The sequence below is a fragment of the Pseudoalteromonas sp. MMG033 genome, assembly GCF_057197785.1.
In genome coordinates, this window is the sequence record NZ_JBXVAL010000002.1 from 1,268,774 (window position 1) to 1,319,076 (window position 50,303).

The 50,303-nt window shown below is 42.0% G+C and carries 27 protein-coding genes (1 of these 27 cut by a window edge); 13 read left to right on the top strand and 14 right to left on the bottom strand.

What is annotated here, in order from left to right; genetic code table 11:
• Window positions 1–138, top strand: the 3' portion of a protein-coding gene (locus AC2CZC_RS26440; protein ID WP_484585322.1) for an HAD-IIB family hydrolase. 621 nt of this gene lie to the left of the window's left edge; only the last 138 of its 759 coding nucleotides appear in the window; the start codon falls outside the window, past its left edge; the stop codon is at window positions 136–138.
• Between the two features lie 242 nt (window positions 139–380).
• Window positions 381–839, top strand: a complete 459-nt coding sequence (locus AC2CZC_RS26445) for a hypothetical protein (protein ID WP_237136269.1) — start codon at window positions 381–383, stop codon at window positions 837–839.
• A gap of 41 nt (window positions 840–880) precedes the next feature.
• Here the strand turns inward: AC2CZC_RS26445 and AC2CZC_RS26450 are convergent, their stop codons facing one another.
• The 7 genes from AC2CZC_RS26450 to AC2CZC_RS26480 all read right to left on the bottom strand — a co-directional run bounded on the left by AC2CZC_RS26450 (window position 881) and on the right by AC2CZC_RS26480 (window position 21,501).
• On the bottom strand, window positions 881–1,735 hold the full coding sequence (locus AC2CZC_RS26450; RefSeq protein ID WP_484585323.1) for a trypsin-like serine protease: 855 nt from the start codon (window positions 1,733–1,735) through the stop codon (window positions 881–883).
• A gap of 213 nt (window positions 1,736–1,948) precedes the next feature.
• On the bottom strand, window positions 1,949–3,376 hold the full coding sequence (locus tag AC2CZC_RS26455) for a hypothetical protein (RefSeq protein ID WP_484585324.1): 1,428 nt from the start codon (window positions 3,374–3,376) through the stop codon (window positions 1,949–1,951).
• A gap of 500 nt (window positions 3,377–3,876) precedes the next feature.
• Window positions 3,877–5,027 (bottom strand): IS3 family transposase gene (locus tag AC2CZC_RS26460; protein WP_484585325.1). Its coding sequence is split into 2 segments (ribosomal slippage): window positions 3,877–4,757 and window positions 4,757–5,027, totalling 1,152 coding nucleotides; the frame shifts between segments, so codons are not numbered across the junction.
• A 125-nt stretch (window positions 5,028–5,152) separates the two neighbouring features.
• Complete coding sequence (locus tag AC2CZC_RS26465) at window positions 5,153–5,593, bottom strand: WapI family immunity protein (protein ID WP_484585326.1); 441 nt, start codon at window positions 5,591–5,593, stop codon at window positions 5,153–5,155.
• Window positions 5,594–5,596: 3 nt separating this feature from the next.
• Window positions 5,597–19,687, bottom strand: a complete 14,091-nt coding sequence (locus AC2CZC_RS26470) for an Lcl domain-containing protein (protein ID WP_484585327.1) — start codon at window positions 19,685–19,687, stop codon at window positions 5,597–5,599.
• 602 nt (window positions 19,688–20,289) lie between these two features.
• Entirely contained in the window at window positions 20,290–21,084 is a 795-nt protein-coding gene (locus AC2CZC_RS26475; RefSeq protein WP_484585328.1) for a siderophore-interacting protein, read from the bottom strand.
• Window positions 21,085–21,357: 273 nt separating this feature from the next.
• Window positions 21,358–21,501, bottom strand: coding sequence for a hypothetical protein (locus AC2CZC_RS26480; RefSeq protein WP_484585329.1), 144 nt, complete (start codon window positions 21,499–21,501; stop codon window positions 21,358–21,360).
• A gap of 223 nt (window positions 21,502–21,724) precedes the next feature.
• Here AC2CZC_RS26480 and AC2CZC_RS26485 point away from each other — a divergent pair, with 223 nt between their 5' ends.
• The 4 genes from AC2CZC_RS26485 (at window position 21,725) to AC2CZC_RS26500 (ending at window position 27,531) form a co-directional block, all read left to right on the top strand.
• On the top strand, window positions 21,725–22,450 hold the full coding sequence (locus AC2CZC_RS26485; protein WP_484585330.1) for a TetR/AcrR family transcriptional regulator: 726 nt from the start codon (window positions 21,725–21,727) through the stop codon (window positions 22,448–22,450).
• An 18-nt stretch (window positions 22,451–22,468) separates the two neighbouring features.
• Window positions 22,469–23,581, top strand: coding sequence for an efflux RND transporter periplasmic adaptor subunit (locus tag AC2CZC_RS26490; RefSeq protein ID WP_484585331.1), 1,113 nt, complete (start codon window positions 22,469–22,471; stop codon window positions 23,579–23,581).
• Window positions 23,581–26,679: an efflux RND transporter permease subunit gene (locus tag AC2CZC_RS26495; RefSeq protein ID WP_484585332.1), complete on the top strand. Its 3,099-nt coding sequence runs from the start codon at window positions 23,581–23,583 to the stop codon at window positions 26,677–26,679. The genes AC2CZC_RS26490 and AC2CZC_RS26495 overlap by 1 nt, the downstream gene beginning before the upstream one ends.
• Window positions 26,680–26,829: 150 nt before the next feature.
• Window positions 26,830–27,531: a hypothetical protein gene (locus AC2CZC_RS26500; RefSeq protein ID WP_484585333.1), complete on the top strand. Its 702-nt coding sequence runs from the start codon at window positions 26,830–26,832 to the stop codon at window positions 27,529–27,531.
• 136 nt (window positions 27,532–27,667) lie between these two features.
• Here the strand turns inward: AC2CZC_RS26500 and AC2CZC_RS26505 are convergent, their stop codons facing one another.
• A complete protein-coding gene (locus AC2CZC_RS26505; RefSeq protein WP_484585334.1) occupies window positions 27,668–30,121 on the bottom strand; it encodes a TonB-dependent receptor in 2,454 nt (817 codons plus the stop codon).
• 391 nt (window positions 30,122–30,512) lie between these two features.
• Here AC2CZC_RS26505 and AC2CZC_RS26510 point away from each other — a divergent pair, with 391 nt between their 5' ends.
• From AC2CZC_RS26510 to AC2CZC_RS26540, 7 genes are all read left to right on the top strand, one after another.
• Window positions 30,513–32,663, top strand: coding sequence for a M3 family metallopeptidase (locus AC2CZC_RS26510; protein WP_484585335.1), 2,151 nt, complete (start codon window positions 30,513–30,515; stop codon window positions 32,661–32,663).
• Between the two features lie 411 nt (window positions 32,664–33,074).
• On the top strand, window positions 33,075–33,893 hold the full coding sequence (locus AC2CZC_RS26515) for a hypothetical protein (RefSeq protein WP_484585336.1): 819 nt from the start codon (window positions 33,075–33,077) through the stop codon (window positions 33,891–33,893).
• 339 nt (window positions 33,894–34,232) lie between these two features.
• A complete protein-coding gene (locus tag AC2CZC_RS26520) occupies window positions 34,233–35,225 on the top strand; it encodes a transposase (RefSeq protein WP_484585337.1) in 993 nt (330 codons plus the stop codon).
• A 523-nt stretch (window positions 35,226–35,748) separates the two neighbouring features.
• Window positions 35,749–36,219 (top strand): hypothetical protein, encoded by a 471-nt coding sequence (locus AC2CZC_RS26525; RefSeq protein ID WP_484585338.1) that lies wholly within the window; start codon window positions 35,749–35,751, stop codon window positions 36,217–36,219.
• A 58-nt stretch (window positions 36,220–36,277) separates the two neighbouring features.
• Entirely contained in the window at window positions 36,278–36,733 is a 456-nt protein-coding gene (locus AC2CZC_RS26530) for a hypothetical protein (protein WP_484585339.1), read from the top strand.
• Window positions 36,734–37,434: 701 nt separating this feature from the next.
• Entirely contained in the window at window positions 37,435–37,866 is a 432-nt protein-coding gene (locus tag AC2CZC_RS26535) for a hypothetical protein (protein ID WP_484585340.1), read from the top strand.
• A gap of 415 nt (window positions 37,867–38,281) precedes the next feature.
• A complete protein-coding gene (locus tag AC2CZC_RS26540) occupies window positions 38,282–38,599 on the top strand; it encodes a hypothetical protein (RefSeq protein ID WP_484585341.1) in 318 nt (105 codons plus the stop codon).
• Between the two features lie 64 nt (window positions 38,600–38,663).
• Here the strand turns inward: AC2CZC_RS26540 and AC2CZC_RS26545 are convergent, their stop codons facing one another.
• From AC2CZC_RS26545 to AC2CZC_RS26570, 6 genes are all read right to left on the bottom strand, one after another.
• A complete protein-coding gene (locus tag AC2CZC_RS26545; protein ID WP_484585342.1) occupies window positions 38,664–39,485 on the bottom strand; it encodes a substrate-binding periplasmic protein in 822 nt (273 codons plus the stop codon).
• 6 nt (window positions 39,486–39,491) lie between these two features.
• On the bottom strand, window positions 39,492–42,098 hold the full coding sequence (locus AC2CZC_RS26550; RefSeq protein WP_484585343.1) for a TonB-dependent receptor plug domain-containing protein: 2,607 nt from the start codon (window positions 42,096–42,098) through the stop codon (window positions 39,492–39,494).
• A 217-nt stretch (window positions 42,099–42,315) separates the two neighbouring features.
• On the bottom strand, window positions 42,316–44,508 hold the full coding sequence (locus tag AC2CZC_RS26555) for an immune inhibitor A domain-containing protein (protein ID WP_484585344.1): 2,193 nt from the start codon (window positions 44,506–44,508) through the stop codon (window positions 42,316–42,318).
• 300 nt (window positions 44,509–44,808) lie between these two features.
• On the bottom strand, window positions 44,809–46,968 hold the full coding sequence (locus AC2CZC_RS26560; protein ID WP_484585345.1) for an immune inhibitor A domain-containing protein: 2,160 nt from the start codon (window positions 46,966–46,968) through the stop codon (window positions 44,809–44,811).
• A 278-nt stretch (window positions 46,969–47,246) separates the two neighbouring features.
• Complete coding sequence (locus tag AC2CZC_RS26565; RefSeq protein ID WP_484585346.1) at window positions 47,247–48,731, bottom strand: flavin monoamine oxidase family protein; 1,485 nt, start codon at window positions 48,729–48,731, stop codon at window positions 47,247–47,249.
• A gap of 213 nt (window positions 48,732–48,944) precedes the next feature.
• Window positions 48,945–49,841 carry a hypothetical protein gene (locus AC2CZC_RS26570; RefSeq protein ID WP_484585347.1) on the bottom strand — a complete coding sequence of 299 codons (897 nt, stop codon included), beginning with the start codon at window positions 49,839–49,841 and terminating at the stop codon, window positions 48,945–48,947.
• Window positions 49,842–50,303: the final 462 nt, after the last annotated feature.

The following is a 50,303-nucleotide window of genomic DNA, read 5'->3' on the forward strand; positions in this document are numbered from 1 at the left end:
GCTATGTTGGAAGCAGCCAAAAAAGCATATGTGGTTGGAGATTTAATCACCTTAAGCCGTGACTTTACACAGTTGAATCAAGATTCGCTGATCACACACCTCGATGAGATTGCTAAATTTGTTTACTTACCTGCTTGATCCACAATGAATTGAGCGTGTACTCACGCTCTCATATCTGAGTATCAATTTTGATGTTACTAACCATGCTAAACATCTAAGTTAAATGTAAGAATCACCTATTTACATTCGCCGGACATTCCAACACGCTAGCGCAACTCAAAGTCAACTCCTCCACTGTTTACCTAAGAAGCATTTTTGTCTAATAGTAAACCTATCTCGTAATAAACACGTATTGCTAATAAATCTAGATGGGAGGTTGTATGAGCCACTATGTTATTAAAGGTCACGACTATGAAGCCTTTCGTGATACCCAAGACGAACTAGAATCACTGCATGTTGACAATGAAGATATCAGTGCAATTTGCGATGATAAGCCCCACCCCTTACATGATTGTTTGACAAATCATATAGTCCACCTTATGAAATCAGAGTTAATGGTGTTGTTCACTATCATCACAGCAGCATATTGTGCCGTAGCGTGGGTGCTGATCCCACCGACAGCCGCGATAATAGGTACGGTGATCCTAGGGATGTTTAGTCTTTGGGTGAGCGGATTGATTGGAACAGATTTAGTCAGATATTACATGATGTGCAAGGATTCAACACAAGGCGAACACCACCCATTAGTGTTGCATGTTGAAATTGATGATAGTCAACAAGAAACACTAAACAAAGTCATGCAAAATCACCCGCAAATGAACCTCCAAAAACTACAATAAGCATGTTGGCTTGCAAGTGCAGGCCAACTTACTGCCTCTTGCTAAATCGCTCGTAACTCTTTTTCACTAAAAAGTATATCTTTACATAGGCTTGGTAAATCAGATGGTTTTAGCCCACCCGGAAGGTGTTTTAACTTATCAAGGCTCTTACCCGACTTAATTGAGTTCTCAGGATCGGTCATTACTCCATTTATCCATGGCATAAAATAAGAAACACGTGAGTAGACCTCCAAACTGTTATACTTTTCTGAAGGCCCACCGCCATAGCGAGAGCTTAAACCCATAACGTAATAGTCATTTCCCTGTTTGAAATACGCAGGTCCGCCGCTGTCACCACCGCCAGAGATCCCCTCCAAAGGCAATGCTGATTCTCCGTTATCAAATTTAAATGTTAAGATTGGCCCCTTGGCTTGCTCAACTCGGTTTTGTGCCTTTCTAAGCACACCTTTATTGTCATAATTATCTACCGTTACCCCGGTCATTCCATTACCTGTTCCGCCGATACCAATAAACCAAATATCTCGTCCAGCCTCATTTGTTTTTTGGTATAACTTCGCTGGACTAATCTTATGAATTGGCTCAGAAAGCTCAACTAAAGCAATATCATGACTGACACCTGGAGTGTGTTTAGGGTGAACATGCAGACGTTTAACTATTGCACTACCTTGAGTTGTTTTTATCTTTGTACCCGGCTTCAAACAAAATGTTGTATGCGCTGCGGTAATTATCCAATTTGGCTTAATTAACGAACCATGTGCACCATCAATATAAAAAGTTGTAAGTGCAGGAAAATCCGATGGTTGCGCTAAATATTGCTTATCTTCCATATCATGGCGAATAAGAATAGCACTTGCGTTATAACTAATGAGCACGAGTGACAATAATATATACTTCATAACCTTCCTTATTAGGTATATAAATTAAATTTATACATAGTAGATGTTTAAATTAAAGTTAGAAAACCCAGATTACAAACAGCATAAAAAACATTACAACCTAAGAATTTTTATAATAGAAATATCGGGCATTTAATTTACAATATAAGTTACTCCTAAAATAACTAAGAGTAACTTACTAAGATAACAAAATACTTTTAAACCAGTGACTACTTACTGAAAATAAAATTGCCCTTGAAAAGCCAGCCCCTCATCCGCCACAAAGTAACCTTGCCAGCTACCTGCCTTAACATCGTATACATCATCTTCAGAATGCTCTATTGTTAATGCATTATTTGATTGAATACCTTTTAAATATTCAACACCATAAAAAGACCAATCGGAAAACCCTTTACTCAGCAAGTTAGCATGGATAAGTTGAGTACTATTAAAATTTGCACGCTCCGATAATAGCAAAGACTTAAAACTCTTATCATTCCATAAATATAAGACCTGATTGCATCCTGTTAAAACGCCTAATTCACCTGTTTGGCTGTAAAACTTAGGTAACGAACTCAGGTGCTTGTCTATAAAATTCTGTACCCCATTTTGCTCATCATAACAGGCCAAAGAAAACGATAAATCTTCTTTATTTGGTAGTTTACCCAAAGCCAAACCAGATAGCCTTAACTCCACTTCATCTTCTGATATACGAAACCGATCATAATCAAGCAAGCTATACTTTTGTTCTAAAGAAGTAAGAGATGACTCTGACATTGCATGATAAGTCATGTTTATTTCTGTGTTATTTACTTCTAACAATGGTTTAGTTGCCGCTATTTCTATAAAATTACTCCAAACTGTCGGTAATAAGTCTCTATGATACTGCCCTCCAACCAACACATCTTGTTCAAAAAACAAAACGGTATTACGGCCTATTGTCGCTAAACGCCACATATCATTGACTCGCCAATCAAAGCTAAACCTTCCAATCTGTTTTAGTGCATCTTGATAAGATATTCCCAATTCAAGGCCATAAATACGCTTATCACTGATTTTCAGAGACGGTATGATTTGCTCTTGTACCAAGGTTTCCACTTGAGCTTTTTCTAATCTGATTTTTGAGAAATTGTAGAAGTAGCTAAGCTTATTACTCTCATCTGTAGATATTACTTGCCCATGCTCGCAACCAGTAATAGGGGATAGGTGGAGAAAACCAGTGATCTGAGCACTTCTAGTTATCTTTCCTCCTCTTATTTTTTCTTCATCTTGCTTGAATCTAATTGACTCAATAAGATAGCTAGTGCCATTTAAAGCTTTTACGTATGCTTTATTAAGTAACGCTTTCTTTAAATCAGCGACAGCTTCATCTTTTGAATACTTTTTATCAAAGTTCGTACTCTCTCTAAAATGAACATCTTTCCCCTCAGGCAGCTTAGTACACTCACTACCTCTAAAGAACACTTCCTTGGCATTTGACATACAGCTTATTATGAGCAAAAAAAACAATATCGATACTCGCATCCTTACCTCTTTATTTTTATAATCAAAACCCATATAAGAAATAACACAAAACCAGAAGATATAAAAGAAAACAAAAAAACAAATATTAAAAAAATAATAATTAAAAACACCACCACATAAAACAAAAATAGATAACAAAAACTCAAGACCAACAAAAACCCAGCCTCAATTAATATACACCAATGAAAAACCAACAAAAAGCTTACGAAAAATCAATGCAAATATTAATTTAATATTTCCACCCTACCTTTATGTTATTTAATAAAAAGCCATTACTTATAAATTCTTTATAATAATAAGTTATATAAGGTGTAGAGGATGACGCAAACTACCGAAAGTGGTAAGCGCTATTCATATCAGGATAAAACTCAATTATCATGATACGACGCATTAAGGTGTTTTTGGTTTCGTATGGTATTGTTGAACGAATAGGCCACTCTAAGTTCAAACATGGATTCTGTGGCTCGAAGCCAGAATCAATAACCTATGGAGTTAGTTGTTAAAGGTGAATTTGTATGCTCTTTGTATCAATGAATTTTGGGCAACGAAAAAGCGCCGAAGAGCTTTAGCTATATTATTTTTCCTTCTCCAGACTGCTGGCCAACTTCAACAAACACAGAGTGTCCTGCGCAACTAAATCAGGACACTTTTCTTAAGGAATTTTGCTCATACTCTACTGGCGTTTGATCACAGTTAGCTGTATGAAGTCGCTCTAAATTGTAATAGCGCATATACGCTGTCACATCATTTCTCATATATTCACGAGTTAGCTGAGGCACTTTCAACAACCAATCGTGTTTTAAACTGCCGAAGAACCGTTCAACCACGGCATTATCCCAACAAGCTCCGACATCACCCATACTCGCTCTAATGCCGTAATTAGCTAACAGTTTTCGGTAATGCTTACTGGTATATTGCGAACCTCTATCAGAGTGAAACACCAAGTCTTTTGGTGGCTGGCGTAAGTTATACGCTTTCATCATCGCTTTGCTCACTAAGTCTGTGGTCATGCGTCTATCAATGTGCCAACCAACGATACGGCGTGAATATAAGTCCATAACAATGGCTAGGTACATCCAGCCTTCGCCAGTTCTTAAATAGGTCACATCACCAGCCCATACCTGATTAGGCGCAACAGGATTAAAGTTCTGATTCAGTAAATTATCAGCAACAGCATCACTGTGCTTGCGTTTGGTTGTTACCTTATAGGCTATGCGCTGGGTAACAACTAAGCCAAGCTTAGCCATTAACTTTTTAACGCCATACTCGCTAACATTTAGTCCCTCCTTGCATAACCGTTTCCGCAGTTCTCGGTAGCCTAAGCTATTTCGACTTCGCTTGAATATCGCTTTAGCTCTTCGATATAAATGAAGTTGCTCAGCCGTAATGATCTTAGCTGGGCGTTTAAGCCAAGCGTAATAAGCACTTCGGCTTACTTTCATTATTTTGCAAAGCTTCACCACAGAAAACGCTGTAGCTAGCTGTTGAATTGTTTGAAACGCTACTTCGTTTCCCTTAGCAGGAGGGAGCTGGCCTTTTTTAATATTTCTTTTTCCATCCTTAGCTCTTTAACTTCCTTTCGTAGCTTCAATAATTCGGCTCGCTCATCAGCACTTAAAATCGAGCCTGATTGCTCTGCTTCAAATTTTGCTTTCCAGTTATAAAGTAATTTATCTGTGATACCTAAAGACGCAGCCGCTTTAGATACGCTATAACCTTGCTCGGTTACTAATGCGACGGCTTCTTGTTTAAATTCAGCCGTGTAACTTCTGTTTGTTCTTTTTGTCATTTAACACCTCAATAATTGGATTATATTCCATTATCAAAGTGTCCTGTTTAATTACAGCAGATCACTTTTCGTTTCAATCTCCGGGCGGTCATAGTTTCTTCTCTTTGTAGCATTAATCTATTACATCAACAGAATTTTTCTGGAAATCTTTCAATACTCTTTGACAAGGAAGTTAACACATCATCAACATTAATTTCATCTAGTTTAAAGCTCAGAACATATTCTTCATCAGTATCATAGTTATAATTCTTACCGCTTGGATGAAATCCAAAATCGAGATTTACGCGTACTTCATCTTCATTGATAAAGCAAAATCCCAACTCACTTTCAGTAAACGATATATCCTCAACTGTAAATCTATCTGTAACAAAACTTTCAAACCAATCTCGAAGTTCTACTAATTCAAACGTTCTGAGGCAAGAATCGACAGCACTCCAAGACAAACCATCAATACACGCTGTCATTCGAACCGATAGCCAATTTGCATCATGCTTATCCTTAGAGTTAGGAAATTCATAACCGAGTATCTCTACTTCAAGTTTACTTCTTTCATTTGATAGCTGCACTTTTTACTTTCCTCGATTCTTTGCTGGTCTAAAGGTTACAATACGTTGAGTTTTTGGATCTACGATAGCTTCTAGTCCGTTGAAACTATAACCGATATCACCCCGACCAGCATCAAACTTACTCCCCTTATTAAATACTTTGGCTATATCATTAGGAGTCTCAAAGCCCAGTTTTTGCGTTCTAGGATCTTTAAGCCTTTTGATTGCGTGATTAGACAATTCATAGCCAGTACTCTCAAAAGTTTTAACAAGATCTTTATGGGTTAAATCTTTTAAATTTCTATTTTGTACCAGTCCCTCAGGCTTTACTCTGTTTGCCCCCTTACTCTTCTTCCACATCTTATATGCAGAAGCCGTAGCAGAGCCGCTAAATACTAGGCCACCTACGCCGGCGATGGCTACCGCTTTGTAATCAATACACTCAAACGATTTGCCTTCTATGACCAACTGCCACAGCATTTCTTTGCCGGCGGCTCTAAACCCGCTGATTAAGTTTGCCAAGAAGTGCCCTGTTGGGTCAATAAAGTTGACCGGATCGCTCGATACATAGGCATATAAGTTGGTATCGCCACCACCAAACCCGATTGGATCTTTAGCAGTCCATCGCGCGGTATGGGCGTCGTAGTCTCTTGCGCCAAAACGCACAAGCTGTGTGTCCGCATCGTAAAGGCCGCCTGCAAAGCCAAATGGCTGGAACCCTGGATTTGTATCTTGAGTGACTTGGCCAAAGGTGTCGTAACTAAGTTGCTGTGCGATTTCGCCGCTGGCGGCATCAACAATGAGTCTTGGAGAGCCAAGTTGATCGGTTATGAAACGGTACTGACGGCCTCCTTTGACCATGTAATCTGGCACATGACCTTTAGAACCATAAATAAAGAGAGCACTTAACTTACCATCACTGTCTAACTCGGCAACGGGATTGAGTTGGCCAGCGTACAAATAACTGACGGTTTTCTGCCCATCAACCCACTTTGCAACTCGGCGATTTTGTGGATCAACATGGTACGCAATCTGTTTACTGATCGCGCCGTCATTGTATATCTCAACACCAAGCAGGTTGCCAAAAATATCATAGCTAAAACGCTGCTCTTGCTGCGCGCACACTTTGCTCGCTAAGTGCCCATTTGTGGTATAGCTAAACGTACAATTGCCGTATGTCAGTAAACGATCTTGCTCGTCATAGGTCGCAGCGACTCGCACCGTTGATGTACCTTGTGTAATTTCTTCAACAAGGCGATTGCCATTACTGTCATACTGATACTTCGCAACCTTTTCACCATCATCTACCTCTGACAAGCGACCAAGATCGTCGTACACATAGTCTTGCAACTCGGTGTTACCAGTCAGGTATTCCGTTTTTCTAACGATACGACCATTGTCATCATGGGCGTACTCAGAGCGATAGAGAGCCTGTTGATTGAACTCAAAATCATCTCCTGTTAACTCACCATATTGGTTATAGCTAATTTCATGAGTGATATTCTCAATAGAGGTACCTGTGATGATCCCCATACGATCAGCCGCACGCACCAATGACAGGTTTCCAATCCGAGTAACTAAACCATCCAGATCATAGTCATAATCAGCACAGTGACTTTGATTGACACAAAACTGCTCTAACTCACCTTTTTGTGTGTAATGCAGACGGTAGTCTCCAACGACTTCGCCACGCCAATTAACCCCCATAAACAGTAAGCCATCAAAATGATAGGACAAACTATCTCCATTTGGCGCCGTATATTGTGTCACATTACCCACCTCGTTATAGTCGATAGCATAGCGACCATAAGGTGTTTCAACCGCATCAATTCGATCTAACCCATTAGCATAAATGGCTTTTATCTGGTCACCAGAGGGTAGTGTGACCGATTTTATACGTCTGTCCGTGTCATACACATAGCTGGTTGTCGTGTCTACTAACTGTGCGGTATCAGGCGCTTGGTACGACGTCGGATAATTATTCGCATCGTAGCTAAAGTGGTGCTTAGTTCGACCATCAGGGGTTAACGCAATGACATTACCATTGTTATCGTATTCAAACTCAGTCGCTTGTGTTTGCACTCCACCAGATGAAATAACACTACTGAGTACCTGACCCACTTCGTCATACTGATAACTGACTTGGTGAGTGCCATTGGTTACGACTTTCTCTAGCAGGCCCGGGCGTAAGCCATAGCTATCATCATAGTAATACATAGTATTTCTTGTGCCTTGCGACACTCGAGTGACTCTTCCATGGCTGTCATAAGCGTAATGAACTGGTGCAAAACCCTCCACTTCTGAGCGTTCTGTCAGCAATTTTCTGGGGTTGAAAACTAATGTCGATTCACGTCCCATGCCAGAGCGTGTTGTTACCGTATTGTGATAACTATTGTAGATAGTGTCGGTTTTTTGCACTCCATTTTGAGTGACCGTCAGGATTGTGTTGTCATCTACCTTAGATTTGCGGAATTGGGTTTTTGACTCAATGCCACTAGGCGTTTTGGTAACCACCAAATTAGGTGCGGCACCTAGCTGGTTAAGCAGCGGCTCTGTCTGCACTCGATATAGCATATCCCCAATTTGCTGCTCATACACATTGCTTGAAGTTTGCTTTGACCACTCTACACTGCCATCAAGGTAGGTCGTTTTGGCCTGACGATAGCCAGAGACAAAACTTTCTTCTACTTCAAAACGGTTATTTTGCGCCGTGGTATAACCATATACTGTGGAGTTACTCTGTGGATCAAATTGGCTATAGAATTGCCACTGCCCTCCTTCCGGGTCAACGCTACGTTCAATGCGACCTCGAGCATCAAAGAAACGTTCAAATACATTGCCATTCGGATCGGTTTGATGGTGTAGTAACTGGCCTAAGTAATTGAACTTATGTCCCGTATTATCTGCATAACTCACCGACCTTAGGTTGTTGTCATCATCAATCTGTAAATAAGTTTCCAAACCAGATGGCGAAACAATACGCGTTAATTTGTCTTGCTCGTCACGATGTAACTCTAGTCGGTTGCCAAATCGATCTGTCACGCTTGTAAGCAGGCCGGATGACTCGTCATAATCAAACTTGACTAACTTGACACCTGTCGCAGGGTCTATGGTTTGAACGTGTTGGCCCTGCCTGCCAAACCCGTATGGATTGGCATTATGGTCAATATCATCACGCACACAGCGTACATTGTACTGCTCTTGCTCTTGAGAATAAGCATGATAGCCAGTGCCAGCTAAGTCGATTGCCCACGCTTCTTGCTGAGGCGCGCCAACGTTTGGCGTTGCTGTCCAATAAGGTTGTCGCCATTCAACATAGGGGGTCCAAAGTTTTTCACTGTCGCTGGCACCATCTGGCGCCTGTGCCAATGTTCGATGCTCAAAGGCTGGGCTGCGAACGACATAGAGGTATTCATTCACATTAGGCATACGCCAGTCGGTATAACCGGCATGATCTAAGTTTTCGCAGTAATTGATTGCATCTTTCCAGTTGAATAACAAAGACACATTGTCTGTGGTGTCCTGCCACATCAGCTGATTACCGGAATAATGCTCTTTGAGCACGCGTCGATTGTCGTCTCTGACAAGAGGGAAGTTTGCAGTGGCGTACTTCACCGCCCAACCACGAACACAAAGTGCTGGCTTCTTCTGGCCTAAATCCTCATAGCTTTCACTCCAAATACCTGTCGAGGCATTGATGGTATAAATATAGGTATCACGCTCTTTACCACTTTTATCTATGGTGTATAAAATCTCTCTAATGGAGGGTAAACGCCAACGAATTCGCTCACCATCACCATAATCTAACGCCGCACAATAAGCCTGAGCTTCAGACTTTGACATCAAAGTCTCTGTTGGCGTTCGCTGCCAATCTAGCTTGGTCTGTAAATCAATAATGTAGTCGTAGTTAGATACTCGATAATTAAGCTTTTTACCACGCGCTCGGTAATAGCCATCATCACCGTCAACCACACTAAATTGAATACCAGTGCTAACTACATTGGTCTTTGTTTTGGAAGTTTCAACCTCACCATCACCTTTGTAAATATTGCCAGCACGATCACTGGTGTGATGATTCGACAAGCTCCAGCCGTTGGCGATGTGAGATTTAGGTGCGCTATACAAGGTCACTGTAGAATTCGACCAGCGGATCTCTGTTTGGCGGCCTTCGACGCCCAGAGGATCAGTTCCCCACACCGCCCAAGTTGGTGACGTCTGTGCAGGACGCAAACCCGACTCCGCGATATTACCTGCACTCAGGTACTGTGTTTGAAATTCATACCCAATGCTCAGTGTGCCGCGTATTTCGCCTTCAACCGATTGACCATTAACATCTTTACCATCCCAAACAAACTCAACATTTTGCCAATCTAACGGAGTAAGTTGTTGCTCGAAACGATGTCCAGCCACTTCAAATACAGCATGCATAACAGTGGCATTTGCAGGCACCGTCTCTTCACTGATATTTGCTCTGACTACGTGGTGGTAATCAGCAGTACGGGCACTGTTATAGTGAAGCGTAATACCTGACCCCACAATGCTGATATCTTCATGCAGCTCTTGAGTTTTAGGCTTGATATAGGAGCTGACCGCCGCACACTCATCGTTATTTTCATCAACAACTAACGAATCACCCGATACCACTTCAACATCAGCTGGAGGCTGTCCATCGGCATTTGCAGACCAATTGAAGTCGTAAGGTGTGAAGTGACGCATCTCACCACGCCAATAGGTTTTGCCAGCTTGGTAGTGCTCAATTCCAGTTACTTCGTCTTCTGTCGCACCATCGCCGTCAATGTCGTCGGCAATATCGTCCCCAGTGTAATCAGCACCATCTACACGGCCATCATTGTTCGCATCTAACAGTTTAACAACAACGCCATTTTCAGAGGCCTTCCACTTCGCATCATGTCGGTCGTAGTACCCAATCGGTACCAATTCACCCACAGCAAAATCAAGGAAGTTATCGACATACATAGTCACAGGTTGATCAAATTCAACGGTCTCGTGATCAGCCACACCACCAATGTCTAACTCTGAACAGTAAGTAAATGCCGTTTCTGCGGGTAAAATACCTGGCATTGATTGAGGTGTTTCAAATTCTGTTGCACGAACCGACAGCGTATCCAACTCTCGTACTTCACCGTTACGACTTGTCACGATTGCTTTGGTTACTTGATCAAATACCAAGGTGGTACTGCGTTCTCCAGACGCATCGCTTATCAGCGCAGAGCGGTGCGTTTTATTGCCGCTGCCTAACAGAGAAATTGTACTCACTTTACTATCTAGCTTTTGCAGCTTGACCTGTTCAACTGAATTCCATGCTTGGTTATCGCCAACCAAACTACGCTGGACGCGCAAATAACCTGGTTTTGCAATATCAATGGTGACGCTGCCTGCCCAACCGGCAATGGTGTAAGCACCGTTTTGATCTGTTTTTATATTACCCAATTCAGGTTTGCCATTAAATGACACCTTTGCATCAACTAAAGGTCCACCATGTTGATCCAACACCCTGCCTGTGTACAAAGCAAACATCGAGGTTGGGAACTGAGTAACTGTGGCATTATCCGCAATATATTGACTGTGTTTTTTAACAAATTCGTCAAGCTCTGCATCATTAAGAATAACTCTATCTGCAACCGAAACTTTCACAGTATTTGAGACAATGCCGCCTGCGTGAACGACTAAGTTTGCTTCTCCCGGTTGTCCGCCTGTTACCGTTGTGCCAGAGAAACTAAACACATTTTGTGACGTATTTTGCAGCTGTACCTGAGTGGATAAATTCTGACTTGAACCATCACTGTAAAGGGCCTGTACAGTAATTTCTTCACTGCTCCCCGGTGTTAAGTGCAAAATTTCTGGATAGAGATTAATTGCAACCATATCGTCATCTGCGGGCAATTGTAGCTGTGGATTGCTACACAAGGTTGCTCGACTGTGATCAACATAGCTCAATGTATCACGCTGCGGCCAGTCACCATCAAAGTGAATAGGGTTAACCAACGACATGATGGTATCGCGCTCTGGATTGTCATCAAGTTGATGCATACCTTGTGCACTGCCAACCCCCAAAAGACCTGCGCTTGTACTGTTAGATTGTGCATCTAAAGGACTTGAAGCAAACAAACCATGACGATGCCCCCACGGAACTCCAGAGTACGTCACTTTGTCGAAATAGAACCATACATAGATTGCATGTACCATAGCAGATGACTTGCTACTCTCATGCTGCTCGGTATCACTGGCCATCAACACTTCTGCTGCGCCGTAATAAGACGATGCTTGAGCTAAATCAGGCAAATGCTCAGTCAAACGTGCCGTCGGATCAGCACCATCAGTCACACGGAAATGACTAAATGCATTGTAATGGATCAAATGCTGCGCAAAGTTATCTGCAACTTCGCTGGCCAACTTAGAAACACCGCTGTAAGGCACTAAGCCTCGAGCGATGCGCTCAGCATTAATTAAATATAACGCCTGCTGCGCAACTGACATCGCATCCCAATTTGCTTGGCTAGGCATAGCCAATTTCGCGTCCGTAGTTTGATCTATACTTCTCGCGTGATTAAACCCTTTGGCTATCTCCTCTACCGAGACATAATCAGCCCCAGTCCACGGGATATTCTCATCTGGATTAAGTGCATTCAGTTGCTCCTCTGTAAACTCCTGAGCAGGTCTGCACACTGCAAGCTTACCTTTTACACTGATTTGGCTGCGATAGACTTGAACTCTATTAAAGCTATCAGTGAGTGATAATGACAACGCATACGTGCCATAACCTAAAACGGTGTCAAGCTGGGCATTATTACTTACTAGCTCACCATCAATATGCCACTGATAGTCTTTGAAAACGGCATTATCAGCAAGGTCGTGTGCCAACAATTGCAAACGCTCATTTTCATGCAAATAAATGTGTGCAGGTAACGGCTTAGAGGGTATTACAGTAATGCTAGTTGTTGCTTCTACTCCATCAAATCGACGTACGGTGAAATGGTAGGTTTCCAAAGTCGTGACATTATTCAATGCCACAGTCGGTGAAAGCCATAACTCCCCATCGCTTTCACGGCGCACAGAATAGCTATAGTGATCAGTACTCAGCGCCTGTCCAGACAGTTGTAAGGTATGGTCGCTACCAGCAATAAGCGCGATTTTCTCCGGTTGAGGTAAATCCATTTCGCTTGGAAGTACAGTAACTTGGGTCGTATAGGTCTTATATTCTGAGTTGCCAAACAACCGCATTGACAAGGTTGCCTCGTACTGCCCTTCAGGATACCTAAATGGTGTTCTCCCATCTTCAATCGATAGGTACCTGCCATCTATCACCCATAATTGCCCAAGATGTTCAAACTCTTCAAAATGTGGCATCACATTATTTTGACCAGCCACAAAGATAATGTTTTCCAATACAAAATCTGCTGGCCAATCTGCGACTTTCACCGCTGATGTATACTCAGCCGTTTGACCTAGTACATCTTCTAATTTGGCTGTAATTTGGTATTCACCAGGATTAAAATTAATTCGTTTCCATGATGTATACCTATCTTGATCACCCCACGGTTCCCCATTCAAATGCCATGTCAATTGCGTAAAGAGCGGCTCTTCAAAGCCACTTAGCGCTGTATGCACGCGCACAACTCCGGACTCTCCTGGCTTGAGAAGTATCTGCTCAGGCAAAGGTTTAGCGACCACTAAGTGAACAGAGTTTGAAGCAGACTGACCTTCTGGATCTGTGATTGTGAGTTTCCAAACCGCATCATTTTGAGCGTTCTTAATCTCTATGCTAGGTGATGTAAAAGACACATTGGAATTTTCTAATTCCCACAGATAAGATAAATCACGCTCGTACTCAACGCCTTGAGCCGCCAATTTGGGTTCCAAAATGTAATCACTACCAGGCAACAAACCAATATCAGCACCTAAATTTGCCAATTGGTTCAACGAATAGCGACTTAGCTTAAACTTAATAGTGGCGACTCTTGAATAATCTTGACCATCAAAAACGCGAATTTTCATCTGATCGATAACTTCATCGCTTGTTGGCGTCACTTTAAAATTAAACGCCTGAGGCAAAAAGTCACCCGCTTGATAAGGTATAAACACGTTATCTTGTTCTAGCCATTCTCCAAGCCGAACAATTTGGGGCATTTCTACCACTTCTATTCTTAATCGTTGCTGCAAACCACAATGCGTACTCAGAAGGTCGCAGCCATCACCTGATACGTCCGCGTCAAAGATCTCCAAATGCACCGGATAGCCACTACCAGAGGTGCCGGTATATGCATCAAGACGCCTCACAATTTCTAAATCTTGAACAGTTGGAATGTTATTGTCAGAACTGCGTAATACTGTTAACGGCAAACGAGCTGAATGTTCAAAACCAAACTTGCGTAATTGAACATTAATTTCCCATTCGCCGACATCAGGGATCTGGTCATTATGTGTATTGGCCACCTGACATTGCTGTGAATCGCCTTTACAGGCCAGTTGCCAACTAATATCTGGTGTTTCACCAAAGAAAGAAGTACCACTGAAGTCTATTTCTATCAGCTCACCAAACTGAATTGTCGACTGGTAATCATAGTGGATCTGTGGCGGCGCCCAATCACGAACACACCTAACGAGACCGTGCTGTTCAAAGACTTGTTCTTTACGGGTATGTGCAGATAGGCTTGATGTATGTATCGCTTCATGACCATCTTTTCTGAGCATGAGAACTTGGTCATCACCTTGTCCTTTTGTCGCGCTCCAAAAAGAGTAATAACGCCATTGCCCATAACGTTCACGGCGAAAATAATTCTGATAAGCTTGTTCATCAATACCGAGACTATACAGCTCATTGATATTTGGTAAACGCCAATCGCTGAACCCTGCATGCTCTAGTGCTTCGCAATACTGCACGGCTTCATGGAAGCCAAATGCACGGCCAATTATGTCCTCATGGGCCATATCATGAGGCTGCCAAACTAATTGGTTCTGAACATCATATACACCATAAGTATATGAATTAAGGTTTGCTTTGTAAGCAACCTCTCCTGACACACACATTGCACCCGCTTCATCATACTCTAAGCTATTTCTGCCATAAGAGTGTCCTGTAGATACATCAATTTGTGTCGCAGAGGTCAAGTCAACACCGCTGGTGGTCGTCAGGAAAAACTTTTCCCGAGTCCACATTTTACCTGTTCTTCTTACTGTAAACTCTGCTGGCAATAAACTATCCTGCTGAGCACCTTTTTGAACCAAGAAGAAAAGTTCTTCAGCATTAGGTAAACGCCAGTTACTAATACCACCATGTGACAAATTATCACAGTAATCAAACGCCTGTTGCCACGTCAATGCTTGAGCCGAAGAGTCAGGGAGATCTGCCCATACCTGTAAAGTATGTTGATTTTCGACTAAACCATCATTGAGCACATTGAATTGTGCAGATTTACCATGTTGATAAAATCCATCATCAAATGGCATTAAACTATTTTTTTGGCCTGTCTTAGGGATCCGTGACTCAGAATAGATATCATGGCGATCTTTATCATCGGCTGTACAACCGTAGGTATCAACCTGCGCATTTTCAATGGTATTGCTGCACAGATCTATAATGTCTGGAACGCCATCTAAGTCCTGATCGGCACCTTGCTCGACGCGAATCGTAAAGACCTGTTCAGTTGACACTATGCCATCAAAAGCGGTCAGCTCTACGTGATGTTCACCCAATTGAGCAGAGGTGGGCGTCCATCTAATCACCTTAAAGTGATCTAAAGTCATGCCATCAGGAGCGTCTGACATGCCAACTCTAAACGCGCCATCTTTGTCAAAAGCTTTGACATGGTATTGGTATTCATAGCCAACAACCGCTTTTACTGGCGCAGTGCTTGTAAACTCAGGCGCAATATTGGTGTCTTGTACAGACAATAAGTACTTTTGTACCAGCACTTCCCCGCTGCGTGTCGTCGCCACCACTTCAACCACATGATTGAAGCCCGTGGTCACTGCTTCCCATTGCAAGACGCCAGCGTCCGTAATCGTCATACCAGGAGGCGCTTGTAACAATGCGTAGCTGAGTGGCTCGGCAGTATTTGTAGTCAGTTCATATGAATAACTTTGCCCTCTCAGCACTGCCACTTTTGGAATGCTGGTAAACTCAGTCAATGTGGTTCCGGCAGGGAATACTTTTAATTGAGTAAATGCAGTATGTGTTTGCCCATGTGAATCTATAACCGATAACGCAATGTGATAGTCGCCTGCTGACAATCCGGAAATACCAACTTGAGCCTGCGAAGAAACAACTTCTCCGTTGATACGCCACATGTATTGAAGCGGCTGGTATGAGCCAGGATTTAAACTATCAAAACCTGTTAGATTGAATGGCTGGCCCGCAACTATGCTTGGTAACGTAGTAATAATGGCTTTTGGTGGAATAGTAGAGCCATAAGACTTTTCCATTCGCCCAAGCTTGCCATCAAACCAGAATATATAATGGCTATCATCATAAAGGTCGACGATCGGCCAACGTGTTCCTCTACCAGCAAAGCCAAGGCGATCAACAGCAAATGTGCCATTAAACTCTCTAACTTCAGCCTCACTATTGGATATTTCGCTGCAATGTGCAGAAGTTGAAAGATGAACATCTGATTTTTCTACCCATCTAGACTGTTCATCAAAATAAATCTCAAAACGCGCTTGAGAAATGGATTTCACTGCATAAGACTGGTTGCCTGCAATACGCTGCATCGCAGACATTGATGTACTTGACGCGTAAACAGCCGTGTCGGGAGAGGTCAAAATGATTTCACAGCGTGCTGCCGCATCGCTTAAATTAACAGAGAAAGAAACTTCATCAAAATGAACGCCGTCAGACACCCTCACATCCACTTGGTGCAGATGGTTGTCGCTATCAGTAGGTAACCAACTCACAAGTCCGGTTACAGCGTCAATCGTCATCCCCTGTGGTGCATTTACTAATGTAAACTTAGCTTCTAGACTCTGATTTTTGACCTCTAAAGGTAGGTAAAATAGCTCGTTGACATATGCATTATAAGTATCGGAGGTACCTGAAAACTGCATCGGCAATTGCGTGCCTTGTGCTTCTACATACTCCTCTTCGATCCACGTATAGAACCCATTACCCCACTCGTCAACATAGTAAACTTTATACCAACCATCGGTTTGACCATGAATAAAATAGCGGGACTCTGTATACAAAGACCATAAATTGGGATCTGTGCTATCCGGTGACGGATACCCTCTGCCACCCGACTTTATCACAGTCAAACAAGCTGCTTGTCCATACTTGGTTAGATCTCGGCTTGCTACCCACCCGTAAATTGTCGGGTGGGCAATATCAATATATCCACTTTGTTCATCACCTAATAAAACTTGCTCTGCTGAGCCTAACGTACCAACCACTCGACCCCAACGACTCGGCGAAGAACGCACATAAACACTGCGTGCAGTCTCAGCCATTGGGCATCCTTCAACGGCAGGTGCCGCAGTTACTGACAGCTCAAACGACTGCTCAACCGTATTGCCATTTTGCTCGACTTCGACAGTCACACTGACAGGAGATGATAACGGCACTGCTGGATACCACTGAATGAGTCCGTCACGATTAACTGACATACCTTGTGGCGCAGCTGTTAATTGATAACTCGTAGCTGAAGCCGCTCTTTTAAGTTCTATTTGATATGAGTAGACTTGCTTTGCTTGAATACTTAAAACAGGATTGCTGATAATTTCAGGCGCAAAACTGTTGAGCGGTGAGGTGTGCTTCTTTACATAGCTAGACTGACCAGCAAACCAGATATTAGCCCAAAACTCATTTTCAGAAATAATAGACCACTGCGAATCAGAGTTGACAGCCCCAATGATTGGCGCTTGCTCATTAGCAAAACCATATACTTGCGTTTGAGCTGACAAAGATATTGTATTACATGCCTCTGTAACCGGGATAAGGTAGCCATTCCCATAGGACCAACGCAGCTGACCATCAAACCAAATTTGGTACCAGTTACCTACTTTCTGTTGTGTCCTGTAGCGCTGCCCCTGATTTATATAGCCAACTTTTTGCGAGCTACTACTATTCTCAGCACGAACATTAACGCCTTTGATACTTTCGACAAACTGACATGCACTCGCGTCCGGTTCAACATTCAATGAAAATGATTGCGTGGTCTGCTGCTGTTGTGTGGTTGCAGTCACAGTAATCAAATGTGTCCCAATCGATTCAGGTGAAAGCGCCCATTCTATGGTGTTATTTTCAATGACCATGCCTGTAGGTGCAGAGGTTAATTGATATGTTGTTTCTGCATCTGTATTGACTCTCAGGGGATACTGATAAAGTTGGCCAGCTGTAGCTTGTGTAATAGGCTCAGTAACAAAGGCCAGCGATGTTTGACTTGCCTCTGTATCAACTTTGTTTAAACGGGCCAATTCACCAGCAAAAAATATGGTGAACTGATCAGCACTTTGCTGCTGTATTACCCACTGAGAACCGAGCGCAGCAATACCCATAAACTCATCACTGCCGATAGATTTGATATCAGCAAGTGCCTGTGTTGTTACGCAAGTGCCAGCGCTTTTTTGCAAGTAACCACTTGCATAAGCCCAGCGAGCTTGGCCATCAAACCAGATATTTGCCCAATTACCATCTCGAGCGATCAACGCATATTGCTCACCGAGATGCAAATACCCTACTTTTTCACTTGAGCTAGATTTATCCGCTCTGACATTAACACCTTTGGTTACTTCCACAATTTGACACTGTGCCGAAGTTGCCTCTTCAACCGTCACAGTAAACTGTTGAGTAAGTTCACTGCCTCCAATATCAGAAGCTGTTATGGTAACGTTATGAACACCTAGGTCCTGAGCTTGGCTACGCCACTTTAATTGACCATCGATTAACTCCATGCCTTCAGGCCCAGAAGTCAGTGTAAAGTTAACTGGGTTTTGAGGCGCTATCATTGGCTGATAATTAAACGTGCTATTTGGATAAGTTTTGTTATTCGCGATACTAATATATTGCCAATCATTAAATCGGGGGATTAATCTCGAATCGGCTTTGAGTAGATAAGCACTTGCGCCTTTAAATTGCACTTCATACCAGTCAGGTTGTTCCTGTAAGACCACCCAGACAGAATCAAGGTTTGCTTGTTTAAGTTGTTCACTTGATGTATCAGGTTGTGCATATAAATTGGTGGTATTATTTATACTCAAACAGCGCCCACCCGCTGTTGTTAAATACCCTTTTGCATACGCCCAGTGTGCTTGACCTTCAAACCACACATGATGCCAATTACCCTCAGTTCGAGCCCTTGGATATTGTTCGCCTTTATTTATATATCCGACTTTGGCACTACTGCTGCTGTTGCTCTCACGGACATTCACCCCCTTTACCGCTTCAGAAATAACACAGCTAGCAACGTCTGAGGAGTGAACATCTAGCATGTAAGTTTGCGTTAACACCTCCCCAGTTTCTAGCTGGGCTGATAGACTAATTTGATGCTGCCCAACATCAGTAATGTCAGGCAACCAAACTAACTCTCCTGAATTGATTGTCATGTTTTGGGGCGCTTCGACAAGCGAAACTTGGGCTTGCCCGCTTGAGTTTAAACGCGGACTGTAACGATAACTTGAGCCTGTAAATGCAGTAAGGTTAGGTTTGGAGATGATCTGTGTTTGCGCACTGTGCAAAGTTTGAGTTGATAGAAAAGCCAACTTGCCTTGATGCCAAACTTGCTTCCAGCCCGATAGAGTATCTGACGTGACTACCCATTGAGATCCAGCAGAGACCGTACCACTGGCTGTAGACTGCTCATTGGCACTCGCTCTTACAATACTTTCTTCAACAGGTGACACGCATTGGCCAGTAGACTCTGACAGATATCCGTTTGCATATGACCAGCGTATTTCTCCATCGTACCAAAAGCTCGCCCAGTTCCCTTCTTTGGTAACTAACGCATATTGCTCTCCAACATTCATATAACCAATTTTGCTCGCACTCGAATTGGCCTGTGAACGAATATTAACTCCTTTTATACTTTCAATAATCTGACAATTAGCTAACACCAGCTCAGGCAATAAAATTGTGAGCATTAAAAATAAGCGAAGCATTACCATGAAAGGTCCCTTACAAGAATAATTTATACCAAAATTCGGAGGAGGATAATATATTTCAACCCAAATCATATCAACCTAAAAATCACATAACAAAACAAATAATTAATACAAACACATACCAAAACACTGGAAAAATAAAAAACAAAACCCAAAAACCAAACAAACACAGAAAATAAGCAACAAATAAAAAACAAAAATTTATCAGTAAAAAACTTTATACCGATCAAATTACAATCATTTTACACATTTGAAGTATTAAATTTTTTTAAGGTAGAAAGTTTATAAATCTGAATATATGAAAAAATTTATATTACCCCCACGATGTCGAACTGAGGCATATAGATCAAGATGAGCATATCGGTAATAAACTAAGTGTTTCGTTTATAAATAGCGAATAGGCGCTATTCCCCAACACAATTTTGGTAATATAAGGCATTGTCGTCATGACAAGTTGTTGTAAATTTAAATATTCAGGTAAGTCTTTATTTATCTAAAATACTTTTAGAGCTAGTTACATAGCGATTGCTGGGCCCATAACAACATTACTTTTAACAAAATCGGTAATGGCAAAGATGGACCCGCAAAAATAAAGCGTATTGAGATCAATTTGGTAGGTTTGAATCAGCGAGCTTTTCCGCTTTATGTTCTTCTTCAGTACAATCTAATTTCCAGTAGCTACTGACATACATCTGCTCCTTTTCGAGCCCTTTTTCCTTTTTAAACCAACGGCGAAGCGCCTTCATGGTGTCAAACTCACATGCACACCATACAAATACATCACCTTGCTGCCAGTCAATGTCTTTAACAGTGTCGAGCAAAGGGCTATTTTTACCCGGTGTGGTATTCACTCGCCAGATAACCTCAATACCACTGGGCTTATTTAAATCTTGAATATCTTCTGGACTGGTCACTTCAATTACTACACGCCCATGAACGCACGCAGGCAAGCTTTCTAAATAGCAGCTGATGGCTGGTAGTGCAGTCATATCTCCTACTAATAAAAACCAATCAGCACTGTGATCAACCCCGATTGTTTTACCCGGCCCACCAACAATGATTTCATCACCAAGTTGAGCGGTTTTAGCCCAGTCAGAAGCGGGGGCTATTGCGCCTTCTTTTTCATGCAGTGCAAAGTCAATCGTCAATTGCTGAGCCTGCTTATCAAATGCGCGCACTGTATAGGTCCGCATCATAATATTATTGTTTGCCAACTGCGCGAAAGCTTCATCTTCGCGTAATACTCTGCCTTGTTTAGTAAAAAGTAATTTTACATATCCAGCTTCAAACCCTTCTGGAAAACTGGCTAAATCCGTACCAGTTAAAACAATACGTTTCATATTCGGTGTTAAAAACTCGCTTTTTAATACCTGTGCTTTTCGATAATTACCTACAGCCATCGCTAAACTCTTTTATTCTTTGTTATTAATACGATTGGCAGTTTGAAATATTTAATCAAAGCACGCATAAAGTCACTCAAAGCACTAGGCATGGTATGCAATCACGTATGAATTATGCTGTTGGGTAAAGAGGATTGTAAAAAGCCGTTAAGCCTAAAAAGCATACTTAGCCAAGTTACTGGCTTAACAGTATGCTTTGGAAGAGCCTTATCTGACTAGGCCATATAATAATCGCCCGATAAAGGCCAGCTGATACAGTACTTAAATCTTTAATTAATGATTCATTTCGGTATCTAAAGTTGTCGTACACATAGCTTGCACAGGCGGATTAACTCCACCAACAACCACACCGGCTTGCTGCTTATTTAAGTACTGTTTTTCACTTAACTGTTTGAGGTTTTTTTTCTTCAAGTTCATTTTGCATATCTCCTTTCTTTCATAAAAACCACTTTCAAACTAAACGTTCTCGAAAAGATCATCAAGTGCATAACTTAAAATTATGATTTTTTATTCTCAGCAAAACAGTTAGATAAAAATCTTTATAAAAACCTAGATTGACAAAGAAGATTATAAGCATAGAATAACCACATTCGAATATCATTCGAATGAAAATCAAAACTGCTAATTTAGAGGTATTTGTATGGCTCCTGCGCCAAAATATGACCAACAAACTCAGCAAAAGATGATCTTGTCCGCCGCCGAGCAATGTATCAATGAATCATCAATTACTGACTTCACCATGGCAAAAATTGCGCGTATTGCCGGACTTTCTATGGGATCTGTCTATAAATTCGTACAAAGTAAAGAAGACATCGTATTGGCCCTTGCCAACGAGTCTTTCATTCACCTCTCAAATATATTTAACCAAGTACTGGCTCTAGAACTCACTGCCCCAGAAAAAATCATCGCCATTAGCTTAATATCACCTCAAAAGCTTCAGTTATTCGAGTTTGATTACGCACTTCAAACGTACGCCACCAATGAAGCTGTCATCAAAAAAGGGTCTAATTACTGGACCGGTAAAATTATTGAAGCCCAGTCTCGCTGTGAATCTTCCTTTAAAGTGGCACTCGCCGAAGGTATTAATGCAGGAGAGCTTGAAGCTGTGCCAAACTTGTCTGAAGTCATAGAAGAGATCATCATCAGTGGCTGGGCGCTGACCGTCGGCTACGAGCAAGTACAGCGTGTACAACAAACAAAACAAATTATAGAAGGAACTGATTCTTTGCTGGCCTCATTACCACTTAATCATCCAATAATCAGAAGCTCTGTGCGTCTACTTAATAGCTACCCTTGGAAGCAGCCACTTACTGACGCTTCGCTTAATCACATTGAACAACAGTTGATAGCGCTTAATCTGCGTTAATCACAAATAGGAGTAATTATGAACATTAAACGTTGGCTCACCGCTATTTTTATTGTCCTTGTTGTGATTGCCAGTCTTGGCTTCATTAAATTTAGCCAAATACAAGCGATGATTGCGTTCGGTGAATCCTTCCCAGAACCATCAGCCTCTGTAAAAAGCACCTATGCGCAAGCGGTTGAGCACACCACTCATATAAAAGTCGTTGGTCAACTACAAGCGCGTCAAAATATGACCATCAGTAATGAGTACTCTGGGCAGATCACCTTTGTTGGCTTTAACCCTGGGGACACTGTTAATGCAGGAGATGTATTAATTAAACTTGATACCAGTATCGATGAAGCCAATCTAAAAGCGGCAAAAGCACGCGTTAAACTGGCTAAATCGACCTATGCTCGTGTGGTCAAATTACTTGAACAAAAACGAATTAGCCCTGATGAGGTTGATCAAGCAGAAGCGAATGTCAGCATTGGCGAAGCCGAAGTACAAAACCTAAAAGCTTTAATCGCTAAAAAAACCATCACTGCACCTTTTGCAGGTCACACTGGGTTTGATCAATACCAAGTAGGCCAGTTTCTCGACGTAAATAGTCAAATTACCACTATGGTAGGCAAAGATGACGCTATTTGGGTCGATTTTCATGTGCCACAAACCTTGTCTCAGCCAAACATTGGCAGTGAAGTCAGCATCTCATTTTCAAATAACAACCAAAATGTTCAAAGCGACTATCAAGCACAGATCATCGCAAAGAAGCCGAGCATTGATTTAAACTCACGCCAGCAAAGCTATCGTGCTTTGTTATCTAATACAGACCAACAATTTAATCACAACCAAATGGCCATGGTGACAATCCCTTCAACAACCGTGAACGCCGTGATGGTTCCCACCAACGCAATTACACGCAGCCACTTTGGTGAGTTTGTATACAAGTTAGAAAAAGACGATGAGCAAAACTGGCGTGCAACCCCCATTAAAGTGACCTTAGGTGACAAAGTTCAAGACAATCAAATTGTATTGTCAGGGCTCACTGGCGGTGAATTTATTGCCAGCGAAGGGGCATTTAAACTCAGAGAAAACTTATTGGTTTTTACTGAACAAACGGCGTCAACGCAAAGTGAAAACGGAGTGCAGTAATGAGCTCATTACACGAAAACAAACCGTCAATAATGGATATTTTTGTCAACCGTCCGGTGTTGGCAATTGTATTATCCTTATTGATTATTTTAGCGGGTGTGAATGCCGCTCGGCAGATCTCCGTTCAGCAGTATCCAAAAATTGAAAGTGCCTCGCTCGTCATCAATACCGTTTACACAGGTGCAGCAGCCGATGTTGTCAAAGGCTATGTTACAGAGCCCATAGAACGTGTGGCTTCGACTGTGCCCGGCGTCGACTATGTTGACTCTGTCACCACATCAGGGCTCAGCAAAGTAACCGCTTGGCTTGATTTGAATCACAGTACAACCGATGCCCTTGCAGAGCTAACAACACGCCTTAACCAAATCAAGTTTGAGCTGCCGGCTGGCGCGGAAGACCCAGCCATTCAAATCGTACGAGCGGATAGCCCCTACGCGGTATTTTATCTAGACGTTGAATCGCAAGGCTTACCAAGAAACGAAGTCAGTGATTATCTAGTTAGAAATGTCGTGCCGTCTATGTCAGATATTCCAGGGGTACAAAAAGTCACCCTCGAGGGCGGTAGAAACCCAGCAATGCGTGTTTGGTTAGACACAGATAAACTGGCCATTTATAACCTCAGCGCCAGCGATGTGTTTGCTGCACTGCAAGCCAACAATACCATTGCGACTATTGGTTACACCGAAAATAATCGTCAACGTATCGATTTGATGGCCAACACCAGTCTAAAAAACGTTACTGACTTTGAGCAGTTGGTTGTTAAAGAAACAGACACTGCACAGCTAAAGCTGGGCGATATTGCCGATATTGAAATTGGCGAAGCCCCCGGTATGGTGACCGCCCGTTTAGATTATCACGATACGGTATTCTTAGCGGTTTGGGCGCTACCTGGTGCCAATGAGATAAATATCGGTGATGCGCTCTATGCAAAGCTGGCCGAAATCAATCAGATTTTACCTGATGGCATGAAAATCTCGATTGGCTACGACGGTACGCTCTACATGCGTGATTCAATCAAGGAGATCTTTACCACCCTTGCTGAGACTGTACTCCTAGTCGGTATCGTTGTCGTTGCCATGATGGGCTCATTCAGAACCGCCATGGTGCCGCTTATCACCATTCCAATCTCTATTTTAGGTGCGGTTGCCGTGATCTCAGTCATGGGATTCTCGTTAAATTTACTCACCATTTTGGCCATCGTGCTCTCGGTTGGTTTGGTCGTCGATGACGCCATTGTGGTCGTTGAAAATGTCGCCCGCCATATGCGAGAAGGCAAGCCCAGATTGCAAGCGGCACTGATCAGCTCAAGACAGCTACTTGTGCCCGTCATTGCGATGACCTTAACTCTTGCCGCCGTTTATGCACCGATTGGCTTTTTAACGGGCTTAACGGGCTTCTTATTCCGCGAATTTGCCTTTACTTTGGCCATTGCAGTTTTAATTTCAGGATTGGTCGCCGTAACACTTTCGCCCATCATGAGTGCCTATGTTAGCCCAGAAGGCGGCAAAGAAGGTAAGTTGACTCAAGCAGTGAATGGCTACTTTGATAGACTCCAAGCATTCTATTTCAAGAGCTTAGACACCTTGTTCCAGTGGCGTACACAAATATTTTTTGTCGCTATCGTGTTCTCACTCCTGTCTGTGCCGTTTTACTTGTTATCACAAAAAGAGCTAGCGCCGATTGAAGATCAGAGCAGTGTGCAAGTGGTGATAGAAGCGCCGCCTGAGTCTTCACAGGTCTACACCGCTGAGAAAATGAATGAAACAGCACGCGTGATGAACGCGACCGAAGGCGGTCAATTTACTTGGCAAATTGTCACAGCAGCTGCGGGTTTTGGTGGTGTGGAGCTGGCCCCATATGAAGAGCGCGAAAACTCAGTGCATGACTTATTGTTTGATTTATACGGTCGTCTTGGTAGCGTCACAGGTTTAAGCTTATTCCCTATCCTACCGGCCTCTTTACCGACCGCAGGCCAGTTTGATGTCGAAGTGGTACTGAGATCCAGTGATGATGCGCAGACGATGAAGCAATACGCAGACCAAATCATTGAAAAGGCCAACGCCAGCGGCCAATTTATGTTTGTGAATACCGACCTTAAAATTGACTTACCACAGGCGGAACTAGAAATAGATCGCTTACTGGTCGCAGATCTGGGTCTGGATCTCGCGGATGTAAATAACCAGCTGAGCGTGTTGATGTCCAACAACTTTGTGAACTATTTCAACAAAGATGGGAAAGCTTACCGCGTGATCCCAATTGTGGGTGATGATGAGCGTTACAACCCTGAAAATATTCTCGATATGCAAGTTAGAAATGACCAAGGCACGCTCATTCCAGTCTCTGCGTTTGCCACTTTGCGCACCTTCACCAGCCCTCGTGTTTTGGGCTCATTTAACCAACAAGACTCGTTCAGGATCTTAGCGGGCGTGCTGCCACACATCACCAAGGAGCAAGGCCTAAGCAGTATTGAAGACATTGCCAAAGAAATCCTGCCTGCACATTACTCAATTGATTATGCGGGCGAATCAAGGCAGCTTCGTAAAGAAGGTAATACCATGGTTGGCGTACTCTTGGTCGCCATGATTGTGGTGTATTTCTTATTAGCGATTCAATTTAATAGCTTTAGAGATCCCCTTGTGGTGCTACTCGGATGTGCACCTTTGGCCTTATCTGGCGCACTGATGTTGCCGTTTTTATCGCTTACCACAGTGAATATTTACAGCCAAATCGGCCTGATTACCTTAATTGGTCTTATCGCTAAAAATGGGATTTTAATTGTGGAGTTTGCCAATCATTTACAACTTGAAGGTAAAAACAAATTTGAAGCTGTCAAAGGCGCTGCGGCAACCCGCCTTCGTCCTATCTTGATGACAACGGGCGCAACCGTGCTGGGTCACTTCCCGCTAGTCCTTGTTACAGGTGCTGGTGCAGAAGCAAGAAACAGCATTGGTATTATTCTGGTTGCGGGTATGCTGATCGGGACGTTCTTCACGCTGATTGTATTACCGCTGCTTTATGAAAAGCTAGCTACTGACCATCGAGGAGAGATTGAGTCTGAAAAAGCACTGAGCAAAACACAGTTTGCCACTGAAATTTAAAATAAACAGGTGCTCAGTTAATCACTGAGCACCTAACCCTATCCGTGTAGCCTAACTATTTCCTCACAGCTTCGGTAACAATAAATAACAATTAACGTACCCATTTTAGTCCATACTTCATACTGTAAAATTGATATTAAAGGATTTACTATGCGTTATTTACGATCAGCTGGATTAGTTATTTTGGTGACAACCTTATTTGGCTGCGGCTCAGATTCAAGTGGGCCGACAACTCCTCAACCACAAAGCGAGTCCCAAACCGAAAAAATCGTTACAGGTGTAGAACTGCATTTATTTAATCGCGAACTAAACTCAACGCTTTCAAAAGAAGACATTAGACGCAACGAGTCTTATCAAGAAAATACACCGATTAAATACAATCACTTAATTTTTGGATTAGACACCGTTACAGACATAGTGACTCTCAAAGCATCTCTATTTAATTTAATGCCGCCCTCACTGATCAGTAAAGCCTATGCACTGTCGCCAGTACCTGAGACCACCAAAGAAAACATCCAGTCCATCGTGATCACTTCTCCTTATGATTTTAATGAATCCGCCCCTGCTGGCAGCAACTTAAACCAATTCTTTTCCGTGTCTTTTGCCAGCTTCCCAAATCAATATTATGTCTATCAAGACGATAAACGCATCTATACAACATTGAATGAGTACATTGAAACAGCCAATGGCGAGCCTTTAAAATCACTTGGCTTTAGTACAGACTTAATTTTAAACACGGTACCAAATGCTGACTATCCGATGAGTTTTTACATTGAAATGGCTCTCGACGATGGCCGAGTATTTTCGCTTGAAAGCCCTGAGATTCAGTTTTTAAAAAGCGGTGAAGAATAAACCCACTGTCAGCTTCGGGCGCAATCGCAAAGTGCTTTAGGTAAGTGTCCTCAGTCAGACACTCTCATTAATACGTACTCATCATTCAGACATGAAAAAAGGGGCCTAAGCCCCTTTGACTACAGTGACAAAAAAATTAGAAATAGCCTCTAAAACCAAAGGCAAAGCTTCTGCCCGGCATAGGTGCTTTATCCTTTAAAAAAGAGGTGTGCACGCGTGCCTCTGTATCCGTTAAGTTGTGTCCTTTTAGATACATGACCCAGTCTTGACCTAGTGCAGCAAAATCATAATTAATGCTAGCATCAACTAGGGTATAACCCGGTGTTACCGTTTCATGGGCTGCGATGTGAGACTGCTTCTGATAGCGCACAACATCAAGGTTTACGGTGAATTCATCGAGGTTATAGGTCAGTTTAGTACCAAAGCGCACCGGTGACACCATTGGCAAATTACCGCCTTGATCTAAGCGTGCACGGACTAAATCTGCAAATAAAGTTGCGTGCAATGCATCTGTTGCTTGCCATGCAAGCTCAGCCTCAAAACCGTGTGTGTTCACATCATCTGTTTTAAAGACATAAGCAGGTAAACCATGATCTTCATGTTCGCCATGCTCCTCATGTTCGCCATGCTCCTCATGTTCACCATGGTCGTGCTCATCATCATGCTCTCCATGATCATGGTGGTGATCATGACCATCATCGGCCATCAAACCCGTGTTAACTTGATAATAGTAATTATCGATTTGGTTATAGAACGCGTTCAGTACAAAACCGAAATCACCTTCCAGCTTTCGCCAAGTTAAGTCGATATTGTGCGCGCGCTCTAAGTCAATATCTTCTGGATTTAATTCAAATGACAAACTATCTGCTTTTTGTCTAAACAAAGCCCCCACTTCATAAGTACCAGTGCCTATATGTGGACCAAATGAGAACAACTCTGATGCAGCAGGTGCACGTTCAGATCGTGATACTGAAATACCGACGTTATAGCCCGGTTGGTAATCCCACACCGCACCTGCTGATAGGCTCACAGGGGTAAATTCATGATCGACCGCAAAGACACGATCGGCGACTAAATTACCGTGGTCGTGGTCGTGGTCGTGGTCGTGGTCGTGGTCGTGGTCGTGGTCGTGGTCGTCATCACCTTGCAAGTCACCGCTTGATAACACAACATTTGGCGCATCAATAGTGACGCGCTCAACACGTGCGCCCAACTGTACTAATACATCAGAAAAATGACGCTCTTCCATTAAGGCAATGGCAAAGGTTTCGCTTACCGATGGCGGTGTGAATGCCTCGGCACCTTGCGCTGAAAAGTCACTACGCTTGTAGTGCACACTGACGCCACCGCGCCAGCCAGAGATGGGTTGATGCATCACATCTAATCGCGCTTCATGGCTTTCGTTGGCAAAAATAGTCCCCACTTCTCCATGCTCTATTTCTGCGTGCTCATAATCTGTGTAAGCCGCTCTAAAGTTTGCTTCATTTAACCACGCATGATCAAAACTATATTTACCGATAAGCTGCCATCTGTCTTGATCTAAATCTGCATAAACCGTTGGTGCTTCATCGCCATGACTGTGCCCCGGAATGCCATATTCACGGGTCATTTTACCGTAAGAAACACCCACATAACCTTGATCAAATAAATAGGATGTACCTACCGTGCCGCCTGATGACTCCTCAGCGCTGTTCTCAACGGTATAATCACCAGATTGATTTTTTTCTGAGCCGACTTCAGCAGGCACTGGGATCTCATAGTCCTCTGAGTCTCTGACATAGCCATCCACATGAAACGCAAACTGCTCAACACCCGTGTTTAAGTTAAAACTGGCTAACTTTTGCTCATCGCCCGTGGCATGCTCTACTAATACTTCACCAAATGTGTCACTGCGCGTGGGCACGCGTTCATCTACCACATTGACCACACCACCAATTGCACCACTGCCATAAAATAGCGTTGCTGGTCCGCGAAGAACTTCGACTTGCTGGGCTGTTGAGGTTTCTGATGCAACAGAGTGATCAGGGCCAACACGAGAGGCATCGCTCACATCGAGGCTGTTTTGCGTGATTAATACACGTGGGCCACTTAAGCCTCGAATAACCGGAGTACTGGCCACCTTGGCATGAAAGCTGGTGTGTACGCCTACTTGCTTTGAAAGCGTGTCACCAAGTGTCGCAGCTTGTTGCTCACGAAGCTTATCGCCAGACAACACACTCACTGGCATAGAAGACTCCATCATCGACGCATGAAATGGAGACGCTTTAACATCGAGCACTTCAATCGCTGACGCATTTAAAGTCACTAACAAATTACTTGTGCCGGCGCTTGATGCCGCTACCACCTTGTTTTGATGTGCAAAACCAGATGCTGTGATATGTAGTTCAACATCACCACTTGAGTTTGTCTGCAAAACAAACTTACCGTTACTGTCTGACTGGGCTGTTCGCTGTGAACCCATGACGGATACGGTCGCATTGGCAACTGCATTACCGTCTTGGTCTTGAACCTGACCTTGGATGTTTTGCGCATAAGCGTGGACTGATAACGGCGCGATTAAGCCAAGCATCAGTGGTGAAAGTTTAAACATAATCATCTCATCTTAATAATTGTTATAATATAACATATCACAACTTAGTGATTTGCAAGTTTTTTTATCCTGTTTTTTGTAGCCCTCATCGAAGAACCCTATTCACTTTACCCACAGTAATAACGCGTACTTACGCAGCCAGAATCGATATAAAGCAATAAAATCATGACCTTAATAATTTGTTGCAATAATTGAGAGAAATATAATTGCATTTATTTTGTTACAATATAACATATCATGCAATTCAACAGTTCAGGTACATTGCGCAAAGAACGCACAGAACATCATGCTTAAAGCGACTCCCAACCAACTTTTTGCATGAATGTTTTTTTAAAAAAAACCTCAACCATTGCATTAAATATTCAGTACACACTTATCTCGGAAGTACACTATGATAAAGAAAACAATCGCATTGGCCGTCAGCTCGGTGATCTTACTCGGCGCATGCAATAGCCAAAACGCAACTCAGCCAATGACAAACACACAAGCAACTGCGCAAAAGACGGCACAAAACCCGCTAATGAGCCCAAGCTCATTACAGTATCAAGCACCGGACTTTACGGTCATTAAAGATGAGCACATCGCCCCTGCATTTGAACTTGGTTTTGAACAGCAGCTTCAAGAAGTTGATGACATCATTGCGCAAAATACAGTGACATTTGAAAATACCATTGTTGCGCTTGAAAAAAGCGGTGCACAGCTAAGCCGTGCAAGTGCGTACTTTTCAAACGTCAGTGGCACAGACTCAAACCCAACCCGTCGTGCATTGGCGCAGCAATTCTCGCCACTCATGGCCCAGCATTTCGATAATATTTACCTAAACGATAAGCTATTTGCGCGTGTGCAAAAGATCCACGATAAACGAACCACTTTAAACCTTGACGCCGAGTCAGTAAGACTGATTGAGGTTTACTACAAGCGCTTTGTAAGAGCGGGCGCTAAGCTAAACGAGTCACAAAAAACGCAGATCAGAGCACTGAACAAAGAGCACTCACAACTGACGACGCAATTTAGCCAAAACCTACTGCAAGAAACACAAAATATTGCTGTTGTTGTAGAAGACAAAACGCAGCTTAAAGGCTTAGCAGATGCGCAAATTGACGTCATGGCAAGCGCTGCTGAAAAAGCGGGCCACAAGGGTAAATACCTTATTAGCATTACCAATACCACGCGCCAGCCAATCCTTGCACAGCTAGAAAACCGCGATTTAAGAGAGCGCGTATGGCTTGCTTCTGCCAACCGTGCACAAACGGGCAAAACCAATAACACTGAGATAGTCAGTCGCCTTGCGCAAATTCGTGCAACACGGGCTCAAATCCTCGGCTTTGATAGCTGGGCCGATTATGGTTTGTCTGATCAAATGGCGCAGAATCCACAAGCTGTATTTGACATGTTCTCTGGCATGACTGAGCAGTTAATGAAAAACGCGGCGCAAGAGACTCAGGCGATTCAAGACAAAATAGCGCAAAACGGTGAAAGCTTTAAAGTGCAACCTTGGGATTGGGCATTTTATGCTGAGCAAGTACGCCAAGATAAGTTTGCGTTAAATGAAAGCAGTGTTAGACCTTATTTTGAGTTTAACCGTGTGTTGGAAGACGGCGTGTTCTTCACCATGAAAGAGCTATACGGTATCGAGTTTAAATTGCGCCCAGATTTGCCTGTCTATCACCCAGAGGTTAAAGCGTATGAAATCTTTGACCACGATGGCAAAAGCCTAGCAATTTTCTATGCAGACTACTTCGCCCGTCAGGGTAAAAGTGGCGGTGCTTGGATGAATTCATTTGTTGATCAGTCGCACTTACTTGAGCAAAAACCTGTGGTCGTGAATGTGATGAATATCGCCAAAGCACCTGAAGGACAGCCTACCTTGCTAAGCTATGGCGAAGTCACAACCATCTTCCATGAGCTTGGGCATGGCATTCACGGCATGCTGTCGGATGTAAACTACCCTTCTTTGTCAGGCACTTCAGTTTCAAGAGACTTTGTTGAGTTTCCATCTACCTTTGAAGAAGACTGGGCCATTCACCCAAAAGTCATTGCTAATTACGCCAAGCACTACAAAACTAATGAAGCAATTCCACCAGCACTACTCGATAAGTTAGTGCGCTCACGTAGCTTTAACCAAGGCTTTGATACGCTAGAGTATGTTGCAGCTGCACTGGTAGACATGGAATGGCACTCACTCAAACCAGAGGAAAAAGTAACCGACTTAGAAGCGTTTGAGCAAAAGGTATTGAAAAAGCACGGCTTGTACGTACCGCATATTCAACCACGCTATAAGTCAGCCTATTTCTCACACTCAATGGGCGGCGGTTACTCGGCAGGTTACTACGCCTACATGTGGAGTGAAATCCTAGCGGCAGATGCTTTCGCTTACGTACAATCACAAGGTGGCTTAAACAGAAAAATCGGCGACCACTACCGAAAAAATATTCTAGAAGTGGGTAACTCACGCCCGTTAATGGAGTCTTACAAAGCATTTAGAGGTCAAGCACCAACGACCGATGCGCTGTTAAAGCGTCGCGGTTTGAGTAGCAATTAAGCTCATTACTCGATAAACATATCAGTATATCAGTGGCCTCGTATGGGGCCATTTTTTGTGGGTAGCTGGTTTATGTTGGAAGCGGAGCTTCATTGCGTGACTCGTTTATACCTCAAAACGTGTTTAGGCGAATGCCTCAAAAGAATAGCGGCCATTAGAAAGTTTATTTTAAAGCACTGATGTTAAGTCCAGTTGCTTTGTGTTTCTTCTATAGTCAAGCAAACGACCCATTGGGTCGATATTAAATTTTTATGTGCTCGGACATTGCAACCATATGATTATTTGGGTAATATTCTTAACTAGGACGATGGTGTAAAGGTAACACACTCAGCAATGAGAGTCTGGCAGGGTTCGATTCCCTCCCGTCAAAGGGTATTGAACAACAGTATCTTTTGACGGTAGGAAATTATTATGAGTCATATAGTTTCTAGCCTCTACAAATATCACACAGAAAACCTCAGATTTCTTACACAAGCATTGGAAACAAATGCTGCTTCCACTCGCCATGCAATAGAAACTCAAGACGCAGATAAGACAAAAATCTTAGAAAGAATGCATCACTTTTTACTTGGAGCGTGGGCAGAGGTACGTTTGAGTAAACTGTTAAACGAAACAAACGCTTTTCACTCTTCTGAACTAAGTCAAATTGATGCGTGTAATTCTCAGCTAGATAAGTGGAACAAAGTCATCGAATTGTCCTTTCGCCGTCATTATAATGTGCCAAATGCGGACTTAACTCAAAACAGCTTAACTCCAACTGTATTTTACCGCTATGACGTAATTTCTGGTGTAGTTAATAACGAATTGAAAGACGTCATAGAAATTCGCAATCGAATTGCTCATGGTCAATGGGTAAAACTACTTAACAGTGAAGCTAGCGGAATCGAGCAAGATAAAATGGCTAAGATTAGCCGAGAAAATCTTCAAAAAATGATATTTAAACAAAGCATGATTAATTATCTTGCCAATCTAATCCATGACCTTGTTGTTTCGCCTGCAACCTTTGAGCGCGATTTTGATAAACACTACAAAGGTGTTATTCAATGCCAAAACTTCATTGCTGAAAAGTCATACTCGAAATACGTAAATCAACTAGTTTCAAGTTACGAAAATGGACAATTGAAAAAGGCTGCTAACTTAAAGCAAAAAATCCGAGAAGAGTATTTGCAAGAAATACAGCGTTTAGGGTTTATTGATAAGCTGAAATTGATCTTCCAAAGGCGCATATAACAAAGCATTTAACAAAAGCAAATGGGAACAAAAGCAAATGTCAAAAGCAAATGGGACAGTCACAAATTCTTTGCATAAATTACGTTGCTTGACTACTGTTTAAATATCCAGCTTAAAGTTGAGTTAAATAGATATGACAAGAGCAAGGAAAGCACTGATAGATTTGTCGTCGATGCCTTATTATCACTTGATAGCACGGTGTGTACGCCGTGCTTTTTTGTGCGGAAATGATAAGTATACAGGTAAAGACAAACTAAATAGGACAGTCACAAATTCTTTGCATAAATTACGTTGCTTGACTACTGTTTAAATATCCAGCCCAATTTGAGTTGAATAGATATGACAAGAGCAAGGAAAGCACTGATAGATTTGTCGTCGACGCCTTATTATCACTTGATAGCACGGTGTGTACGCCGTGCTTTTTTGTGTGGAGAAGATAAGTACACAGGTAAAAACTTTGACCATCGACGGACATGGTTAGTCGAGAGAGTAAAACTGCTAAGCAGTGTGTTTGCGATTGAAATAGCGGCTTATGCCATTATGAGTAATCACTATCATTTGGTTGTTAAAGTGAATAGACAGCAAGCACTTAGTTGGTCAGATAACGAGGTAATATCTAGATGGTATAAGTTGTACAAGGGTAGTCCCATCACTGATAAACAGCGAAACGGTGATACCCTTAGTGAGGCAGAGCAACTGCTTGTATCTGAGTTAGTTGAAAAGTGGCGAGCTAGGCTGTTTGACATTAGTTGGTTCATGAAAAATCTTAATGAGTTCATCGCAAAGGAAGCAAACAAGGAAGATAACTGCACGGGTAAATACTGGGAAGGGCGATATAAATCACAAGCCTTGTTAGATGAAACGGCATTGCTCAGTTGCATGGCTTATGTAGATCTAAACCCAATTCGATCCAACATGGCAAATAATCTAGAGGATAGTGATTTCACATCGATTCAAGAGCGCATAAAGCACTTTAAAAACACCAAATCAAACGCAAAGAAATCAAATCCAAATGAAGCCAAGCGCCAAACTAAACAACCTAAATCACTAACACCGTTTGGTGCGAGGGAGTATGAAAACACAATACCTTTATCATTAATTGACTACCTTGAGCTAGTTGACTGGACGGGCCGGCATGTTCATCCCAAAAAAAGGGGTTACATACCAAAAAGTATGCCCAATATTTTAGTATCACTGAACATCGAAGAAGCGACGTGGCTGGATAGGGTGCAAAATTTTGGAAATCACTATGGTAACTTTGCGGGTTCACAAACTGTGTTAAGAGCACATGCCGCTAAAAATGATGTAAATTGGTATAAAGGAGTTGGTTAGTAAAAAGTAGATTTAGCCTTGCTTATCAATCTAGACTCTTCTTGTTTAATAAAATTAATATATTCCTAAATTATATTTATTTCTACCATAAGGCGGATTTTAACCTCGCCACTAAGAAATACCTTAGGCTTGGAATACATTTTGCTGTTCAACTCTAACTTTTTTAAAAAATGCCTGTCCCATTTGTTTTTTTCTTGTTTAAGAAAATGAATATATTCCTAAATTATATTTATTTCTACCATAAGGCGGATTCTAACCTCGCCACTAAGAAATACCTTAGGCTTAGAATACATTTTTCTGTTCAATTCTAACTTTTTAAAAAATGCCTGTCCCATTTGTTTTTGCCATTTGCATTTGTTTTCGTCCCATTTGTTTTTCAAAACCTATTTAAATAAAATGTATTAGTTTAAAGCTAGTAAACTAAGCAAACTAAAAGATACGGACAAAAATTAGTTAGCTTTTTTTCTTCTCAAATTATAGCCAACTAAACTTTGCCGTTTATTTACGGCGTTAGGTATAAATAATGGACCATTCACAAGCAGAAAAATATCTATTAGAAACCACACGAGCTTACATACTCGCCAGTGGAGATAAAGAAAATGCAATTGCTTTCCTAGTTAAGGAAGGATTCTCTAATATAGCTGCTGCATTATATGCAGATTTAGTTCCAATGGCATTTGGCTGGGGACTACTTAAGACAATGGGAGTACAGAAATTCCCATCAGAATTTGATCTCACGGATACAGGAGAAAAGGTTAAGGTTTCAGATAGTCATATCTTTACTACTGCATTGGGTATTGCGCTCGATGTATTTCAAAACGGATACACTGATATATTCAGTCAAAGAGTCGTAGAAATGCTCATTTCCCACTCTGCAGAAGTAGCCGCATTGAACAAAGCTCTCAATTCAGAACCTGATTTAAACCTATCTGAAGTATCATTTTCATCATCTTTACTTGGTTATACTTCCGTGGAATTTGAGCAAAATGCCTAACAAAGCGTATAAAGCCGACCTCCGTTTGTGCTCAGCGTTAGCAGCTACTGAAAACTCTATGTCCAGTCGTAAACATTTCAAAGGTATCGCTTACAACCTCGCTCAGTTTTGTATTAGCCGGAACAACGATCTGCTTGGGTACTGGGCAATAGGGCAACTTTACTCCTTTGCTTTAGAGCAAGGTGTAAACGAAGTCGTTATTGATGTTTTGCGACAAGAAGTTCGACCTCAGACACATAGATTTTCGGAGTTGAGTGCGGCATATCTTGACCTTGTGGTAAAAATTGCAGCTAGTAATGGCGCTAGGTTTGATTACTTAGAGGAGGCTGTTGTAATTTTCATGTTTGATGTTGAGTATCAACGTAAATATCACTGGTTTGGCTCTGCTCTAGGAAAACCATTTCTATGTGTTGTTGAGCTAACAAGTGATCTTGGTAAAAGATATAGTGCAACATTAGGCTGTAATATAAGGCCTCATGACCCGAACCGAGAGTATCGACGGGAACACTTCTAACAAAACCACACAACAGATTGCCCGACGAAACAACCAAATGAGACAATCACAAATGTTCTCACCAAGGCTGTCATGCTAATTGCTGCGCTAGTCGCCCGCCAGCTATTGGCTTAATTATTAGCAGGGCGTTTGCAATACAAGGGAAGTATGGCTTTTAATTGTCCACACTGTAATCATAAAAGCGTAAGTCATTTTTCAAAGTTTCTATCTTTTGAAGGTAGTCCTGCGACATGTTCAAACTGCGGAAAACACTCTATTGATGCTAAAGGCGTTAATGACTCTTATCGGCAAATAGTTTTTCTTGGCTTCGTTGTTTTTGGTCCGTTATCGCTATTTACTCAGACTATTTTATATTTGGTTATCTGGTTTGCTTTCACCACAATGTTTCCAATTTACTCTCTTTACTGCATACCGTTAGAGCCAATTGAAACTGAAAAAGTGAAACACTATAAAACCAAAAGTTTTGTTTCTATTAGTATTTTTTCTGCTTTAATTTTATTGGTGGCAATCTTTGAGTAGTATTACTAACAAGCTATTTAAGCCGAAAATAAAAGTGTCTGTCCTAACTTTAGCGTGGGTAAATATAGCAAACGAATCAATGTATGGACTAATAAAGCTTGGCTTGGTCCGTGTCTCACCAATTTTAGCCAAGCATTATTAGCCCGTTGTGCGAGGCGTTAAATAGCATTCAGGAATCTAATGTGAAATTTAAATGGTCAGTTTTGGGGCTTAGCTTTATGCTGTTGTTTCATTTTTTATCTACTTATCTTAAAAGTAACCATGAATTACATTTTTCTTTCGAGTTAAATAGTGAAGAAAAATTGATCCATTATAGTGAATTAAAGTCAGGTTTTAGCGATTGGACTTATGTAATGGTATATTCGACTAAAGACGAAATGCTCATTAATAAAATTGTTGAAAATTGGAAACTAAAGCCTTCATCCACTTATGAAGATAACCCCTTTTCCTTTATGGCTTCATTTTCAGAAAGGCCTGTATGGTGGCCAACAAGTAACGAACTAAATAATATCAGTACAAAATATTTTAGAGTTGATAAAGCTAGTGAGCAATATTGGAGTTTATGGGTTCCGGAAAACAAAGGCGTTATATTCGTAGAAAGAGGTAATTGGTAGCGTCATTTAACAGGTTACAAAAGCGGGAAAATGATTGCAAAAAACCATATGGGACAGGCACAGATTGATCTCGAATAAAAGAAAAGTGCCTGCCCTATTTGTTCAGAGTTTTGTTTCGTTTTAATGGTTTACGCAATTTGCTCTTGCCATGCTCACTAACCCCATGGATACTGAAAACATACTTGGCTAAATTAAATCAATGCCAACAACTTTAATTTAAGATATATGGAATCTCCTCATCTTAGTTCAATAACACTATGGCACCTTGTGGCTAGTTTGTTGGGGAACCAATATCATTTGTTAGCTGCTAAGAGAAATGTTCAGACCTAAACGATGTAGAAGCCTAATACATAGTATCGCGCACCATGCTGTAAGTGCACTAAGTTGGTTGCACCCAGAGCTGGGAGAAAATTGTATGCAGGGAAATGTACAAGAGTTCAGGTATGATTTGCTTAACGGTATATACTTGCCCGTTGATTTTAAGATCTGCGAAAGCAAATCCCTTGCTCTAAAAGCACTTTCAGAAACCTTCTTCAAAATTGCTGAATCTGAAGGAATCAAAGAAAGTGATTTAGGTTCAGCCATTATTGTTTTTGGTTTTAAATTTGATAGCTGGCCTTACTTTTGTGAAGTATCAGTGACCTCTAAGTGCGGTTCAACTATGAAAGTAAAAGTTGATAGCATGGGTAATAAATTTAATATGGTTAATGAGTTAATTTATAAGTACAGCTAACAAGTCATTCAAATGATTTAATACACCCATCCGTCAAAACCATATTCGAGGGCGACACTCCGTATCAACAGTCACTGCCAGTACAATCCAGTGCCTGTTGCAATACCGCTTGATAGGTGCCGTCTGCTTTCATTTTCAACAAGGTGGCATCAAAGCGTTTTTTCAGCTTTTCTCCGCGTCTGGTTTTTGGAAATGCAAAATAACTTGGGATAGCGTATGCGTATTCTGTATGTCGTTTAATTTCATTTTGAATATCAAGCCGGCGTAATATATCCGCCCCACCCAACTGATTGCTTATTACGATGTCAACACGGCCAGCCAGTAAAAGTTTAAAGCTTTGCATCCCTGAATTTGCTTCCACAATTTTATGGATCTGTCCTTGTTTGATTGCTTGGTCAATTTCAAAGCCATAACTGACATTTCTGACCAAGCCTACGCTTAACTCACTCAACTCATCAATTGTGCCAGTCAGGTTTAACTTACTATCTCGTTTACTAAAAATAGACACCGATTGATTGATCAAGACCTGCTCAGAGAACAGCATGGTTTTTTTTCGCGCTTTAGAACTGTAAATTGTGAAGATACCATCTGCATGGCCTGATTGGATCTCTCTAATTGCCCTACCCCATGGCATAAATCGAACTGCAATAGGCTTATCCATGCGCTCGAATATCTCATTGACCATGGCAATGCCAACACCTTTAGGCTGGTTGCCTTCTAAATATTGATAAGGAGGATATTCTAATGTCACAAACTGTAATACGCGTGCTGCAAGTGCTTTCTGACTTAACAGCAGTAATAAGCTTGCAGCGAGATAGACTGACAAGTTGCCACATTGACATTTTACTTTGAAAAAGTGCCCAGCCATCGCACGCCAACTCATCATCACAGCTTAAAACTCAACTTTTAATTTGATATACGCCCTGCGCCCTCTTGGATCGCCTGTTCTGGGATCGTAACTGCCTGCAATATCCACAAAAGGCGGGGCTTTGTCCGTTACATTTACAACACCCACGGTAATATTTGTATTTACACCGGCTTTTATTAACTCACCCATATCGACTTCATATTGAAGATCGAGTGTATTAAACGAGTTGATTTTCTCTAAGGTGACATCATTTTCGTAACTAGCAACATGGCGAAAAAACACGTTGGCACTGTGTGCCTCAAACAGCCAGTTTATGCCAAAGCTGCCTTTAAGTTTAGGGGTCGGATTACCCACCGTATTGCGATTAAGTTTACCAAGGCCATCGCTAACCACACCGGCATTATCGGTCAAATCATACTCCAAAATATATGACCCCCAAAGCTGGGGCGTGAATCTACCAAAACGCGTATCCCACTGATACATGGCATTAAAGTCTATACCTGATGTATCAATGGCTTCCGCATTAATAAAACGGGTATTGACGATTGAAATTGTGCCAGCTGATGTGCGAATTACCCGCTCAGGATCGTCTGCAAAGGCATTTACTACGGCTTGATGGCTTTCCCGCGTCAGCACCTCCTCAAACGAAAAGCGCCAGTAGTCTATATCCATGTCAAACTGGTTTACACTATATGTGCCCCCGATGTTCAGCGCCGTAGAAGTTTCTGGCACTAAGTCAGGGTCTCCAACGGTTCTATTCCCACCAAATGTCGTTGAGCCATCTCTGGGATCTGTAATATTGGCAAAATTCGTTTGTACTCCTTTTAACTGATGCACAGAAGGAGCGCGAAACGACGTACTATATGATCCTCTCACAGATAAATTCGAAGAGGCATGCCAAAGTATCGACACCTTAGGATCTGTGGTATCTCCGCCTAAATCGCCATAATCTTCATAGCGCAGTGCAAGGCCCAGCTCTAGTTGTTCAAAGATAGGTAACCTCAATTCTGTAAATACCGCTTTGACATCACGGTCGCCTTCAACATTCTGATTACCAATTAAAAATGCGAACCTGTCTTGCTGGGTCAAGGCATCATACACAGAGCGAATGGACTCTTTTCGATATTGCATACCCAACGCCATTGCCGCAAAACCTGCATCCATTTCAATCAATTCGTCAAATGCGATGACGCCCTCAACAACTTGCATCTCAGATTCTACATTGCCAATATAATCGCCAATGATATAGCCTCGGAGTTGCTCATTAGCACCTGCTTGCGGATCGAATGGGTTAAAATACAAGCACTCTCCTGCGCCAGCTACAGCACCAAGGCCTTGCCGACAGTTAATGCCGCCATACCCCAGCAATGCAGACTGGAAATTATCCGCTATTACGTCTTTAGGATTTAAAAATGCCTCATTTTTAGCAGTCACGTAGGATACTTGCCAAAATTTATCCGTGCCTATGGCCCCATCAATACCCAATGCAACACGGGTAGTTTGATGCGAATAAAAGTTGATTTCCGTGGGCTTGCCCACACCGAATGGGCGACCTCGGAAGAAGATGTCTTCGTTATAAAAATTGTTAGGATGGCTTGCTAATACGCTGGGGGCATTCAAGACCGGAAAGCTCGGGGAAACTTCTCTTGATACGTCGTTATCTGCAAATCCCGCTTCAAACCACAGCTCTGTATCATCATTCCATGCCCATTTTGTGCGCATGTATAGCTGTAGCCTGTCTTCATTGGGCACCGCTGTAATTTGAGGGGCAAAATCAAACAAACAAAACGAATTGCCATTACTGCCCTCGGACACACTCCCGCCATTTTGCACACAATTGGGATCTGCAACGGTGAGGCCGTCAGGGTTATCATCATTGGCAAGCGACGGGATCACAAAGCTTCCAGGATTACCGAAACTACTATATGCAGGTTGCACCCAATCAACCTCTGAGAGCACCAAACTGCTTCGCTCTAAATAACTCGCGGCGAACAAAACATGACTAGACTCACCCGTATCGCTACCAAATACAAAGTCCACTTTTGTCTCGTCTTGACTGCCATCACTGATACGTTTGCGATATTCATACTGCACTTCACTGCCGTTTAAATCATCTCGACTAATAAAGTTCACAACCCCCGCAACCGCATCTGAGCCATAAATCGCTGATGCTCCGTCTTTGAGGATTTCCACCCGTTGAATTGCCAAGGTCGGAATGAGTGACGCCGTATCAACAAAGCTAGCTCCTTGATCGGTCACAACCGCTGATACCACTTGCCGCCGACCATTCAATAACACCAAGGTAGAAGAGACGCCGAGCCCTCTCAAATTGATATTTGAAGTCCCGACGGTAAAGTTTTGCGTTAAGTTATCAGAATTATTCTGCGCGCCTGCATTAAATGGTAAGGTTTCGATGAGATCTCTGACGTCATTCGCGCCAATTGTCGAAAGTACTTTTGCATCAATACTTGCAATAGGAATAGGGCTTTCAGATTGAGTTGAACGCTTTAGCCTCGTTCCTGTGACCGATATTTTTTCAACCTCTTGCGCGCCGACACACTGTGTGGGCAAATACAACAGTGACCCTGTAAACAACCAGCCCATAAGCCTTGTTGGCTTATAATGAGACATCTCACCTCCACTTCACACCAAGTAAGTGTTACCGCAACTAAATGAATACTCTAAATAAGCATAGAAGATTTTTGGTTATATTCTGGAAAAATTATGCACATACTCAATGGACAAACGCGAGACCCCTTATTGTGCAATGCTGTTGGTTATAAAACAAAAAAGCCCAGCGATTGCTGGGCTTAAAACTACTCAATTAAATATAATCAATCAGATTTGCTTACCACATTTTCGAAATCTTGATATCTGCTGTTGCACCATCAGCTGATTGACCAACCACTTCAAACATCAAACCAAGCTTTGGTAATTTAGTGCCTGTCGCTGGACGGATGTAGTTTGTATAGTCATCCCAGTCTGCAAAACGCGGGTTTGCATTTGTAAATTGGTCTCTCCAAACCGTTTCAAGATAGCCACCGTTAGCAAGATCGGTGCGGGTCGTTCTGCCCTCGTCACCTAACTGCGGTACTGTGTTAAATGGCGCATCTTTGATCTGTCTGCGACTATTTAAAGGTGTAACACTGCGGTCAGTTACCCACTGGCCTGTCGCGCTATATTCAGTGACATATTCTAAGATAGGATTTCTATCAGCATCTACGATACCTAGGAAACCATGACCTGGGTGTGCAGCAGATAGGTTATCTACACTCGGTACATCGAAGTACTGAAGTGCATAAGACGGGTCAACAAACCATACAAGTAGACCTTCTTCCATGCCTGCGTCTTTTAAGCTTGCATCGAAGCCAACATGCTGACGCCACTCTAGTAGGTAATATGGCGTGTACTGGATGGTGCCATCAGATAATGACGCACTGAATGCAAACTCAACTTTTTCAGGGTTGTTTGACGTAATTTCATTGATAACAACACCGTTATCCGCCACAGAAATGTTGTCTACAGCAACGTATGTTGCATCACCGCCAATTGCATAGTTTTCAATTGTGAAACTCACATCGTCGAATTGCGCTAAAAATGCAATGTCGTAGTTCACTGTAGTCCACTGCCCACTTGTACCACGCACTTTTCTGCCATCTGATGCCATTTCTAATTCTGCAGCGTTAGCTGGTGCTAATGAGCCATAAATGCCTGCGCTTGGCACGCTTACCATTACACGTAAGCCGTATGCACCATTTAGAGATGTCGTTGAATTTAAATCAAAACTTAACGTTGCAGCTTGCGTGTTGTGCAACGGCTGTGCAAATGAAATAGCACTATAGCTAGTTAGGTCAAATGCATTTGCGTTCAGCGGCTCATAAATTCTTTTTGTTTGCTCAGGTAGGTTAATTTTAACTAAATCGTCGTTCAAGCCTTTAACACCTGCTTGAGAAAATTTAACCGTCACACCTTGGCCTGTTAATTCTGCAGCATTAATTTCTTGAGACTGGATCCAGTTACCGCCAAACTTGTTTTGTAAAAACAGTTTTGCGTATGGGCTATAGCCTGTTGGCTTAGTACCTCTTATCACCCCACCCCAGCTACCAGACGCCATTGAAGAGTACGAAGAAACTTTTGCGCCCACACCACCGTGTTTGTCTTCTGAATAAGCAATATCATACTCATCAGGCAAGCCTAGATCATGGCCCAACTCATGCGCTAATAGACCAATTGTTGCATCAATAGGCTGAATTACATAACTGCCGATACGTGCTGTTTTGCCAACCGTTTCGTTAACCACATCTGCATTTACAACGTGTCTGTGTGACCAGATATAATTATTGAATGGACTGTTTGGATCTGGGCGAAGTGCGCGAGGCTCTGACTCTTCACCAAGTGTTGAGTGAACAATACTTAAATGGTCGATTTGACCATCATTATCCAAGTCGTAATCACTTAAATTAAAGTTTTCATCGGCAAGTACGTTATATACTGCTTCTTTAATTAATGCGTGCGTATCAGCTTTATAATATGGGTGTGCAAACTCTGTTTTGTACCAACCAAACACACCACCGTCTACATCAAAAGAGCCACCACTTTGGTCAATAAAGTACTCACGCATACTTGGAAGCGTATCACCACGAGGTCCTTTATAACCATTTTTGGAGAAAATCATCTCTTCATAATGCTCTGGTGTATAGTCTTCGTAATAATGTCTGCTTGGTGTATCTTCAGGTTTAATTGAGTTATGCGGAACGTCTGAGAACTCCATCAAAATGGTAAGTACTTTACGTGTTGTAACCTCTCCATGCCACTGGCGTGTTTGTGAGGTAACATCACCATTTTGGACAACTAAAGGTGCACTAAAGTCAGCTGTTAAATTTTTATGTAAGTCAGCATTTTTCTTAAAATTTTCAACTTGAACAGGCGTGATAGATGCATTTTCAGTAGGCGTATTCACGTGGTGAGCATGCGCTTGAGCATAACCACTTAACGCACAAATCACTGCTGCAGTGAGTGAGTTCAGCATGTATTTTTTCATTATTATTTTTCCAAATTATTGAGTCATTAGTGAGCCAAAGCAATAATCAATTAAAATGAATTCATTGCTCTGAGTAACCAAACTCGATAACTTTCAAAAAATAACAACAAAATTAAAATTTTTAAATAAATAATCCAAATCACATCAATAAATAGATGAATTGATACAATATAACAATGACTCAAATAAAATAATAACTATAAAATCCCACCCTATATGCCTACCCTTATATTCATTTATACGATTAAGAAACTAAATTAAGAGTTAAAGCCCACTATTTCATGGGCTTTAATATATCAATTACCAAACTTTAGAAATTCTAACTTCTGCGGTTGAGCTATCTGCTGATTGACCTAATACTTCAAAAATAAGGCCAAGTTTGGGAAGTTTCTTACCCGTTGCTGGACGAACGTAGTTGGTATAATCACCCCAATCTGCAAATCGAGGGTTTGGACTTATAAATTCATCCCGTAAAATCGTTTCTAAATAACCACCATTTGCAAGATCCATTCTTTTTACCTCTCCCACACTGCCTCGCTGAGGTAAGGTGTTAAATGCAGCATCTCTAATTTGCTCACCAGATCTTTGCGGTATGATACTTCTGTCAGCAACCCACTGCCCAGTACTTGTATATTCTGATTGATATTCAAATATCGGGTTTCTATCCGCATCCACAATACCGATCCAGCCCTCTCCTGGGTGCGCTGCAACTTGATTATCCGTACTAGAAATATCAAAAAAATCGGTCATATAAGATGGATCAACATACCAAACCAGCAGACCTTCTTCCATGCCCTCGGTTTTAAGACTTTCATCAAAACCGACATGCTGACGCCACTCTAATAAATAATAAGGCGTATATTGAATAGAGCCGTTCGATAGCTTGGCGTTATATCTAAAATAGACTTGTTCAGTATGATTTGAATTAACAGTCGCCGCGACTTTATCACCATCGAAAATCTCAATATTGTCCGCAGCGACATAGGTCGAATCACCCGCAATCGCTAAATTCAGCAACGAGACGTATACAGTGTCATAGTCTTTAAACGCCGATAAATCATAATGTGCTTTTGTCCACTGCTTATTGGTTGAACGAATAAAGGTATTATTCTGGCTCATCATAAAATCATCGCTGTTGGACGGTTTTATGTTTTCAGAGATGTTTGTACCCGGTACTTGGACGTGCAAGGTGAATCCATAGCTGGGATGAATCGATTGCTCACTGTTTAGATCTAAGCTCAATGAAGGCGCTTGGCTGCCATTGAGAGATACCGCAAAAATTACTTCACTGTAGCTGGTTAAATCAAACGCTTGGTCATTTACTGGTTGATATAGTTGCTTGCTTAACTGCGGTAGGTTCACCTTAACTAAATCGTTATATTTACCTTTTACCCCCGCTGAAGAAAACGGCACAACAACACCTTGCGCGCTCAAATCTTCACTATTGATCTCTGTAGATTGTACCCAGTTCCCACCATATTTATTTTGCAAAAACAACTTCGCATAAGGGCTATAACCCGTTGGCTTTGAGCCTCTGACAACGCCTCCCCATGAACCAGAAGACATCATAGAGTAAGACGCAACCGTTTCTCCAGCTATGCCATAATCATCTTGTGTATACGTTAAGTCATATTCATCCGCTAACCCGAGGCTATGGCTAAATTCGTGTGCGTAAAGCCCCATCGGGGTGTCTATTGGTTGAATGAAATAACTGCCTATCCGCGCCGATTTACCCACACTCTCATTTTTGATCTCTTCATTTACCGTTGAGCGATGTGAGTGGATAAATTGCTTGTAAGGACTATTTGGATCAGGTCGCAAAGCCCTTGGCTCACTTTCACCACCGAGGCTTGAGTGGATAATGCTCAAGTGGTCAATTTCACCGTCATTATTCAAGTCGTAATCGCTTAGTTTGAACCTTTCATCAGCTAACACATGATGAACCGCCTCTTTCACGAGTGCACGTGTGTCTCTTTTATATACCATATGGTCAAAGCGGGATGTATACCAGCCAAATACCTCTCCACTGATATCAAATGACCCGCCACTTTGGTCTAGCACATAATCGCGTACCGTTGGTAACGTTGCAGCCTTCGGGCCCGAATAGCCGTTTTGACCATAAATTAAGTTTTGATAATGATTAATACTGTAGTGTTCTAAGTAATGCTTACTCGGTAAATCATCAGGTTTCATAGAGTTATTTGGAATATCATTAAACTCCATCAATATCGTGAGCACCTTTGCTGTGGTCACATCACCATGCCACTCCCTTGTCTGCGTTTGCCCATCTTGAAAGATCTGCGGTACATTAAAATTCGCTGATAAGTTTTTGTGCAACTGTGCGTCACTATTTTTCTGTTGCAACGCGATAGACTCAGCATCGACTATAGCGACTTGCGCACTGACTCCTGTTGACAATAAAACAGCGACTGCAAGCATATTGAGTTGATATCGTCTCATAACTATCTTCCTATTATTATTCTGATGCCCATCATAGGCACTTTGTTGAGCTTGAGTTTCATCTATAAAAATCAAACCAAGTAAATTGAGCAGAAATAACAAAAATATTGTTTATGATTCAAAAACAACTAAAAAGATAAAAAATAACAAATAAAATCATAAATATAGAGCATCACATTAAGAATAAGTTAAGTGCAAAGTAAGTCACTTATTAGAGCTTGAGTGCATCATATTGGCAGGATTTGAAAAGTGCCTGACAACAGGCACTTGCTTGAAGCTTAAAGGTTTAGCTCTTTAATTTGCTGAGATACGCGCACACCACTGCGCACAGCACCTTCCATATAACCTAGATATAAAGTGTCTGTATGCTCTCCTGCAAAATAAACGAGGCCAACTGGCTGCTGAAATAGCTTCCAGTATTTGCTAATTTGACCTGGTCCGTATGCAATAAAACCACCCTGCGTCCACTCTTCAGCAACCCAGTTTTGCACTTTGGTTGCCACAAGGTACTGCTTAGAGCCTGGGTACATTACTTCGATTTCATCTAGTCTTGCATCAACAATCTGTTGATCAGACCACTCTTTTTGTATCTGACTGTAATCGCCAGATGTATAAGTAATGAGAATACCACCGGTGCCGCCTTGGCGCTCAGTTGTCTCCCAAGTCCACCCTGTCGGTAAGCCACCAGCAACCACTGTGTCACCGCCTAAATTTTGGTCTAACCAAAAGCGCTGATTATATTGCAGGAGTACTTTAGAATGAGACCCATAGTTGATGCTGTTTGCTGCATCTGTTAACGCTTGTGGTAAGTGCGGGGTAAACGTAATTTTATTTAACACGGGAAGCGGCACTGTAACAACCACCACATCCGCTTCGTAGCTACCACCGGTTGTAGTTTCAACCGTCACGCGATCATTTTGTTCGCTAATACTCACTACTGGCTGGTTTAAGTGGATATCACCTTCAATGTTATCCGCAAAGGCTTGTGCCATCGCTCTACCGCCTTTTAAAAAACGATAACCTTCCACATCATCATCAGAGACCTGCTCATAGACTTTGGCATACTGCGCTAAGTGCAATAGAGACAGATCGCTTGGCTCGTCAAATTCGCCTCTGACAAATTGCTCTGCAAGTAATTCTGCTTCTGGGTGTAATTGAAGCCCATCAATCCAACTTTGCACCGTTGTAAGGTCATACTCTTTTGCCTTATCTAAAAGCGCGGGCTCATCAGGATCTGGGACTGCATCTGCAAGAAGACTTAGCTCATCATAAAAACGGTTATAATCCGCAACAATGTGCGGTGCAAAGTTATTTTCAAAATCGGTATAGCTTACCAATTGACCATCAACATAATAAGCACCGCTTTCTATTTCTCCCCAATATCCGGTGTCTGCAAGTTCCACATTGAAAAGACTAGCATATCGATGGATTTCCTGATGTACCGTCGGCCCATCAATAAACTCTCCACCAATTTCACCATGCTGCTCACCCATATCATATGTGCCTATGCGCCCACCAATCCTATCTTTAGCCTCCAATATCGTTACATCATAACCGATACTCTCTAGCTCATAGGCCGCTGTTAGCCCTGACAAACCCGCACCGACCACCACAGCTTGGTTTACTGTTGGCTTTGCAGCAGGCTTACTCTGTTGGACGACGACCTCATTGGTATCATTGCTTCCACATGCCGATAGTACTGTAGAAAATACCACAGTACTGACGATGATACGCAAAGAGTCCTTTCTCTCTGATAACTTCATAAACACCTCTTTCAACCTAAAAATAAAAAATATAGTTAACAAATTTATTTAGATATATTTCAACCTATTAGCACTAAATATAACCATTTTAAACGGCGGGTGCACGCTATCATGACCCTAAGATATTAACAAGGGCAAAATCATGTTAACGCATCAGTGGGAGAGAAAAATGCTCGGTAGTGTGTCTCAGTTCAAAATATCTAACTAAGCGCTTTATTTATTGTCGAGTAATCGGAACACAAGGACTTCTTGCATGGCGTCAATCGGTTGGAATGCAAGCTCTGTTGCCATCTTGACTGCGATACGCCTTTTTTCAACTAGGGCAAAAGCACCGCTTGGCAAAGGAGTATAGCGCTCATAATACCTTTGCGGTTCATACTGCAAAGCGAGCAAACGAAAAAAATGTGAACCCGGCGCAAGATTTCGCTCTGTGCCTTGATAAAGCACAAGATCATCCACGACACACAACAACGTATACAAGCCCTCATCCTTTTCTGGTGCAACTAAGTACTGAGTTAACTCATCAAAAGCAACGCCACTGCGCAAGGCCTGATAGAGCTCTTGAAAACTATCGATATAAGATACAAATTGATGGCTTTGTGCGAGCGATTGCAGCCTTTGGTGTTTTTGTAGTTCAGTCTCTTCGGGCTTGGTCACTTCTTCTGTGTTTCGCCATGGGGCCAATGACTGCTTCAATTCAAGAAGGGCTTGTGTTTGGCTTTTCGCTTCATCTTCTTGTTGGCGCTTTCTTTGTTCAGCAAGCTGCTGTTGACGCTGCAACAGGGCCTCTTTTTCGTGTATCTCAGCACGTTTTATATTGCCGCTTTCAAACGCATTGATTTTAATATTCATCACTTCTTGCGCTTGCGCAAAAGATAACTGCTCACCATATCGATTAACAATAAAAGCATTGGCGTTAATATAGTCAGGGTTTAAAGACACTAATTCTTGGCGTAGGCTTTGATATCTGTCGTACAACACTTGCTCTTGTGCCAAGGTTCCCTCGCTGCCGCATTGCGGATCACCAAGCCAATGTGCCTCGCGCATGTTACCTACAGTGGCATACATAGCATCCATTAAATCAATGAGTTTGTTCTGAGAATTATCCATCTTTATCTTTGATTTATTATTTATCTATTAGATTAAAACTTAAAAAAACCACCGCTGCAATAAATAAGCATCACCTCTTTAGGGTGATGAATAGACCTAGCTATATGAAAGGAAGACCCGTAAAAAAGCAAATATAATTTACAAAAAACCACACATTTGATAGAAATAAAGACGATAAAAAACAAGGGATAAATTTAAAATAATAAAACCGATAACCCCAGGGTGATAAGTGAGCTGTTAAATTAATATATTTTTCAATTTAAATTATAAATTTGAATAATTAACATTCTTTATTTTAGATAACAAAAAATGTCAATTCAGGCCTTAAAACTAACACCATAATGGAATTAAAAGACCTAAAAACTATAAAAATAACAATTAGATACTGGAACAAAATGGGAGTGTAGATGCATCTGGACGATGCATAAAGTGTAGGCCATGCCTTTACAGCTTATCAAAGTT

Bases quoted from the DNA above. Each gene is read 5' to 3' on its own strand.
- AC2CZC_RS26525 (WP_484585338.1), top strand. From the start codon at position 35,749: ATGGACCATTCACAAGCAGAAAAATATCTATTAGAAACCACACGAGCT.
- AC2CZC_RS26495 (WP_484585332.1), top strand. From the start codon at position 23,581: ATGAGCTCATTACACGAAAACAAACCGTCAATAATGGATATTTTTGTC.
- AC2CZC_RS26520 (WP_484585337.1), top strand. From the start codon at position 34,233: ATGACAAGAGCAAGGAAAGCACTGATAGATTTGTCGTCGACGCCTTAT.
- AC2CZC_RS26555 (WP_484585344.1), bottom strand. From the start codon at position 44,508: ATGAAAAAATACATGCTGAACTCACTCACTGCAGCAGTGATTTGTGCG.
- AC2CZC_RS26470 (WP_484585327.1), bottom strand. From the start codon at position 19,687: ATGGTAATGCTTCGCTTATTTTTAATGCTCACAATTTTATTGCCTGAG.
- AC2CZC_RS26500 (WP_484585333.1), top strand. From the start codon at position 26,830: ATGCGTTATTTACGATCAGCTGGATTAGTTATTTTGGTGACAACCTTA.
- AC2CZC_RS26540 (WP_484585341.1), top strand. From the start codon at position 38,282: ATGCAGGGAAATGTACAAGAGTTCAGGTATGATTTGCTTAACGGTATA.
- AC2CZC_RS26530 (WP_484585339.1), top strand. From the start codon at position 36,278: ATGTCCAGTCGTAAACATTTCAAAGGTATCGCTTACAACCTCGCTCAG.
- AC2CZC_RS26475 (WP_484585328.1), bottom strand. From the start codon at position 21,084: ATGGCTGTAGGTAATTATCGAAAAGCACAGGTATTAAAAAGCGAGTTT.
- AC2CZC_RS26485 (WP_484585330.1), top strand. From the start codon at position 21,725: ATGGCTCCTGCGCCAAAATATGACCAACAAACTCAGCAAAAGATGATC.
- AC2CZC_RS26560 (WP_484585345.1), bottom strand. From the start codon at position 46,968: ATGAGACGATATCAACTCAATATGCTTGCAGTCGCTGTTTTATTGTCA.
- AC2CZC_RS26550 (WP_484585343.1), bottom strand. From the start codon at position 42,098: ATGTCTCATTATAAGCCAACAAGGCTTATGGGCTGGTTGTTTACAGGG.
- AC2CZC_RS26450 (WP_484585323.1), bottom strand. From the start codon at position 1,735: ATGAAGTATATATTATTGTCACTCGTGCTCATTAGTTATAACGCAAGT.
- AC2CZC_RS26545 (WP_484585342.1), bottom strand. From the start codon at position 39,485: ATGATGAGTTGGCGTGCGATGGCTGGGCACTTTTTCAAAGTAAAATGT.
- AC2CZC_RS26510 (WP_484585335.1), top strand. From the start codon at position 30,513: ATGATAAAGAAAACAATCGCATTGGCCGTCAGCTCGGTGATCTTACTC.
- AC2CZC_RS26515 (WP_484585336.1), top strand. From the start codon at position 33,075: ATGAGTCATATAGTTTCTAGCCTCTACAAATATCACACAGAAAACCTC.
- AC2CZC_RS26445 (WP_237136269.1), top strand. From the start codon at position 381: ATGAGCCACTATGTTATTAAAGGTCACGACTATGAAGCCTTTCGTGAT.
- AC2CZC_RS26480 (WP_484585329.1), bottom strand. From the start codon at position 21,501: ATGAACTTGAAGAAAAAAAACCTCAAACAGTTAAGTGAAAAACAGTAC.
- AC2CZC_RS26490 (WP_484585331.1), top strand. From the start codon at position 22,469: ATGAACATTAAACGTTGGCTCACCGCTATTTTTATTGTCCTTGTTGTG.
- AC2CZC_RS26565 (WP_484585346.1), bottom strand. From the start codon at position 48,731: ATGAAGTTATCAGAGAGAAAGGACTCTTTGCGTATCATCGTCAGTACT.
- AC2CZC_RS26505 (WP_484585334.1), bottom strand. From the start codon at position 30,121: ATGTTTAAACTTTCACCACTGATGCTTGGCTTAATCGCGCCGTTATCA.
- AC2CZC_RS26570 (WP_484585347.1), bottom strand. From the start codon at position 49,841: ATGGATAATTCTCAGAACAAACTCATTGATTTAATGGATGCTATGTAT.